The 54,175-nt window shown below is 39.8% G+C and carries 49 protein-coding genes, 2 tRNA genes and 1 pseudogene; 37 read left to right on the forward strand and 15 right to left on the reverse strand.

All coding sequences use genetic code 11. From position 1 onward, the window contains the following. Positions 1 to 115: 115 nt before the first annotated feature. The 11 genes from QLG01_RS11160 (at position 116) to QLG01_RS11210 (ending at position 13,502) form a co-directional block, all read left to right on the forward strand. A tRNA-Trp gene (locus QLG01_RS11160) sits at positions 116 to 191 on the forward strand. Positions 192 to 266: 75 nt separating this feature from the next. Next, complete coding sequence (secE, locus tag QLG01_RS11165; RefSeq protein WP_004795106.1) at positions 267 to 707, forward strand: preprotein translocase subunit SecE; 441 nt, start codon at positions 267 to 269, stop codon at positions 705 to 707. A gap of 7 nt (positions 708 to 714) precedes the next feature. Next, on the forward strand, positions 715 to 1,248 hold the full coding sequence (gene nusG / locus QLG01_RS11170) for a transcription termination/antitermination protein NusG (protein ID WP_003654499.1): 534 nt from the start codon (positions 715 to 717) through the stop codon (positions 1,246 to 1,248). 109 nt (positions 1,249 to 1,357) lie between these two features. Continuing rightward, positions 1,358 to 1,786, forward strand: coding sequence for a 50S ribosomal protein L11 (gene rplK, locus QLG01_RS11175; RefSeq protein WP_001074682.1), 429 nt, complete (start codon positions 1,358 to 1,360; stop codon positions 1,784 to 1,786). Positions 1,787 to 1,789: 3 nt separating this feature from the next. Then, positions 1,790 to 2,485, forward strand: coding sequence for a 50S ribosomal protein L1 (gene rplA / locus QLG01_RS11180; protein WP_005301727.1), 696 nt, complete (start codon positions 1,790 to 1,792; stop codon positions 2,483 to 2,485). A 313-nt stretch (positions 2,486 to 2,798) separates the two neighbouring features. Further along, on the forward strand, positions 2,799 to 3,305 hold the full coding sequence (gene rplJ, locus QLG01_RS11185; protein WP_004699170.1) for a 50S ribosomal protein L10: 507 nt from the start codon (positions 2,799 to 2,801) through the stop codon (positions 3,303 to 3,305). 48 nt (positions 3,306 to 3,353) lie between these two features. Further along, positions 3,354 to 3,719 (forward strand): 50S ribosomal protein L7/L12, encoded by a 366-nt coding sequence (rplL, locus tag QLG01_RS11190; RefSeq protein ID WP_005037257.1) that lies wholly within the window; start codon positions 3,354 to 3,356, stop codon positions 3,717 to 3,719. Between the two features lie 305 nt (positions 3,720 to 4,024). Continuing rightward, positions 4,025 to 8,113, forward strand: a complete 4,089-nt coding sequence (gene rpoB / locus QLG01_RS11195; protein WP_005301734.1) for a DNA-directed RNA polymerase subunit beta — start codon at positions 4,025 to 4,027, stop codon at positions 8,111 to 8,113. Between the two features lie 86 nt (positions 8,114 to 8,199). Then, positions 8,200 to 12,393 carry a DNA-directed RNA polymerase subunit beta' gene (rpoC, locus tag QLG01_RS11200; RefSeq protein WP_013199106.1) on the forward strand — a complete coding sequence of 1,398 codons (4,194 nt, stop codon included), beginning with the start codon at positions 8,200 to 8,202 and terminating at the stop codon, positions 12,391 to 12,393. 171 nt (positions 12,394 to 12,564) lie between these two features. Next, on the forward strand, positions 12,565 to 12,930 hold the full coding sequence (locus tag QLG01_RS11205) for a hypothetical protein (protein WP_005301737.1): 366 nt from the start codon (positions 12,565 to 12,567) through the stop codon (positions 12,928 to 12,930). A 215-nt stretch (positions 12,931 to 13,145) separates the two neighbouring features. Beyond that, positions 13,146 to 13,502 carry a hypothetical protein gene (locus QLG01_RS11210; protein ID WP_004795095.1) on the forward strand — a complete coding sequence of 119 codons (357 nt, stop codon included), beginning with the start codon at positions 13,146 to 13,148 and terminating at the stop codon, positions 13,500 to 13,502. Positions 13,503 to 13,546: 44 nt separating this feature from the next. Here QLG01_RS11210 and QLG01_RS11215 read toward each other — a convergent pair whose 3' ends face one another. Beyond that, a complete protein-coding gene (locus QLG01_RS11215; protein WP_005301740.1) occupies positions 13,547 to 14,032 on the reverse strand; it encodes a DUF4442 domain-containing protein in 486 nt (161 codons plus the stop codon). A 117-nt stretch (positions 14,033 to 14,149) separates the two neighbouring features. Between QLG01_RS11215 and QLG01_RS11220 the strand changes: the two genes are divergently transcribed. The 5 genes from QLG01_RS11220 to htpG all read left to right on the forward strand — a co-directional run bounded on the left by QLG01_RS11220 (position 14,150) and on the right by htpG (position 20,034). Further along, a complete protein-coding gene (locus tag QLG01_RS11220) occupies positions 14,150 to 15,028 on the forward strand; it encodes an alpha/beta fold hydrolase (protein ID WP_282496459.1) in 879 nt (292 codons plus the stop codon). Between the two features lie 101 nt (positions 15,029 to 15,129). After that, positions 15,130 to 16,554, forward strand: a complete 1,425-nt coding sequence (locus tag QLG01_RS11225; protein WP_005301747.1) for a Na+/H+ antiporter NhaC family protein — start codon at positions 15,130 to 15,132, stop codon at positions 16,552 to 16,554. A gap of 330 nt (positions 16,555 to 16,884) precedes the next feature. Beyond that, positions 16,885 to 17,469: an OmpW family outer membrane protein gene (locus QLG01_RS11230; protein WP_004795086.1), complete on the forward strand. Its 585-nt coding sequence runs from the start codon at positions 16,885 to 16,887 to the stop codon at positions 17,467 to 17,469. 189 nt (positions 17,470 to 17,658) lie between these two features. Then, positions 17,659 to 18,012, forward strand: a complete 354-nt coding sequence (locus tag QLG01_RS11235) for a lysozyme inhibitor LprI family protein (protein ID WP_282496460.1) — start codon at positions 17,659 to 17,661, stop codon at positions 18,010 to 18,012. Between the two features lie 102 nt (positions 18,013 to 18,114). Then, positions 18,115 to 20,034: a molecular chaperone HtpG gene (htpG, locus tag QLG01_RS11240; protein ID WP_282496461.1), complete on the forward strand. Its 1,920-nt coding sequence runs from the start codon at positions 18,115 to 18,117 to the stop codon at positions 20,032 to 20,034. Between the two features lie 82 nt (positions 20,035 to 20,116). On the opposite strand, the gene QLG01_RS11245 is transcribed toward htpG, so the two are convergent. The 3 genes from QLG01_RS11245 to QLG01_RS11255 form a co-directional block, all read right to left on the reverse strand. Next, the gene (locus QLG01_RS11245) at positions 20,117 to 21,013 is read right to left on the reverse strand and encodes a selenocysteine synthase (protein ID WP_282496462.1); all 897 of its coding nucleotides are present in this window, start codon (positions 21,011 to 21,013) and stop codon (positions 20,117 to 20,119) included. Between the two features lie 125 nt (positions 21,014 to 21,138). Then, positions 21,139 to 22,281, reverse strand: coding sequence for a hypothetical protein (locus tag QLG01_RS11250; RefSeq protein ID WP_013199097.1), 1,143 nt, complete (start codon positions 22,279 to 22,281; stop codon positions 21,139 to 21,141). Between the two features lie 360 nt (positions 22,282 to 22,641). Further along, positions 22,642 to 23,343, reverse strand: coding sequence for a DsbA family oxidoreductase (locus QLG01_RS11255; RefSeq protein WP_004795074.1), 702 nt, complete (start codon positions 23,341 to 23,343; stop codon positions 22,642 to 22,644). A gap of 177 nt (positions 23,344 to 23,520) precedes the next feature. On the opposite strand from QLG01_RS11255, the gene QLG01_RS11260 reads away from it, so the two are divergent. After that, complete coding sequence (locus QLG01_RS11260) at positions 23,521 to 24,279, forward strand: hypothetical protein (RefSeq protein WP_013199096.1); 759 nt, start codon at positions 23,521 to 23,523, stop codon at positions 24,277 to 24,279. Between the two features lie 22 nt (positions 24,280 to 24,301). On the opposite strand, the gene QLG01_RS11265 is transcribed toward QLG01_RS11260, so the two are convergent. Then, positions 24,302 to 24,667, reverse strand: coding sequence for a MerR family transcriptional regulator (locus QLG01_RS11265; protein ID WP_013199095.1), 366 nt, complete (start codon positions 24,665 to 24,667; stop codon positions 24,302 to 24,304). A 71-nt stretch (positions 24,668 to 24,738) separates the two neighbouring features. Here QLG01_RS11265 and QLG01_RS11270 point away from each other — a divergent pair, with 71 nt between their 5' ends. Continuing rightward, a complete protein-coding gene (locus tag QLG01_RS11270) occupies positions 24,739 to 25,386 on the forward strand; it encodes an alpha/beta hydrolase (RefSeq protein WP_282496463.1) in 648 nt (215 codons plus the stop codon). Between the two features lie 243 nt (positions 25,387 to 25,629). Beyond that, entirely contained in the window at positions 25,630 to 26,121 is a 492-nt protein-coding gene (locus QLG01_RS11275; protein ID WP_282496464.1) for a hypothetical protein, read from the forward strand. A 47-nt stretch (positions 26,122 to 26,168) separates the two neighbouring features. Here QLG01_RS11275 and fadA read toward each other — a convergent pair whose 3' ends face one another. Continuing rightward, entirely contained in the window at positions 26,169 to 27,341 is a 1,173-nt protein-coding gene (gene fadA, locus QLG01_RS11280) for an acetyl-CoA C-acyltransferase FadA (protein ID WP_282496465.1), read from the reverse strand. A 12-nt stretch (positions 27,342 to 27,353) separates the two neighbouring features. Beyond that, positions 27,354 to 29,507, reverse strand: coding sequence for a fatty acid oxidation complex subunit alpha FadB (gene fadB / locus QLG01_RS11285; RefSeq protein ID WP_004795062.1), 2,154 nt, complete (start codon positions 29,505 to 29,507; stop codon positions 27,354 to 27,356). Positions 29,508 to 30,080: 573 nt separating this feature from the next. On the opposite strand from fadB, the gene lpxO reads away from it, so the two are divergent. The 7 genes from lpxO (at position 30,081) to QLG01_RS11325 (ending at position 36,836) form a co-directional block, all read left to right on the forward strand. Further along, a complete protein-coding gene (gene lpxO, locus QLG01_RS11290; RefSeq protein WP_282496466.1) occupies positions 30,081 to 30,995 on the forward strand; it encodes a lipid A hydroxylase LpxO in 915 nt (304 codons plus the stop codon). Between the two features lie 168 nt (positions 30,996 to 31,163). Then, complete coding sequence (locus QLG01_RS11295; protein ID WP_034590871.1) at positions 31,164 to 31,694, forward strand: peptidoglycan hydrolase; 531 nt, start codon at positions 31,164 to 31,166, stop codon at positions 31,692 to 31,694. A 133-nt stretch (positions 31,695 to 31,827) separates the two neighbouring features. After that, on the forward strand, positions 31,828 to 33,627 hold the full coding sequence (gene uvrC, locus QLG01_RS11300) for an excinuclease ABC subunit UvrC (protein ID WP_049837991.1): 1,800 nt from the start codon (positions 31,828 to 31,830) through the stop codon (positions 33,625 to 33,627). 120 nt (positions 33,628 to 33,747) lie between these two features. Further along, a complete protein-coding gene (locus tag QLG01_RS11305; RefSeq protein WP_151821440.1) occupies positions 33,748 to 34,542 on the forward strand; it encodes a thioesterase family protein in 795 nt (264 codons plus the stop codon). 118 nt (positions 34,543 to 34,660) lie between these two features. Further along, positions 34,661 to 35,248 (forward strand): CDP-diacylglycerol--glycerol-3-phosphate 3-phosphatidyltransferase, encoded by a 588-nt coding sequence (pgsA, locus tag QLG01_RS11310; protein ID WP_004795051.1) that lies wholly within the window; start codon positions 34,661 to 34,663, stop codon positions 35,246 to 35,248. Between the two features lie 125 nt (positions 35,249 to 35,373). Continuing rightward, on the forward strand, positions 35,374 to 36,228 hold the full coding sequence (locus QLG01_RS11320) for a methylated-DNA--[protein]-cysteine S-methyltransferase (RefSeq protein WP_144733872.1): 855 nt from the start codon (positions 35,374 to 35,376) through the stop codon (positions 36,226 to 36,228). Further along, positions 36,225 to 36,836, forward strand: a complete 612-nt coding sequence (locus QLG01_RS11325) for an alpha-ketoglutarate-dependent dioxygenase AlkB (RefSeq protein WP_151821438.1) — start codon at positions 36,225 to 36,227, stop codon at positions 36,834 to 36,836. The genes QLG01_RS11320 and QLG01_RS11325 overlap by 4 nt, the downstream gene beginning before the upstream one ends. 184 nt (positions 36,837 to 37,020) lie before the next feature. On the opposite strand, the gene QLG01_RS11330 is transcribed toward QLG01_RS11325, so the two are convergent. After that, positions 37,021 to 37,794, reverse strand: a complete 774-nt coding sequence (locus QLG01_RS11330; protein ID WP_004795045.1) for an IclR family transcriptional regulator C-terminal domain-containing protein — start codon at positions 37,792 to 37,794, stop codon at positions 37,021 to 37,023. A 367-nt stretch (positions 37,795 to 38,161) separates the two neighbouring features. Here QLG01_RS11330 and QLG01_RS11335 point away from each other — a divergent pair. From QLG01_RS11335 to QLG01_RS11350, 4 genes and pseudogenes are all read left to right on the forward strand, one after another. Further along, positions 38,162 to 38,293, forward strand: a pseudogene (locus tag QLG01_RS11335) (hypothetical protein). Beyond that, on the forward strand, positions 38,284 to 40,383 hold the full coding sequence (locus tag QLG01_RS11340) for an FUSC family protein (protein ID WP_282496467.1): 2,100 nt from the start codon (positions 38,284 to 38,286) through the stop codon (positions 40,381 to 40,383). The pseudogene QLG01_RS11335 and the gene QLG01_RS11340 overlap by 10 nt, the downstream one beginning before the upstream one ends. Further along, positions 40,376 to 40,582: a DUF1656 domain-containing protein gene (locus QLG01_RS11345; protein ID WP_004795042.1), complete on the forward strand. Its 207-nt coding sequence runs from the start codon at positions 40,376 to 40,378 to the stop codon at positions 40,580 to 40,582. The genes QLG01_RS11340 and QLG01_RS11345 overlap by 8 nt, the downstream gene beginning before the upstream one ends. 39 nt (positions 40,583 to 40,621) lie before the next feature. Then, positions 40,622 to 41,623: an HlyD family secretion protein gene (locus QLG01_RS11350; protein ID WP_004795040.1), complete on the forward strand. Its 1,002-nt coding sequence runs from the start codon at positions 40,622 to 40,624 to the stop codon at positions 41,621 to 41,623. A gap of 55 nt (positions 41,624 to 41,678) precedes the next feature. Here QLG01_RS11350 and ruvX read toward each other — a convergent pair whose 3' ends face one another. The 3 genes from ruvX to recN form a co-directional block, all read right to left on the reverse strand. Beyond that, a complete protein-coding gene (gene ruvX, locus QLG01_RS11355; protein ID WP_151988911.1) occupies positions 41,679 to 42,119 on the reverse strand; it encodes a Holliday junction resolvase RuvX in 441 nt (146 codons plus the stop codon). Continuing rightward, positions 42,119 to 42,673 (reverse strand): YqgE/AlgH family protein, encoded by a 555-nt coding sequence (locus QLG01_RS11360; protein ID WP_003654562.1) that lies wholly within the window; start codon positions 42,671 to 42,673, stop codon positions 42,119 to 42,121. Before QLG01_RS11360 ends, ruvX begins: the two co-directional genes overlap by 1 nt. Positions 42,674 to 42,798: 125 nt before the next feature. Continuing rightward, entirely contained in the window at positions 42,799 to 44,466 is a 1,668-nt protein-coding gene (gene recN / locus QLG01_RS11365) for a DNA repair protein RecN (protein WP_107880628.1), read from the reverse strand. Between the two features lie 114 nt (positions 44,467 to 44,580). On the opposite strand from recN, the gene QLG01_RS11370 reads away from it, so the two are divergent. The 4 genes from QLG01_RS11370 (at position 44,581) to QLG01_RS11385 (ending at position 48,096) form a co-directional block, all read left to right on the forward strand. Next, positions 44,581 to 45,891, forward strand: coding sequence for a tetratricopeptide repeat protein (locus tag QLG01_RS11370; RefSeq protein WP_282496468.1), 1,311 nt, complete (start codon positions 44,581 to 44,583; stop codon positions 45,889 to 45,891). 76 nt (positions 45,892 to 45,967) lie between these two features. After that, entirely contained in the window at positions 45,968 to 46,294 is a 327-nt protein-coding gene (locus QLG01_RS11375; protein ID WP_004795031.1) for a pyrimidine/purine nucleoside phosphorylase, read from the forward strand. A gap of 102 nt (positions 46,295 to 46,396) precedes the next feature. After that, the gene (gene rlmB / locus QLG01_RS11380) at positions 46,397 to 47,146 is read left to right on the forward strand and encodes a 23S rRNA (guanosine(2251)-2'-O)-methyltransferase RlmB (RefSeq protein ID WP_004795029.1); all 750 of its coding nucleotides are present in this window, start codon (positions 46,397 to 46,399) and stop codon (positions 47,144 to 47,146) included. Positions 47,147 to 47,181: 35 nt separating this feature from the next. Continuing rightward, the gene (locus QLG01_RS11385) at positions 47,182 to 48,096 is read left to right on the forward strand and encodes a DMT family transporter (RefSeq protein ID WP_192834289.1); all 915 of its coding nucleotides are present in this window, start codon (positions 47,182 to 47,184) and stop codon (positions 48,094 to 48,096) included. Here the strand turns inward: QLG01_RS11385 and coaE are convergent. From coaE to pilB, 4 genes are read right to left on the reverse strand one after another with little or no spacing between them, the layout of a single operon-like run. Beyond that, positions 48,093 to 48,689, reverse strand: a complete 597-nt coding sequence (gene coaE, locus QLG01_RS11390; RefSeq protein WP_282496469.1) for a dephospho-CoA kinase — start codon at positions 48,687 to 48,689, stop codon at positions 48,093 to 48,095. The two genes, QLG01_RS11385 and coaE, sit on opposite strands and share 4 nt — an antisense overlap. 1 nt (position 48,690) lies before the next feature. Then, positions 48,691 to 49,551: an A24 family peptidase gene (locus tag QLG01_RS11395; RefSeq protein ID WP_192835758.1), complete on the reverse strand. Its 861-nt coding sequence runs from the start codon at positions 49,549 to 49,551 to the stop codon at positions 48,691 to 48,693. Then, entirely contained in the window at positions 49,551 to 50,777 is a 1,227-nt protein-coding gene (locus QLG01_RS11400) for a type II secretion system F family protein (RefSeq protein ID WP_174744319.1), read from the reverse strand. Before QLG01_RS11400 ends, QLG01_RS11395 begins: the two co-directional genes overlap by 1 nt. 27 nt (positions 50,778 to 50,804) lie before the next feature. Beyond that, positions 50,805 to 52,517, reverse strand: coding sequence for a type IV-A pilus assembly ATPase PilB (gene pilB / locus QLG01_RS11405; RefSeq protein ID WP_282496470.1), 1,713 nt, complete (start codon positions 52,515 to 52,517; stop codon positions 50,805 to 50,807). A gap of 291 nt (positions 52,518 to 52,808) precedes the next feature. Here pilB and tpiA point away from each other — a divergent pair, with 291 nt between their 5' ends. The 3 genes from tpiA to QLG01_RS11420 all read left to right on the forward strand — a co-directional run bounded on the left by tpiA (position 52,809) and on the right by QLG01_RS11420 (position 54,086). After that, positions 52,809 to 53,603, forward strand: a complete 795-nt coding sequence (gene tpiA, locus QLG01_RS11410) for a triose-phosphate isomerase (protein ID WP_005301831.1) — start codon at positions 52,809 to 52,811, stop codon at positions 53,601 to 53,603. Positions 53,604 to 53,615: 12 nt separating this feature from the next. Then, positions 53,616 to 53,945: a preprotein translocase subunit SecG gene (secG, locus tag QLG01_RS11415; RefSeq protein WP_004795012.1), complete on the forward strand. Its 330-nt coding sequence runs from the start codon at positions 53,616 to 53,618 to the stop codon at positions 53,943 to 53,945. 56 nt (positions 53,946 to 54,001) lie between these two features. Beyond that, a tRNA-Leu gene (locus tag QLG01_RS11420) sits at positions 54,002 to 54,086 on the forward strand. Positions 54,087 to 54,175: the final 89 nt, after the last annotated feature.

Genomic DNA, 54,175 nt, shown 5'->3' on the forward strand with positions numbered 1-54,175 from the left:
CCGTGAAGGTGGTCGTACTGTAGGTGCTGGTGTTGTTGCGAAAGTAACTGCATAAGCATAATATAGTGACGGATTACGTCTCAGGTTGAGGGCTTTGGCTCTCAACTTGCATTATAGGTCAGTAGTTCAATTGGTAGAGCGTCGGTCTCCAAAACCGAATGTTGGGGGTTCGAGTCCCTCCTGACCTGCCATATTTTGAAATAAAAAGCTTGATGCTGGCTTAGTTGTTCATATAATAAGTCGCGAGTTCTACGACGAGTACAAAAATGTCGAATGATAAATCGCGTGACGCATTGAGCGACGCGCCAATTCCTCAAAGAAATAATTCTGCTGAAGTTGTTCGTTCTGGTTCGCCTCTAGATATTGTTCTATGGGTGATTGCAATTGCATTCTTGCTTTTAGCTACTATGGTGAATCAGTATTTACCAGCGTATTGGGCGCCTGCAAATAATATTTGGGTGCGCGTTGGGGCAATTTTTGCTTGTATCGTTGTGGCTTTAGGTTTATTATACGCCACCCATCAAGGTAAAGGCTTCGTTCGTTTGCTAAAAGATGCACGAGTCGAATTGCGTCGAGTAACTTGGCCAACAAAACAAGAAACAGTCACTACATCGTGGCAGGTTCTATTGGTTGTAGTTGTTGCATCATTGGTTTTATGGTGCTTTGACTATGGTTTGGGTTGGTTAATTAAGTTGATTATCGGGTAAAAGAGCTATGAAACGTTGGTACATTATTCATGCCTACTCTGGCTATGAAAAACAAGTGTTGCGTTCGCTTACAGAACGAATCCAGCGTAGCGCTGTTGCTGATAGCTTTGGTGATGTCCTTGTTCCTACCGAAGAAGTGGTAGAAATGAAGGATGGTAAGAAACGTAAATCTGAGCGTAAATTCTTTCCTGGCTATGTATTAGTCGAAATGGAAATGAATGATGATACTTGGCATATCGTTAAAGAATGTCCAAAGGTTCTAGGTTTCATTGGTGGTACACCTGAAAAACCAGCACCAATCACTCAGCGCGAAGCAGATGCGATTCTTGCGCGTGTACGTAATACAGGTGAAGCACCACGTCCTAAGACGATGTTTGAGCCTGGTGAAGAATTACTTGTTATTGACGGTCCATTCACAGACTTTAAAGGTGTGGTGGAAGAAGTTCAATACGAAAAGTCACGTTTGACGTTGACGATTAATGTATTTAATCGACCAACTCAGGTTGAACTCGAATTTCGCCAAGTCGAAAAAACGATTTAATCTTAATTGGTTGAAAAGCGCCCGATTTTATCGGGCATTGTTGTTGTAACAGTAGTGTTGCGTAAAGATTGGGGAGCCTAGCGGCGTTCGTACCCAGAGGTATTTTAAAATGGCTAAGAAGATTGACGGCTATATCAAGCTGCAAGTTCCAGCTGGTAAAGCAAATCCATCTCCACCAATTGGTCCTGCATTAGGTCAACGTGGTGTAAACATCATGGCATTCTGTAAAGAATTCAATGCTGCTACACAAAAAGTTGAACCAGGTCTTCCAATTCCTGTAGTGATTACTGTGTACAACGACAAGTCGTTCACATTCATCATGAAAACTCCTCCAGCTTCTATTCTTCTTAAGAAAGCTGCTGGTATCCAAAAGGGTTCATCTGTACCAAACAAAACTAAAGTTGGTAAGTTGACTCGTGCTCAGTTAGAAGAAATTGCGACTACTAAAGAACCAGATTTAACTGGTGCTGATTTAGACGCACGTGTACGTACCATTGCTGGTTCTGCGCGTTCTATGGGCTTGGAAGTGGAGCTATAAGACATGGCAAAGTTAACTAAACGTCAAAAAGCCATTGCTGCTGCTGTTGAAGCAAACAAAGTTTACACTTTGGAAGAAGCAGTGCAAGTTCTTAACAGCCTACCTGCTGCAAAGTTCAAAGAATCTTTGGATGTAGCTGTAAATCTTGGGGTAGACCCACGTAAATCTGATCAGGTTGTTCGTGGTGCAACTACATTACCTGCAGGTACTGGTAAAACTGTACGTGTAGCTGTATTTGCTCAAGGCGCGCAAGCAGAAGCTGCTAAAGAAGCTGGTGCTGATGTTGTAGGTTTTGATGACCTTGCTGAAAGCATCCAAGGTGGAAACCTTGACTTTGATGTTGTAATCGCTGCTCCTGACGCTATGCGTGTTGTTGGTAAGCTCGGTACAATTCTTGGTCCACGTGGTTTAATGCCAAACCCTAAAGTTGGTACTGTAACTCCTGACGTAGCGAATGCTGTTAAAAACGCTAAATCTGGTCAGGCTCGTTACCGTGTAGACAAAGCGGGTATTATCCATGCTGCGATCGGTCAATTAGGCTTTGAAGCTGCTGCTATCCGTCAAAACGTTGAAACCTTAGTTGCTGACTTGAAAAAGTTAAAACCTGCAACTTCTAAAGGTGTATACATCAAAAAGATCACTTTGAGCTCAACTATGGGTCCTGGTCTTACTGTTGATGTAAGCAACGTTTCTAACTAAGTTTAAAACTTGGTCAAGAATTTTAAAGTCCTGATTGAGGGCAGGGTATAAAAATCATAGGTTTTTATACCCATTCAAAGTATTGCTTTGTTTCCTCACTCATCAGGCGGACTTTGAATTGATAAATGTAAATTTATCAGCGTCAAAGACCACAGGCGAAGAGACTTCTTATGAATATCTTCTTAATAGCCCAGCCTGCGTAGACGCGGTGGTGTGATTTATTCCTCCTCCGCGTGCAAGTCAAATCCTTATTGACTTGCGAATTGGGAGTGTACTTTTTTGAGTACATAAATCACCGTTAGGAGGTTTTACAATGGCTCTTCTTATTGAAAGCAAAAAACAGATCGTTGCTGAAGTGGCTCAAACTGCTTCTACAGCGTTCGCTGCCGTTGTTGCTGACTATCAAGGTTTAACCGTTGAGCAATTAACTACTCTTCGTGTTGAAGCTCGTAAACTAGGTGTTGCTACACGCGTTGTACGTAATACTTTGGCTAAACGTGCTCTTCAAGATACGCAATTTGCAATCTTGAATGACAACCTTGTTGGCCCAACAATCTTAGCATTCTCAACTTCTGAAGACGATATGGGTGCAGCTGCACGCTTGTTTGAAGAATTTGCTAAAACTAACAAAGCATTTGAATTAAAAGCTGCTGCATTTGACGGCAAACTTTATCAAGGTGCTGATGTTAGCGTTATCGCAAATCTTCCAAACCAAGAAAAAGCGCTTACTATGCTCGCATCTGTTCTTCAAGCTCCTATTTCGAAATTGGGTCGCTTACTTACAGCGCTTCAAGAGAAAAACGAGTCAGAAGCTGCTTAAGCTTAAATCTACTTCCACACCATTCAATACCCATTTGGAGTTAATCTCATGGCTTTAACAAACGAAGAAATCCTAAACGCAGTTGCTGAAAAAACTGTTCTTGAACTTGTTGAACTTATTTCTGCTTTTGAAGAAAAATTCAACGTATCTGCTGCTGCTGTAGCTGTAGCTGCTGCTCCTGCTGCTGCTGCTGCTGAAGAACAATCTGAATTCAACGTTGAGTTGACTTCTTTTGGTGCTAACAAAGTAGCTGTAATTAAAGCAGTTCGTGAAGCAACTGGCCTTGGTCTTAAAGAAGCTAAAGACCTAGTTGAAGGTGCTCCACAAGTTCTTAAAGAAGGCGTTTCTAAAGAAGAAGGCGAAGAACTTAAGAAGAAACTTGAAGAAGCTGGTGCTACAGTTACACTTAAGTAATTGTAAAAGGAGTCGGTTTTTAAATCGGCTCCATAAAATGGCTGATGGCTCTTGGGTCATCAGCCTTTTTGCGTTACAATAATCGGCTCGATTTTTGTTTGTTCTGTACAATAACTGTTATATTTCAGAAGAATCAAAGTAATTTCAAATGCTTACCAATATTTTTCTTTTTAAAAAATATTGTTAAGCGTTTTAATACCACTAAAAATTGCAGCATTTGTAAACAGTGGTGGCCATATCGGCCTGTGTAATTCCTTCTGAGCCCGTTCTGCAGGCGGGCTTGGTTTACTTTCCGAGGACTCCAGATGGCATACTCATATACCGAAAAGAAACGGATCCGTAAGAATTTTGGTAAATTGCCCCAAGTAATGGAAGCACCGTACTTACTTTCGATTCAGGTCGATTCGTATAGAACGTTCTTACAAGGCGGCAAATCTCCAAAAAACCGCGAAGATATCGGTCTCCAAGCCGCATTTCGTTCAGTTTTTCCTATAGAAAGTTATTCTGGCAATGCTGCTTTAGAATTTGTTGAGTATAGCCTTGGTAAGCCTGAGTTTGATGTGCGTGAATGTATTTTACGTGGTTCGACTTATGCGGCACCAATGCGCGTAAAAATTCGTTTGATTATTAAAGATCGCGAAACTAAATCTATTAAAGACGTACGTGAACAAGAAGTCTACATGGGTGAAATGCCACTCATGACAGACAACGGTACCTTTGTTATCAATGGTACTGAGCGTGTAATTGTATCTCAATTACATCGTTCACCTGGTGTGTTCTTCGATCACGATAAAGGCAAAACACATTCAAGTGGTAAAGTACTTTATTCTGCACGTATTATTCCTTACCGTGGTTCATGGTTAGATTTCGAATTTGATGCTAAAGATTTAGTTTATGTACGTATTGACCGTCGTCGTAAATTATTAGCAACTGTTGTGTTGCGTGCATTGGGTTATAACAATGAACAAATCTTGAATTTGTTCTATGAGAAAGTGCCTGTATATCTTGATATGGGTAGCTATCAAATTGACCTCGTTCCAGATCGTCTGCGTGGCGAAATGGCGCAATTTGATATTGCTGACAATGACGGTAAAATCATTGTTGAACAAGGTAAACGTATTAATGCACGTCACGTACGTCAAATGGAAGCTTCTGGTTTAGCTAAGCTATCAGTTCCTGATGAGTACTTGTATGAGCGTATCACTGCTGAAGACATTACTTTACGTAATGGTGATGTGATTGCTGCAAATACATTGTTAAGCCATGAAGTTATGGTGAAACTAGCAGAAGGTGGCGTTAAACAATTCAATATCTTGTTTACGAACGATATTGACCGTGGTTCATTTGTTGCTGACTCATTACGTGCTGACACAACATCTGGTCGTGAAGAAGCATTAGTTGAAATCTATAAAGTAATGCGTCCAGGCGAGCCACCAACAAAAGAAGCTGCTGAAAACTTATTTAATAACTTATTCTTCTCTTCTGAACGTTATGACTTATCTCCAGTAGGTCGTATGAAGTTTAACCGTCGTTTGGGTCGCCCATACGAAGTTGGTACTGACCAGAAGTCACGTGAAGTAGAAGGTATTTTATCGCACGAAGATATCATCGATGTATTACGTACATTAGTTGAAATCCGTAACGGTAAAGGTGAAGTCGACGATATCGATCACTTAGGTAACCGTCGTGTACGTTCTGTTGGTGAAATGACTGAAAACCAATTCCGTGTTGGTTTAGTTCGTGTTGAACGTGCTGTTAAAGAGCGTTTAAGCCAAGCAGAAACAGATAATTTGTCTCCGCAAGATCTCATTAACGCAAAACCAGTTGCAGCTGCAATCAAAGAATTCTTTGGTTCAAGCCAATTGTCTCAGTTTATGGATCAAAACAACCCATTATCTGAAATTACACATAAACGTCGTGTTTCAGCGCTTGGACCTGGTGGTTTAACGCGTGAACGTGCGGGCTTTGAAGTACGTGACGTACATCAAACTCACTATGGTCGTGTATGTCCAATTGAAACGCCTGAAGGTCCAAACATTGGTTTGATCAACTCGCTTTCTGTTTATGCAAAAGCAAATGATTTTGGTTTCTTGGAAACACCATACCGTAAAGTGGTAGATGGCCGAGTAACTGATGCTGTTGAATACCTTTCTGCTATTGAAGAAGTAGGTACTGTTATTGCACAGGCCGATTCTGCTGTAGATAAAGATGGTAACTTAACAGAAGAGTTTGTTTCTGTTCGTCATCAAGGTGAATTCGTACGTATTCCACCTGAAAAAGTGACGCATATGGATGTATCTGCACAGCAGGTTGTATCTGTAGCTGCATCACTTATTCCATTCCTTGAACACGATGACGCGAACCGTGCATTAATGGGTTCAAACATGCAACGTCAGGCCGTTCCTACTCTACGTGCGGATAAACCGCTTGTAGGTACAGGTATGGAAGCAAACGTAGCACGTGACTCTGGTGTATGTGTGATCGCAAACCGTGGTGGTGCGATTGAATATGTAGATGCTTCTCGTATCGTTATTCGTGTAAACGAAGATGAAATGATTGCAGGTGAGGCTGGTGTAGATATTTACAACCTCATTAAATATACACGTTCTAACCAAAACACTTGTATTAACCAAAATATTATCGTGAATTTGGGCGACAAAGTTGCTCGCGGTGACATTTTGGCAGACGGCCCGTCAACAGATATGGGTGAGCTTGCGCTTGGTCAAAACATGCGTGTAGCGTTCATGACGTGGAATGGTTACAACTACGAAGACTCGATCTTGTTATCTGAGCGCGTACTTCAAGAAGACCGTTTAACTTCTATTCATATTCAAGAATTATCATGTGTAGCACGTGATACTAAGTTAGGTGCAGAAGAAATTACTGCCGATATTCCTAACGTAGGTGAAGCTGCACTTTCTAAACTTGATGAATCAGGTATCGTTTATATCGGTGCTGAAGTTACTGCTGGTGACATCCTTGTTGGTAAAGTAACGCCTAAAGGTGAAACTCAGTTAACTCCTGAAGAAAAATTGCTTCGTGCAATCTTCGGTGAGAAAGCAGCTGACGTTAAAGACTCGTCTTTACGTGTTCCATCTGGTACTAAAGGTACAGTTATCGATGTTCAAGTCTTCACTCGTGATGGCTTAGAGAAAGATGACCGTGCGTTAGCAATTGAAAAAGCACAGCTTGACTCTTACCGTAAAGACTTGAAAGAAGAATACAAGATCTTTGAAGAAGCAGCTCGTGAGCGTGTAATTCGTTTGCTTAAAGGCCAAGAATCTAACGGTGGTGGTTCGACTAAACGTGGCGACAAACTTGTTGAAGATATGTTGTCTGGTTTAGAGCTTGTTGACTTACTTGAAATCCAACCTACAGACGAAGCAATTGCTGAACGTTTATCTCAAATTCAAGTGTTCTTGAAAGAGAAGAGCGCAGAAATTGATGAGAAGTTTGCAGAGAAGAAACGTAAGCTTTCGACTGGTGATGAGTTAACAACAGGCGTTCTGAAAGTTGTTAAAGTTTACCTAGCAGTTAAACGTCGTATTCAGCCTGGTGATAAAATGGCTGGTCGTCACGGTAACAAAGGTGTTGTATCTAACATTTTACCTGTTGAAGACATGCCACACGATGCGAACGGTGTACCAGTAGATATCGTATTGAACCCATTGGGTGTACCATCTCGTATGAACGTGGGTCAGATTCTTGAGACTCACTTGGGTATGGCGGCTAAAGGGCTTGGCGATAAAATCGAAAAAATGTTGAAAGAACAGCGTACAGTTTTAGAACTTCGCGAATTCTTAGACAAGATTTATAACAAAGTTGGTGGCGAGCAAGAAGATCTTGATAGCTTAACTGATGCTGAAGTTTTAGCTCTTTCTGGCAACTTACGTGCTGGTGTGCCTTTAGCTACTCCTGTATTTGATGGTGCTGAAGAAAGCCAAATTAAAGATTTACTTGAATTAGCTGACATTTCACGTACTGGTCAAACAGTATTGTTTGATGGTCGTACGGGTGAACAGTTTGATCGTCCTGTAACTGTAGGTTACATGTACATGCTCAAATTGAACCACTTGGTTGATGACAAAATGCATGCACGTTCAACTGGTTCTTACTCACTTGTTACACAACAACCGCTTGGTGGTAAAGCACAGTTCGGTGGTCAGCGTTTCGGTGAGATGGAGGTCTGGGCACTTGAAGCTTACGGCGCAGCATATACTCTTCAAGAGATGTTAACTGTTAAGTCGGATGACGTTGAAGGTCGTACACGCATCTATAAGAATATTGTAGATGGTAACCATTATATGGATCCGGGTATGCCTGAATCGTTCAACGTATTGACCAAAGAGATCCGTTCTTTAGGTATCAACATTGAACTGAAAAATGGTGACTAAGTCGTAAGACTCACGATTTTTTAGGAAAAAACAATATTTGTGACCCAGTCGGGTAAGCGTTGCTTCCCGACACACGGAGAAAAAAATTGAAAGACTTGCTCGATATCATGCGTAAGAAAACGGACTCAGATGGTCATGCACCAATTGAGTTTGACCGTATCCGTATTGGTCTTGCGTCACCAGAAATGATTAAGTCATGGTCTCATGGTGAAGTTAAAAAACCTGAGACAATTAACTACCGTACTTTTAAACCAGAACGTGACGGTTTGTTCTGTGCCAAAATTTTTGGTCCAGTAAAAGATTACGAATGCTTGTGTGGTAAATACAAGCGTATGAAATACAAAGGCGTCATTTGTGAAAAATGTGGCGTTGAAGTAACTACAGCGAAAGTTCGTCGTGAACGTATGGGTCACATTGAACTCGCTTCTCCAGTTGCACATATCTGGTTCTTAAAATCGTTACCATCTCGTATCGGTTTATTACTTGATATGACGCTTCGTGATATCGAACGCGTATTGTATTTCGAATCATACGTTGTAACTGATCCTGGTATGACTCCGTTTGAAAAGTACCAACTTTTAACAGACGAAGAATACTTCAATGCACTTGAAGAGCACGGTGATGAATTCACTGCGAAAATGGGTGCAGAAGCGATTCAGGACTTATTAAAAGATATCGATCTTGAAGCTGAAATCGCACGATTACGTGAAGAAATTCCTCAAACAACTTCTGAAACGAAGTTGAAAAAAGCGTCTAAACGCTTGAAATTGATGGAAGCATTCAACGATTCAAACAACAAGCCGGAATGGATGGTGATGAATGTACTTCCTGTACTTCCACCTGATTTACGTCCATTGGTTCCACTTGAAGGTGGTCGTTTCGCGACTTCTGACTTGAACGATTTATATCGTCGTGTCATTAACCGTAACAACCGTTTGAAGCGTCTTCTTGATCTTGCAGCACCAGACATTATCGTACGTAATGAAAAACGTATGTTACAAGAGTCTGTAGATGCATTACTTGATAACGGTCGTCGTGGTCGTGCAATTACCGGTTCTAACAAACGTCCATTAAAATCTTTGGCAGATATGATCAAAGGTAAACAAGGTCGTTTCCGTCAGAACTTACTTGGTAAGCGTGTTGACTATTCTGGCCGTTCGGTAATTACTGTAGGTCCTACTTTACGTCTTCACCAATGTGGTCTTCCGAAGAAAATGGCACTTGAATTATTCAAGCCATTTATTTTTGCGAAACTACAAGCTTCAGGTCAAGCAACAACCATTAAAGCTGCGAAGAAAATGGTTGAGCGCGAGACTCCAGAAGTTTGGGACGTTCTTGCTTCTGTAATTCGTCAACATCCAGTAATGTTGAACCGTGCGCCAACACTTCACCGTTTAGGTCTTCAAGCATTTGAACCTATTCTTATTGAAGGTAAGGCAATCCGTCTTCACCCACTCGTTTGTGCTGCGTTTAACGCCGACTTCGATGGTGACCAAATGGCGGTACACGTTCCATTGACACTTGAAGCACAGTTAGAAGCTCGTGCATTGATGATGTCAACAAACAACATCTTGTCACCAGCGAATGGTGAGCCGATCATCGTTCCTTCTCAGGACGTTGTCTTGGGTCTTTACTACATCACGCGTGATGCAGTAAATGCTAAAGGCGAAGGCATGGTGTTTGCTGATACTCACGAAGTAAACCGTGCACTTGCAACTGGTCAGGTTGCGATCCATGCTCGTGTTAAAGTGCGTGTGCATCAAACTGTTATCAATGAAAATGGTGAACGTGAACACGGAACTATTATTGTTGATACGACACCAGGTCGTTGTTTGCTTTGGGAAGTTGTTCCACAAGGCTTAAGCTTTGACATGATCAACCTTGAGATGACTAAAAAGAATATCTCGAAGTTAATCAACTCTTGCTACCGTAAACTTGGTTTGAAAGATACTGTTATCTTTGCTGACCAATTAATGTACTTGGGCTTCCGTCAAGCGACTCGTTCAGGTGTATCTGTAGGTATGGAAGACATGTTAATTCCACCTACTAAACACACAATTATTGATAAAGCTGAAACAGAAGTTCGTGAAATCGAACAACAGTTCGAACAAGGTTTCGTAACTGCTGGTGAGCGTTATAACAAAGTTGTCGATATCTGGGCGCGTACAAACGACCAAGTTGCTAAAGCGATGATGGATAACTTGTCTTATACACTTGTGAAAAACAAACAAGGTGAAGACGAGAAACAAAAATCATTCAACAGCATCTATATGATGTCTGACTCTGGTGCCCGTGGTAGTGCGGCGCAGATTCGTCAGCTTGCTGGTATGCGTGGCTTGATGGCAAAACCGGATGGTTCGATTATCGAAACACCGATTAAAGCGAACTTCCGTGAAGGTTTAACAGTACTTCAGTACTTTATTTCAACACACGGTGCGCGTAAAGGTTTGGCCGATACAGCATTAAAAACTGCGAACTCTGGTTACTTGACTCGTCGTCTTGTAGACGTAGCGCAAGATTTAGTAATTACCGAACCTGACTGTGGTACAGCTGGTGGTTTGGTAATGACTCCATTCATTCAAGGTGGTGATGTCATTGAGCCATTACGTGACCGCGTATTAGGTCGTGTAACTGCTGAAGACGTACGTCGTGCATCTGATGATGAAGTTGTATTACCTCGTGGTACGTTAATTGACGAAAAAATCGCAGCTCATCTTGAAGAAGCGGGTGTGGATGAAGTCAAAGTACGTTCAGTAATTGCTTGTGAATCTGCTTTTGGTGTATGTGCTAGATGTTATGGCCGTGACCTTGCACGTGGTCACTTGGTTAACCCAGGTGAATCAGTTGGTGTAATGGCAGCACAATCTATTGGTGAACCAGGTACACAGTTAACGATGCGTACGTTCCACGTTGGTGGTGCTGCGAGCCGAACTTCTGCTGCAAACAGTGTTCAAGTACGTAACAAAGGTACTGTACGTTTCCATAACGTGAAAACTGTACAACATGCAAAAGGCCACTTGGTTTCAGTTTCACGTTCAGGTGAAATTGGTATTGCCGATGATTTAGGTCGTGAGCGCGAGCGTTATAAACTTCCTTACGGTGCAAGCATCTTGTTGAAAGATGGTGAAGCTGTAGAAGCTGGCGGCATCGTAGCGACTTGGGATCCGCATACACATCCATTAGTAACAGAAGTTGCTGGTAAAGCACGTTTCAGTCAAATCGCTGATGGTGTAACTGCAACATCGAAAACTGATGATGCAACTGGTATGACTACTGTTGAAATCTTGCCTGTAACAGCTCGTCCTGCTTCTGGTAAAGATTTACGTCCTGCAATCGTGTTGGATACAACAGATGGCGGCGAACAGTTCTACTTCTTGCCACAAAACACAATCGTAACTGTTCGCGATGGCGAAACGATTGGTGTGGGTGACGTTATTGGTCGTGTACCACAAGAAACATCACGTACTCGTGATATTACCGGTGGTCTTCCGCGTGTAGCTGACTTGTTCGAAGCACGTAAACCGAAAGAACATGCAATTCTTGCTGAAGTTTCAGGTGTTGTAAGCTTCGGTAAAGAAACTAAAGGTAAAAACCGTTTAGTAATTACCCCAGATGATGGTTCTGAGATTTACGAAGAATTGATTCCAAAATGGCGTCAAATCAACGTGTTCGAAGGCGAGCATGTGAACCGTGGTGAAACAGTTTCTGATGGTCCACAAAACCCGCACGACATCTTACGTTTGAAAGGTGAAGTTGCATTAACTAACTACATCGTGAACGAAGTTCAAGACGTATACCGTCTCCAAGGTGTAAAAATCAACGACAAACATATTGAAGTTATCGTACGTCAAATGTTGCGTAAAGTTGATATCACTGATGGTGGCGATACAAGCTTCATCAAAGGCGAGCAAGTGGATTACATCCGCGTTGTTCAAGAGAACCAAGCTGTCTTGGCTCAGAACAAGTTCCCTGCGAAGTTTGAACGTCAATTGATGGGTATTACGAAAGCATCGCTTTCTACAGACTCGTTCATCTCTGCTGCATCGTTCCAGGAAACAACTCGTGTGTTAACTGAAGCTGCTGTAACAGGTAAAGAAGATGATTTACGTGGCTTGAAAGAAAACGTTGTAGTGGGTCGCTTGATTCCAGCTGGTACTGGTCTTGCATACCACTTAGAACGTCGTCGTCAAGAAGCAGAAGCTGCTGAACATGAGCTTCATAATGACTTCAGCGAAGTAGACCAAGCATTTAGCCAAGCATTAAACTCAGAACAATTCTAAGTTTAGACTGGCACTAAAAAAGGCACCTCAGGGTGCCTTTTTTTATTTATAACAATTAAAAGTGGTAATTACATAAACATATTAAAGAGCCATTATTTTATTACTTAAGCAGGATAAACGCTCCACAAAAACAGATTAGGCTACATGCTTATGAAGACTGGAGTAAATCTAATGAAAAAAATGATGATGATTGTGAGCGTTGGCCTGATGTCAACAACTTTGTTTGTTGGTTGCCAAAATGCAAGCCCAGAGAGTAAACGTATTGGTTCGGCTGCGATTGGTGGTGGTGCAGGTGGTGCTGTAGGTAAACATGTGGGTGGTAATATTGGCGCAGGTTTAGGAGCGGCTCTCGGTGCTGGCGTAGCAGCTAATGCAAAAGGATCTAGTAGTAAAACCGTGCGTAATAGTGCAATTGGTGCCGGTGTTGGTGCGGTGTTAGGTGGTGCAATCATTGGTGGCGATGCCGGTGCTGCTACAGGTGGAGCACTGGGTGGTAGTGCGGGCGCAGCTTATGAAGAGAAGAAAGGGAAGTACTAAAATTATTCCTAATAATGTTTAAGCCTAGAAGTCTTTAACCTGTTAGAGACTTCTTTTTTATGTCTTTTTTATAATTAAAATTTTGTTTGATGAGTATAAATAGATGAGCTTTACAAAATATCAATCGATTAGGACAGATGAATAACACAATCTGATCAAATTCCTCATAAAAGAGGATTATTCTTTTTATTAGAACAGGTAGTAGGAGTATGGCCATGAAAAAAACAATAGGATTAGTTTCTGCTTTAATGTTGTCTACGCTTATGATTACGGGTTGTCAAAATATGAGTCCGTCTGACCAGCGTATTGGTGCAGCAGCAGCAGGTGGAGCACTAGGTGGTGGCTTAGGTAACCATGTAGGTGGTGGTGTTGGTGCAGGCTTAGGTGCAGCAGTAGGTGCTGGTGTTGGTTCAAATAGCCAAGGCGGTAGTAAACAAACCACGACTAAGAGTGCAATCGGAGCTGGTATTGGTTCTGTGGTAGGTAAAGCAATATTGGGTGGTGACTCTGGTGCTGCAATTGGCGGTGCGATCGGTGGTGGTGCTGGTGCAGCGATTGAAGAAAAAAGATAACACCCTATTGATTGAATAAAATAAGCGCTTTTTAGCGCTTATTTTCATTGAGGGAAAGGTTTTGCTTTTTTACGTCGGATATAAAGCGTTTTTTTAACTTCGGCAATTCTTACCCCAGATTCATCAAAAATGTTTAGATGATAAGTTCTTAAAACAGGGTCGTAGTTTTCAGCAAGCTCACGTATTTGCTCAATCTCAGCTAAATCTACTCGAATGTCTGCATGTACTGTACTTCGACCAGGGGAAAGAAAATTAATTTCAGCAGCTTTATCCCAGACAATATATTTTGATCCGAGATGATGCAGCAGAATCATCATGTAAAATGGATCAACCATTGAATAAAGACTGCCCCCAAAGTGTGTTCCGACCAAGTTTTGGTTTTTCCAAGTCAGCGGCATTTTCACACGTACATGGCAAAGTTCTAAATTCATGATTTCAATATAAATCCCTGCACCACGATAAGGTGGGTAATGATTAAATAGAAATTTTGAAATCGTAGGATTGTTCTGAAGTCTTCTTAAAATAGCCATAATAGTCAATTTTTTTTATTGAAACAGTATTCATACTAGATAAGTATCATCTTTTTTATATTGATGGCAATGCTCTATCCGACTAACGACATGATCGATTGAAAAACAAGATAGGAAATGATTATGCAGCCAAAAGTTCATACAGTAACAACAAGTGACCAACAAACCCTTTGTGCCAAAACATGGGGCGACGAAAAAAATACACCGTTGGTTTTAGTACATGGTTATCCTGACAATCAAGAAGTATGGGAATCAATCATTGAAAATTTAATCAATGACTTTTACATTGTCACCTATGATGTACGTGGGGCGGGTTTGTCGTCTATACCAAAACGTATACGCGATTACCGTTTAGAGCGGTTATCTCTAGATTTACAAGAAGTGGTTGATGAATTATTACAAAATCGTCAATTCCATATGGCTGCACACGATTGGGGTTCAATTCAATCTTGGGAGTCGGTAACTGAGCCTAAATTTAAAGGACGGTTATTATCATACACAACCATTTCTGGGCCATGTCTTGACCATGCTGCTTTATTTTTGCGTGATAAATTTAAATCTTCACCAGCTCAGATCCTAAAAATATTAACCAAATCTTGGTATATCGGTGCATTCCATCTTCCTTTGTTAGCACCAACAGTATGGTCTCTTTTTAGCCCTGAAAAATGGGGGAAAGTCCTGACTCAGCTAGAGAGAAAAAGTAATTTACCTTTAAATAATAATATTAATGCAGATGGGAAATATGGCATTAATTTATATCGGGCAAATTTTATTCCTCGTTTAACTGGCCCTCGTCAGCGTTATGCTCAATGTCCAGTTAAAGCCGTTATTTTAAAATATGATACTTTTGTGAGCCCTGAATATATTACTGAGGCTATGCCAAAGTGGGTAGAAAATTTTGAATATGTAGAGTTTGAAGCAAATCACTGGGCAATTCTAAGTGAGCCGGAAAAAATTGCAGATCATATTCGTCAGTTTATTAAGGCCCAAGCTTAATCATTGAGTGACTGCATAAAACTGTTAATTCGGCGATATTTTCGGCTTCATAGGTCTGAATCTGATAGAATGTCGCCTTTTGTTTTGCTCTGAATTTATTCATGAATGCTGTCGTTATTGCGATTGCAGTGATGTTTTTATTATCACTGGCACGCGTTTCTGTCGTACTGACTTTAGTGGTTTCTGCCATTGTAGGCGGCCTCGTAGCAGGTTTAAGCCTTTCTCAAACCGTTGATGCCTTTAACGCTGGTCTTGGCGATGGTGCTGAAGTTGCACTTGCCTATGCTGTGTTAGGTGCATTTGCTCTGGCACTTTCAAAATCTGGTTTACCTGATTTACTTGCCCATAAACTGATTGGTTTGTTGGGAATGGAAGCAGGAAAAAGCCGCGAAACGAAAGTGAAATATCTACTGTTAGGTATTTTACTCATCGCTGCTATTTTCTCTCAGAACCTTATCCCGGTTCATATTGCCTTTATCCCTGTGCTCGTTCCGCCATTATTACGGGTAATGAACCATTTAAAGTTAGATCGTCGAGCAGCAGCCTGTGTGCTTACGCTAGGTTTAGTCGGAACTTATATTTTTCTTCCGGTTGGATTTGGTGCAATTTTCCTTGAACAAATTTTGATGGGGAATATCAACAAAGTTGGCGCAGCGTATGGCTTACATGTAGAGCGTGGCATGATGTCAATTGGCATGGCTATTCCAGTTCTGGGAATGGTTTTAGGTACTTTGGTTGCTGTATTTATTAGCTACCGTAAACCAAGAATTTATGCTGATCGCGCTATTACACCAACTACAACGATTGATTTAGATAAACCTCTTCGTGCAACAGCGCAAGATGAAACAGCTGACTTAAAAGCAGATGCAGAAGAGTTAAAGCATGAGGCAGAGCAAGCACCCGTAATTGCAAAGAAAACGATCTATATGGCATTGCTTGCAATTGGCCTGACACTCGCTGCACAGCTCTATTCGGGTTCAATGATTTTAGGTGGTTTAGTCGGTTTTGCTGTTCTCTCTACTGCCGGAATTTTTAAGTGGCAAGATGCAGATGATGTCTTTGTACAAGGCATGCGAATGATGGCTTTGGTAGGTTTCATTATGATTTCTGCTGCGGGCTTTGCATCGGTAATGACGCATACAGGGGATATCAATCAACTGGTCAAAGGTGTGGTTGAAATCATTGGGGATAATCGAGCACTTGCAGCTTTCTTAATGCTTTGTATTGGTTTATTTGTCACGATTGGTATTGGTTCATCTTTCTCAAGTGTACCTGTGTTGGCCGTTATTTATGTACCGTTATGCGTACAGTTTGGATTTTCACCATTAGCGACGATTGCCCTTATTGGAACAGCAGCAGCATTAGGTGATGCAGGCTCGCCAGCTTCTGATTCGACCTTAGGCCCAACAGCTGGTTTAGGTGTAGATGGGCAACATGACCATATATGGGATACGGTTGTACCTACATTTATTCATTTCAATATTCCGCTATTAATTTTTGGCTGGATTGCTGCAATGGTTTTATAGATTTTTTATAAAACATTAAATTATTAACCTTCTTAATGATGATCTTTAGATTTAAATTAAGAAGGTTTTTTTATTGGTTAAATAAAAGATGTATTTAAAATAAATTATATTAAAATACTCAGAATTAAAAAGTATATTAAAATGGTTGGTAATATAAAATAATCTTGATTAATAAGGTTGGAATAAAAACCAATTAAAATGGTTGGTTAATATATAATTTTATTTAAAACAGTTATTTAAAAATAAATGATAAATTAATTTTATAATGTGTATTGCATGATTTTAAAATACATGTTTATTATAAATATAAATAAGTTTGGAGATATTAAAGTGTTCAAAAAAGTTTTAGTTGTTGCATTAATGGGGATGTCTTCTTTTACTTTTGCTGGTAACTGGCAAGTTAAATTTGGTGGAAGTGTTATCGCTCCTTCGGAAGATACGACACTTGCTGAAAACACTGTAGTTAAAGCAGATCATGAATATGCATTTACACCATCGGTAGAATACTTTTTTGGTCAGTCTCCATTTTCGGCAGAGTTATTATTAGCAGCACCTGTTAACCATGATGTGTTGCTAAATGGAAATAAGGTAGCGAGTCTTAAACAGTTACCACCAACGATTACTGCTAAATATCATTTTAAAAATTCGACTCGTTTTACGCCATATATTGGTGTTGGTGCAACAGCATTTATTGCTTGGGATGAAGATGGCATTGTAAAAGATGTGAAAGAAGATTTTGGTGTGGCAGGACAAGTTGGTTTTAATTTCCAACCTGCAGATGCTAAAAACTGGGGAGTATTTGTAGATGTTCGTTATGCTGATATAAGCCCAGAAGTTACTTTAAATGATGGGACTAAGTTTGATCTAGATATTAATCCGTTTGTTTACACTTTAGGTTATAGCTATAAATTTTAAGCATAATAATAAATAGAAAAAATATAATAATAAACCTAGACTCAGGCACCTCACATATATTTTATGTGAGGTTTTTTTATGGATTTTATTTGCACTAAAAAAAGCATAAAACAGACAGTTTTATACATATCTTATGCTAATTTTTTTCTAAACTAATTTCTATTCATTACAAAACATGGGAATAAAATCATGAACAAAAAATTAGCGATGTGTTTGGCTGTTTTTAGTGGTATTGCTTTTACACAGAGTTTGCAAGCCGCAAGTTTCTCATGTGATACTGCAAAAACGAAAACGGAAAAAAGTATTTGTAAAAACCGTTCTTTAAATGATGCCGATGTGAAAATGGCGACGACCTATCAAATTGTTCTGCATGCTTTACCAATGGGCGGGCGGGACAACCAAAAAGATGCTCAGCAACAATGGCTAAAAAAAAGAAATGCCTGTGCGGCTGGTGTAAGTTGTATTAGCAAAGCTTATCAACAACGACAACAGCAGCTAGACGCGATATTGCAAGATAGAGTGTTAAGCCACGGTCCATTTTAATTAGAGTAAAAATTTTTAATATTCAGGATTGAAAAATTCTAGAAGTACTCCATTCATAAAGCATTCGAGAACAAACAGACTTCAAAATTTAAGGAGTGATTTATGAGTGAACAAGCATCACAAAATTATAGTTTCCAAGCGGAAGTTGCACAGCTTTTACATTTAGTGACGCATTCTCTCTATTCTAACCCTGAGATTTTCTTACGTGAGCTGATCTCTAATGCATCAGATGCATGCGATAAGTTGCGTTTTGAAGGAATTAATCATCCTGAATATTATGAAAATGATCCAGATTTACATGTACGAGTCATTTTAAATAAAGAAGATAAAACTTTAACGATTTCTGATAATGGTATTGGCTTAAACCAGCAAGAAGCGATTGATAACTTAGGTACGATTGCAAAATCGGGTACTAAAGATTTCATGTCAAAATTGACTGGCGATCAAAAAGCAGATGCTCAGTTGATTGGTCAATTTGGTGTTGGCTTTTACTCAGGTTTTATTGTTGCCGATAAAATTACCGTGGAATCACGCCGTGCGGGTCTAGATGCATCTGAAGGGGTGCGTTGGATTAGTGGTGGTACAGGCGAGTTTGAAGTTCAACAAATTGATAAAGCTTCACGTGGTACCGACATTATTCTTCACTTACGTGATGACGCGCTTGATTATTTAGAATCTTATAAAGTTAAGCAGATCGTTAATAAATACTCTGATCACATTAGCTTGCCAATTGAAATGCAAAAAGAAGTTTGGCAAGAAGAAGAGGTTGCTGAAGGTGAAGAGCCTAAAGGCGGCCAAATGGTTAAAACTGGCGAGTGGGAAGCAATTAACTCAGCCAGCGCTTTATGGACACGTAACAAGAGCGAAGTGACTGAAGAGCAGTACGTTGAGTTCTATAAAAACTTAACGCATGACTTTGAAGCGCCACTGGCTTGGGCGCATAACCGTGTTGAAGGTAGTACCGAATATACACAGTTACTTTATATTCCAAGTAAAGCATCACATGACATTTTTACTCGTGAAGCCAAAGCGGGTATTAAGCTCTATGTAAAACGTGTCTTTATTATGGATGATGCGGATAATTTAATTCCAAATTATCTACGTTTTGTTCAAGGTGTAGTGGATAGTGCTGATTTACCACTGAATGTCAGCCGTGAGTTGTTGCAAGAAAGCCGTGATGTCAAAACGATTCGTGAAGGTAATGCACGCCGCGTATTAACTGTACTTGATGGCTTGGCTAAATCGGAAAATGAAAAAGACCAAGAAAAATTCAAGACGTTCTACAGTGAGTTTGGTTCAGTACTTAAAGAAGGCTTAGGCGAAGACTTTGGTAACCGCGAACGTATTTTAAAATTATTACGTTATGCGACATCAACAAATGATGAAGTAACGACTTCTTTCGCTGACTATAAGGCACGTATGAAAGAGGGCCAAAAAGCCATCTACTATGTGACTGCTGACAGTTTAGCGGCAGCGAAAAACTCACCGCAGCTTGAGTTGTTCAAGAAAAAAGGCATTGAAGTATTATTAATGGCTGAACGTGTTGATGAATGGGCAATGAATTTTGTTCAAGAGTTTGACGGTACACCATTAAAGAATGTCTCTAAAGGGGCGGTTGATTTAGGTGACTTACAAGATGCTGAAGAGAAAAAGGCACTTGAGCAAGCAGCTGAACAGTTTAAGCCTGTTGTTGAGAAACTAAGTGACTCATTGAAAGCTAAAACGCAAGAAGTGCGTGTAACGACACGTCTAGTTGATTCTCCTGCATGTTTAGTGACAAGTGAAGGTGAATTATCGCCTCAACTTATTCGTATGCTTAAACAGGCAGGACAAGCAGTACCAGAAATCAAACCAATTTTAGAAATTAACCCTGAGCATCCATTGGTGAAGAAACTCGAAAGTTCAGAACAGTTTGATGACTTGGCTAACGTCATTTTTGATCAGGCTGTTATTGCTGAAGGTGGTTTACCGGAAGACCCAGCAGCTTATGTAAAACGTATTAATAGCTTATTGCTGAAATAATTCAGTTTAAAAAAAGCCTCTGAACCTTCAGGGGCTTTTTTGTGGATAAAGAAAGAGTTATCCACAATTTGATGATTTTTGGTTAAAAATTAGCTTCGAGATTCATTTGAACGCTGAGCTGATGTTTCGAATCATCATCAATATGGTTAAAAAAGTTAAGGTCATTTTGCATAAAAAGCCAATTTCGCCATACAGGCTGGCGCCATGAAATATAAGGCCCCCAACTATTTAGCCGAATATCATTTTTGGTATATACGCCACCACTATAGACACCATAAGTAAGATGATTATCCTTTAAAAATTGATACTGCTGGAAAGTCCAATTCCCCCAACTATAATCTTCATTTTCACTCTTATTCACATTAAATTTATTAGCGAAAAGAGTGTTATCTTGCATTTTCTGCGTTAAGTTTAGCGTTGTCTCGGTGTAGTTCCGGCTAGTAGAGCCGTAGCGAAATACCTGTTCTGTATCCAAACTAATGTTATGCCTTAAATTCCATTTTTTCTTTGCCAAAAATTGTACATAAACATCGTTTTCTGAGTTTGAACCTAAATCAAGATTACTTTCAAAAGGCATCCAAGTTGAAATGGTGGCCCAGCTTGCACTCAGTGGATTAGTTGTCGAAACCTGAGCTGAATAGTTCTTCTTCTTTTTTTTACCAAAGGCTTTATAAGTTGGTTCAGGCTGAGTCGCACGTCTCCATAATGTATCATTACCAAATACAGCCATTAGTTCTTGAATTAAGGCGTCATCGGGTAAAGCATCATTTGTCTCTATTTCACAAGGAGAGAGTGAAAGTGATTGTCTTTTTACTTTAGTAAAAGGCGTAGAAGAATAAGGATAACGCCGTGACCGTTGGTGCTTGAACGTATTATAAAAAAATTGAGTATGCGGAATTAAAGCCAATACGCCTAAACTATAAATACAAACTAAGGCAGCTGATTTGTATTGAAATGAAAAAGAGGAGAATTGATTCATTTTTAAGGAGAAGGAATCAAAAATAAAAATTAGAACAATACTTTAAAAGGCTAAGCTTAAAAATTTATTTAAAAGTATTTTATTATTCATCACCTTGGATGGGTTCCAAGGTGATGTTTGGCAGCTTAAAAAAGAGCTTCTAAGCGCAAGAAGGTGCTGACGAAATGGTTGCGATCTTCACGGTGATCATTAAAGTAATTTACATCTCCTTGAACAAAGAACCATTCACGTAAAACAGGTTGGCGCCATGAAACAAATGGACCCCAACTATTTAAACGCAAGTCATTGTCGTTGTAATAACCACCTGTATAAATACCATAGTTAAAACGGTTGTTTGCAAAGAAACTATGTTCACGGAAAACTCTGTTTTCCCAACTTAGATCATCATCTTGATCATCAGCATAAGTTAAACTGAACTGATTCGATAAAATCGGTTGATTTGGTCTGGCATGGGTAAGTTCAAGATTGGTACGTAAGTAGTTTTCACTGTCTATGCCGTAACGATAAATTTGCTCAGCATAAAATTTAAAATCATTACGGAGTTGCCAATTTCTTGATGCTTTTAAACGAACATAAATATCGTCTCCAGAACGGATACCTAAGTCAGCATCTGTTTCAAAAGGCAATTTTTTCGAGAAGTCTGACCAACGTAAAGCAATAGAACTGTTGTCATCTCGAGTTTGTTTACCATTTAACTTCTTATTGGAGTCTTGATTTGGGTTTTGGTTAATATTGGCCGGACTGTTATTAAATTCGTTATCTAAAGAATCATCACCAAATACCACACTTAGACGTTTTTCTAGCGTTGGTAATTTAATCCTGCCTCTTATTCTGGGCTTAATTTCAAAATTATCGTATTCATTCCAATAGTTATCGACCATTACGCGAATGGTTGCAGTAGCAGGTTTCTGTGGATCGACTTCTCCAAACCAGTTATCAATTTTTTCAGAAGTACGATCGGCCCAATTACGAATTTTCTTTTGCTTACGGTCAACCCACGTTTGATCTTCTGTTTGTTCGGTAGGGGGAACAATAGGTTGACTAGACTGCTCTGGAAAAATGGTTGGGGTCGCATCTACCCAACGGGGGATCTGATCTAACAGATTTTCATCTGTTGTAGCTCCGGTTTGAACTCCAGATGACAAACCTTCTACTTGTTGGTTTTGAGAGGAAGAGCTCGTTTCTGCATGAGCAATGCATACCGAACCAAATCCTAAAGTTAAAAGTGCAAAAAGCTGCCGATAAGGCATTATGTGAAATGTTTTCATATCTATCTTTATGTTTTGTTGTTGTTTCCACTTTTGTTGATTTTTCTAATAAAATCAAGAGGACGACACAAAAGTTAAGTAAATTTAACTTTTTTTACATATTTGAAATAAATTAAAAAGTTTAAGCTAGTAGCGATTATTTTTAACCAAAAAAAATCCCCCAATTAAGGGGGATGATAGATCAAGGAAACTTCAAATTCCGATCATTAAACACATAAAAAACAGAACATTACAGCGCGAATATTCTAAGAAGCAATCATAAACTGATTTTAAACAATTAGATAGTTCTTTTTTTAGAACGCTCTATTGCTAAAATGGTGATAAAACATACGATTTCATCACATTTTCAATTGTGTTGATTTATTTCTGTGGAATATCACATGATTCATCATTACAAACAGCAGCATCATCTTGCTCGACCGCTTCAGCATTTGCTTTAAGTTGTGCTTGCTCTAAGACTTTTAAAAAGACGTCACGTGGTTGAGCACCTGCGAGAGCAATTCTTTGATCAAATACAAAAAATGGCACACCCGTAACATTTAACTGCTCTTTAGCAATCTTTTCGTCATGACGAACAAAGTCAGATAGCTCATTGGTATCTAATACAAATTCAACTTCCGCATTATCAAGGCCAATACGAGAAGCAATTTCTTCTACAACTTCACGCTCACCAATTGCTAGACCTTCGGTCATATAAGCATGGAAAAAAGCTTCTTTTGCTTGGTTGCCTAAGCCTTTGCTTTGTGCAAGGTGAATAATACGGTGTGCATTGAAACTATTGCCAGAATTCGCCTTTTGCCATTGGAAATCAATACCTTCAGAGGCAGCCATGGCCGCAATATTGCGTTCCATTTCTTCCATCTCTTCATAGGTACGGCCATATTTTTTAGCTAAACGCTCAGTGTTTGAAGTGTCATGTTTTGCTGGCGCATCAGGATCTAATTCAAAACTATGCCAGTGAATTTCAAGCTCAATACCTGCTTCCGCAGCTACATGTTCAAGGCGTTTTTTGCCGATATAACAGAAAGGGCAAACTACATCAGACCAGACATCAACACGCATGGGAGAATCTCATAAATTTTAATTACCCATCATAATAGGGATGATGCACAAGGATTTAAAGCTTTGAGTAGCGAATACAGTGTTGCGTATTGTGAAATAAATGGCATATAAAGAAGAATAAGCTCTATTTTATAACTATAAAGAGCAAAACTATAAGAAGGGAAATAGGAGGTGTGTATGCGCCGAGTTTTGATTGCGATAGCAAGTCTGATTGTTATCACAAGCATTGTTTTTTTCACCTATCAACATATCAAACAGCAGCAGGCCAAAGACAGTAGTCAAATGTTTGATGTCGTCATGACTGAAAAAATGAATCAGCTTTATGAACAAGCACAAGACTGGTCTAAACCTGTCGAGCTTAATATTCACGATAAACGGTTAGCAGGACACTATAAGCAAATTTCAGAATTTCTTTTAAGTTATTGGATTCAAAATATTAATGCACGAAATGCATATTTAAGAGAACTCAAAGCAGCCAAATGGGATACTTTTTTAAATGTTGAGCGTTTAGATCTTGATAAAAAGCAAAAGTTTGTAGAAACCGAGAAGATGTTAGCTGATGTCCGTATGGCTTCAGATCAGTATCAAACTGAATATGAAAAAATTCATAAAACTTTCTTAGCAAAGGTTCAAGAATTATCTGTTGATACAGAGATGAGACAACTCCTTGAAATGAAATTGGGAACTCAACAAAAAGCTGATCAAGATCATGCAATTTTTATGATTGAGCTACAAATTTTAGATAAAGCAGAAGAAATGTTTAAGCTTCTAAAAAATTATGAATGGCAGAAGAAAGATCAGATGATTCTTTTCCATGAAAATGCTCAGGTCAAAAAGTTTAATGGGCTTTACCAAGATGTTCTAAAACTGAATGCAAAAATTGAAAAAATTAAGAAAAAGAATGTAGCTGCACTCGAAGGAGATTTAAAAGAATAAGCGTGGCATGAGCATCAAAAAATTATAGTTTGGTGCTCTCGGCTTTTCCTTTGGTTAAAAAAGTTTGTAATAAACTTTGAGAAGTTTGTAGTTTGTTTAATTGTTCAGAAACATGCTTGAGTTCAGTTTGCAGTTTTTCTTGAACCACTGAGCACAGCGTAAATACGCGTTCATCTAAATCAAAACAAGGCAGCAAGGCTTGAATGTCTTTTAGGTGCATGCCTGCATCATTTAATATTTTAATTTTCTTAATATTTTCAATGTCTTTGTTTGTATAGCTTCGATAGTTATTACTTGCTCGATGAGGCTGTATAAGTCCTAAACTTTCATAGTAACGCAGCATACGCGGGCTGACTTTTGTGAGTTCGGCAACTTTGGCAAGGTTCATAAAATGGGGTTGACCTTAACAGTGGTGTCATAGTTTAGCATGTTTTTATCTTTCAAAATGGTACTTGTTCCATGATCAGAAAACTCATTTTATTGGTGTTATTCGGATTAATGTCATTTGTTGCAAATGCCAAAACATTGGAACTTCAGGAGAAGAACATGCGTCAAATATTTGTGCTCCATGGTTACTCTGCTTCTATAGATGATCATTGGTTTCTAGATTTAAAACATCAAATAGAAGATGAACATACGACTGTTACCTTAATTCCATTTCCAGATTCTGAGCATCCAGATGTGGATGCTTGGCAGAAGGTTTTAGATCAACAGATCCCTAAGGTGGATGAGAATACCTATTTTGTTGCGCACAGTTTAGGAGTGATTACGTTACTGCACTTTTTACAAAGGCACGATTACCAAAATATTGGTGGAATGATTTTAGTATCCGGATTTTCTGGTCCAATTTCAGATTTTTCTCCACTCGATGCATATATAACAAAAAGTAAAGTCGATACGAACTATTTTAAGGACATAAAGAAAAAGCTGGTGTATTTATCTGATAATGATGATTTGGTTCCACCAAAACTGACGATTCAATTGGCGAAAGAAATTGATGCACCTTACATTACTGTTCCTAATGGTGGGCATTTTTTAGGAAGGGAAGGTTATACGACGTTTCCACAAGTTGTGAATTCTTTAAAAGAGATGTTAGAGAGCAAATAAAATTTATAAGATAAATCGCACTCTATAATCTGAACACTTTTGTTCAAGTTATAGAGTGCTTTATAGGATGCAGTTTAATAAATAGAAGAACCGTACTTTTACATTAAAAAATTTAATTATATTTACCGTTTATCTGAGCATTACTGAATCAAATTTGACTTTGTTGTAGCCTATTTATAGATACTTTTAATTTAATCATCATCTTTTTAATTTGAATAGGGTGAGTGATTTTTGGAGCAAGTTATGAACTTTCTAAAACAATCAGCCTTCATTGCTGCATTTGCTTTTATGGGTTTACCGACTGTTCAAGCAGATGAAGTGGCTACTTTACCAACAATTCGCGTTATGGCTGAATCTGAGCTACGTGAAGAGGTAGGATTTGTACCCTTCCAAGAAGATAAAAAAGTGCGTCAGGCTTTGCAACACCGTGAGTATAAAATTCATAACGATATACAGAATGCTTTAGTCCCTGAAGGCATGACTACGGTAGATTATCAGCCAGTGATGGCACAACCTGATTTGTCTCAACTTTCTCCATTCTTACAACAATACATTTTAGCGGTAGCGGGTGGAATACAGTCTTCTGATCCAACCAATGGTATCTTTGAAATGTTAAGACCTTTGAATATTAATCGCAGTAATGTAGATGCTTATCGTGAGGGTACGATGAAAGTAAACCTTAATGACCTCATAAATTTACAGCAGCAAATTCAAGACGGTTTAAAAGGCCGTTAAAATAAAAATCCCCGCATTGAGCGGGGATTTTTTTATCTTGGTGTTAATTAAACACGTTCGATTACTGTTGCAATACCTTGACCAAGGCCGATACACATAGTCGCAAGACCGATTTGAGTATCTTGTTGTTCCATTACGTTTAACAACGTAGTGGTGATACGTGCACCAGAACAGCCTAGTGGGTGACCCAAAGCAATCGCACCACCATTTAAGTTAATGATGTCTTGTTTGTCATAAATACCTAAGCCTTTCATTACTGATAAGCCTTGAGCAGCAAATGCTTCGTTTAACTCGATAGTTTGAATATCAGCCATCGTTAAACCAGCACGTTTAAGCGCTTTTTGAGTTGCTGGAACTGGACCATAACCCATGATTGCAGCATCACAACCTGCAACAGCCATAGAACGAATCACAGCACGTGGTTTTAAACCTAACGCTTGTGCACGCTCAGCAGACATAAGCAACATTGCAGAAGCACCATCAGACAACGCTGAAGATGTAGCAGCAGTTACCGTACCGCCTTTCGGATCGAATACAGGACGTAGTGCTTTGAATGATTCAAGGTTTGCATCTGGACGAATTACTTCGTCGATGTCACAAAGGATTTTAAAACCATTTGCATCGTGACCTTCAACACCAACGATTTCGTTTTTGAAACGACCTTCTTGAGTTGCAGCCCAAGCACGGCGATGAGATTCAACACCAAATGCGTCTTGCTCTTCACGGCTAATGCCATTCATACGACCTAACATTTCAGCAGTTAAGCCCATCATGTTAGATGCTTTAGCATAGTGTTTAGATGCTTCTGGGTTTAGGTCGATGCCATGCATCATACCTACGTGGCCCATGTGCTCTACACCACCAATAATGAAGATGTCACCTTGGTTAGTTGCAATCTGTGCAGCAGCAGTATGAAGTGCTTGCATAGAAGAACCACAAAGACGGTTAACAGTTTGACCTGCTACAGTTTTTGGTAGGTCAGCTAATAAGCCGATGTTACGACCAATGTTCATACCTTGTTCTAAAGTCTGGTTTACACAGCCCCAGATCAGATCTTCAACTTCATTGGTGTCAAATTGGTTACGAGTAACGAGTGCACGAACTAACTCAGCAGATAAGCTGTCAGCACGTACATTGCGGAACATACCGTTTTTGGTTTTACCCATTGCAGAACGTACGCCATCAACGATGACAACGTCACGTGGATTTAAAGTAGCCATTCACGTTGCTCCTTAACCGTAGAATTTTTTGTTGTTAGCAGCCATGTCACGCAACATTTGTGGCGCTTCATAAGCCTTACCTAAGTGTGCATATTTGTTGCAAAGCGCAACATATTCAGCAACACCTGTCTGGTCGATATAACGACATGGACCACCACGGAATGGAGGGAAACCTACACCCATAATCATTGCCATGTCTGCTTCAGCAGCAGTTGCAACGATGTTGTCTTCTAAGCAACGAACTGTTTCGTTACAGAAAGCAAGCATCATGCGGTCAATGATTTCTTGGTTATCAAACTCGCGTTTTTCACCCGTTACGAAAGGAGCAATGATTTCATACGCTGTTGGATCAACAGTTTTTGCTTTCTTGCCTTTCTTATCGAGTTCATATTTGTAGAAACCAACGTCATTCTTTTGACCAAGACGTTTAGCTTCGTACATTGCTTGGATTGAACCTTTATAGTCTGGCTTCATACGGTCTGGGAAACCTTCAGCCATAACTTCTGCGCCATGAACACCCGTGTCGATACCAACAACGTCGATGAGGTAAGCAGGACCCATTGGCCAGCCAAACTTAGACATTACATTGTCAACTTGCTGGAAGTCTGCGCCGTCTTTTACAAGAAGGTCAAATGCACCAAAGTAAGGGAACAATACACGGTTAACCAAGAACCCTGGGCAGTCGTTTACAACGATTGGTGTTTTACCCATTTTTTGAGCAAGAACAACAGTAGTCGCAATCGCTTCTTCAGAAGTCTTTTCACCACGAATGACTTCTACAAGTGGCATCATGTGAACTGGGTTGAAGAAGTGCATACCTACAAAGTTTTCAGGACGCTGTAAAGCTTTCGCTAAACGTGTAATTGAAATTGTAGACGTGTTAGACGCAATAATCGTGTTTTCACGAACATGCTTTTCAGTGTCTGCAAGAACGATTTCTTTAACTTTTGGATTTTCTGTAACCGCTTCGATCACGATGTCGACTTCTTTAAACTCATCGTAGCTTAAAGTAGGGCGGATACGTGCAAGGGTTTCACCCATTTGTGCAGGTTTCATTTTCTTACGTTCAACTTGTTTAGTTAACAAGCTGTTCGCTTCTGACATACCTAGTGCAAGTTGTGGGTTACCAATATCTTTCATGATGATTGGTGTGCCTTTGCTTGCCGCTTGGTAAGCAATACCACCACCCATAATACCAGCGCCAAGTACAGCTGCTTGGTTTACTGGGTGCGCACCTTTTTCATGTTTTTTAGCAGTTTTCTTAACAACTTGATCATTGAGGAATAAACCAATCAATGCACCAGCTTGTGGTGTAATCGCAGCTTTTGCAAAACCTTCAGCTTCCGCTTTTAATGCTTCGTCACGAGCAAGGCTTGCACCAGCTTGTAATGAATCAAGTAATAGTTTTGGAGCAGGGTATTGAGCAGGATTTGCTTTAGCAAGTACGGCACCTTTTGCTGTGTTGAACGCCATCATTTGTTCAAGTGGGTTCAATTTTACAGCATCAAGTTTTTCTTGGCGTTTAGCTTTCCAGTTCAAACGACCAGAAATTGCTTGCTTAACTAAGTCAGTTGCAGCTTCAAGTAATTTATCAGCAGCTACAACCGCATCTACAGCACCATCTTTAAGGGCAGCAGCCGGTTTTTTAGGAGCAGCCATCGCCATCCATTCAACCGCGTTGTCGATACCAATAAGACGGCTTAAACGTACGCTACCGCCAAAACCTGGGTAAATACCAAGTTTAATTTCTGGTAAGCCCACTTGTGCAGCTTCTGACATCACACGATAGTCACAAACTAAACACATTTCAAAACCGCCGCCTAACGCCATACCGTTAATAGCAACAACTTTTGGAATTTCTAAATCTTCAAAGCTATTGAAGATTTCGTGAACAGGCATAAGCCAGTCAACAATCGCTTTTTCGCCTTGCGCGAAGTTTTCACCAAATTCGGTAATGTCTGCCCCAACAATAAATGTTGATTTGCCCGACGTAACAACTAAGCCTTTAATATCGTTATTTGCTTTTACCGCAGCAATAGCAGCTTGGAAATCTTCAATTGTTGCACGGTTAAATTTATTGACCGACTCACCTTGTAAGTCAAAGCGGAATTCTGCAATTCCGTCCGAAAGCATTTGGACGGTAATGGCATTGCCAGCGTGGATCATGCCTGATCTCCTTGGTTTTGGAGGACTTCTAAGTTGATGTTATGAAGCGTGTGCACAGCTTTGGTACACATTTATGCTTCGCTAATCTTACGATAACTATATCTAAAAAAAACCTGACAAGTTGTATCAAGCCGTGACGCAAGGGTCATCTTATTTATTATTCAATTCATCTGTATTAAATGCATAAAAGAAATCATAAAGATAGCTGCTAATCCAAGGCTTTTGTTTTGCTTTAAATTTTTCTTTATAAAGCTCTGGAATTATCAAGATTTCTTATAAAAAATAAGAAAATTCAAAAGTTAATTTTTTGTCAAAAAAGTCAATTGTTCAATTTTTATCTTAAAAAAGCGAATAAAAATAACAACAAGTTTTAACTTTTTAAAGTGCTGAAAAAACACCGAGGCTTCTTTTATTTCTTATAAAAATATGAGACCTATTATTTGACTTATTTTTTTTACATTCGCTTTTTATAAGTCAATTTTGTTAAAATTTGTGCCAATTAAATAAACTTCCGGTTTCTATTACCTTAAATATAAGGTGAAGTTGCCCCTAATCTTTTGAAAGAGTAGCAATATGATTAAGTGGATCATATTAGCGATTTTTGTGATATCAGCATTGTATATCCAGCATCGCGGCAAAGTGCGTCACTCGTTTTATCGTCAATTTTTTGACCATTCAACCTTGCTCGCACCGATTAACTTTTTAATGTACATCTTTTCAAAGGTGCCGAATCAACCTTATATCGACACCCAGCATTTTAAAGATTTAAAAGTGTTGGATGAAAATTGGGAAATGATTCGTGATGAAGCGAAAGCTTTATATGACCAAGGTGGGATCAAAGCTTCAAGTACATATAACGACTTAGGTTTTAACTCATTCTTTAAAACGGGTTGGAAGCGTTTTTACTTAAAATGGTACGAATCGAGCCATCCGTCTGCTGCTGAGCTCTGCCCCAAAACCACAGCACTTCTTAAAACATTACCGACAATTAAAGCCGCAATGTTTACAGAGCTTGCACCTGACAGCCGTTTGGTAAGACACCGTGATCCATATGCAGGTTCACTGCGTTATCACTTGGGTTTAATTACGCCAAATGATGATCGTTGTTTTATTGATGTTGATGGTGAAAGATACTCTTGGCGTGATGGTCAAAGTGTCGTGTTTGATGAAACCTATATTCACTATGCTGAAAATAAGACGGATCAAAACCGCATTATTTTCTTTGCAGATGTTGAACGTCCAATGAAAGTGAAATGGATGGAAGGTTTCAATCATTGGTTTGGTCGTAAAGTGATGACTGCTGCAAGTTCACCGAATGAAACAGGTGACCAAACAGGTGGTTTAAATAAAGCTTTTGGTTATGTTTATCAAATTCGCATTAAAGCCAAAGCATTAAAAGCTAAAAACCGTAAGTTGTATTACTTCTTAAAATGGTTATTAATGCTTGGGATTTTCTTCCTGATTTTTGTCCGACCATATATATTTTAATTAAAACGCCCGAAAGGGCGTTTTTTTATGCCGTACAGTATTTAATAGATTTTGTGACTCATTTCACAGTGCTGGCAATTTGTTACAACTATTAAAAGCCAAGGACCAATTTTGATTCTACAATGGCGCGGTTTTTTCGAAGACTGGTTAGCGGAAGTAGGTTTTAAAATGGCTCATGCTCATCACGCAGTTCATGCACACGTTCATCATATCGAAGAGAGAAAAGAAGAAAGCTCTCAAGATGATTTAAAAATGAAAGTGATGTTAAGACAAGCTGCTTCGTCGACTGAAAAACATAAAAAAACTGATGTGAAAAGCCATCAATCTGAAGATCAAAATATTAATTTGCATAAGTTCTCAAGTAAGCTTGAAAGTATATCTGCCAACCATAGTAAAGAGAAATGCGCCAAAAATATTCGCATTGCTTTACAAGCAGCAGGCGCCGATGTGTCTAAGCATCCGGTAGCAGCTTCAGACTGGGGGCATACGCTTGAGAAGAACGGTTATAAGAAAATTAAACCGGCTTTTAATCGTCCTCAAGAAGGCGATATTTATATTATTGAGCGAACAAGTGGCCACACATATGGTCATATTGCGGGATATACAGGGAATGGCTGGTTCTCAGATTTTCGTCAAAAAACCTATGCGGTCTATAAAGAAAAAGATGTGAAATATAGCTACTATCGCCTCGATTCTTAAGCGAGTACGACATAGTCTGTCGGGGCATATCCAAATCTGTTTCCAAATTTGGCTTGTGGCACAGTAAAGCACTTGAAAACTCAGGTTGAAAACATCACATTAGGTATTCAGTATTAAGCCATGTCTGCCGATAGTGAATCAAAACGCTCGTCCACATATTGAAAAAATTTTAGCCCATATGACCCAACTTCCAGGCGTTTATAAAATGCTAGGGAAAGAGGGCGAATTGTTATATGTCGGCAAAGCGAAAAACCTAAAGAATCGGGTATCGAGTTATTTTGTTAAAACTATTGAGCATCCTAAAACTCAGGCCTTAGTTGCCAGAATTTATGATATTGAAACTTTAGTCACTCGTTCAGAAACTGAAGCACTACTCCTTGAGCAAAATTTAATTAAACAGCATCGTCCGCCTTATAACATCATGCTGCGGGACGATAAGTCATATGTCTATATTTTTGTATCGGCAGATAAGCCCTATCCTCGGCTTGCTAGTGGTCGCGGCAAAGGGAAGCACCAAATTGGTAAGTTCTTTGGACCTTATCCAAGTGCCTATAGTGCCCGTGATACTTTACTCGTTCTACAAAAGCTTTTTAATGTACGTCAGTGTGAAAATAGCTACTTTGCGCAGCGCAAGCGCCCGTGTTTGCAATATCAGATCAAACGTTGTTCTGCACCTTGTGTAGGGCTGATTTCACCCGAAGACTATAAAGAAGACATTAATAATAGTATTCGCTTTTTGCAAGGTGATACGAAAGAGCTTAATCAAGAGCTCATTGCCAAAATGGAACAAGCAGCAGCTGAACTTGAATTTGAAAAAGCTGTTTTTTACCGTGATCGACTATCTTTACTTCGTGAAGTTCAAGCGCAACAGGCCGTTTTTAAGGTCAAAGGTGAGGCGGATATTCTGGCCATTGCATATCAGGCTGGCGTGACATGCGTGCAGATTATGTATGTACGCAATGGGCGAATGCTAGGTGGAAAAAGCTATTTCCCTGACATGTTGGGTGATGATCTTGGGCAAATGCTGAGTGACTTTATGGCAAACTTTTACTTTCAAGTTGCAGATGAAGTACCCAATGAATTAATTGTGAACATTGCATTGCCTGACCGTAAAGAATTAGAAGAAGCGTTGGCACAGCAGTTTGGCAAAAAGGTTCAGATCAAGAGTAATGTTCGAGAAACTCGTGCTGAGTGGCTAGAGTTAGCTGAAATGAATGTTCAACATGCAATTAAGGGGCAGTTGAGTAACCATTTAGAACTTAATGAACGTTTCCATCAGTTAGAGCAAGTGATTGGAAGGCCTGTCGATCGTATCGAATGTTTTGATATTAGCCATACCATGGGCGAAGCTCCAATTGCGTCGTGTGTGGTGTTTGACCAAGGTGGTGCTCGTAAGCGTGACTATCGCCAATTTGCCATTCAAGATATTACCGCAGGCGATGACTATGCCGCTATGCGTCAGGCCTTAACACGCCGTTATAAAAAAGCCATATTGCCTGATTTGTTGTTAATTGATGGTGGTAAAGGTCAGCTTCACATGGCGATGGAAGTTATGCAAGAGCTTGGACTTGATGCTTTCATGGTGGGTGTATCGAAAGGTGAAGGGCGTAAACCGGGTCTTGAAACCCTGCATTTTACAGATGGCACGAAAATCCAGTTACCAGAAGATCATAAAGCATTGCACTTGATTCAACAGGTACGTGATGAAGCCCATCGCTTCGCAATTACTAAACACCGAGCTAAACGTGATAAACGCCGTAGCACTTCAGTTTTAGAAGCGATTCCGGGATTGGGTCCAAAGCGCCGTCGAGATTTATTAACTCATTTTGGTGGGATTCAAGGTGTTTTAAAAGCATCTGAAAAAGAGCTCACGCTTGTGCCTGGTTTTGGTGAAATGATGGCAAGAACGATTTATAAAATTCTTCATGAATAAGCATCGTTTTAAAGGCGGAGTGACAAAATAACTCGCCAATTACTAAAGGATTGACCATTCACATTCCAATCAAAATGAGGAAAGATCGTCCCTAATAACACTTTTGTTTTAGGGAAAGGAATGTCTTTGCTACAATTGTTTGAAGAAATAAAACAAAAGGAATGGATTGAAATACCCGAAGGGTGGTTGCAAGGACGAACAGTGTTTGGCGGTCTTGTTGCGGGATTGCTGATGCAAAAAACGTGCGCCAATATTCAAGATCCAAATAAAAGATTATTAAGTTGTAGTGTTACTTTTGTGGGGCCTGTACAGCAGGGGCCAGCTCAATTGACTGTTGAAATTTTAAGGGAAGGAAAGTCGGTCACTACACTCGAAACCCGTTTATGGCAAGATAGCGCGGTACAAACCATTTTGGTTGCAAGCTTCGGTGTGCCTCGTACGTCGAATATTGAAGTACGGCAAGAACCTATTGTGCCAATTTATGCACCACCCGAAGATTTACAACCGATTCCTTTTGCTAAACAAATGCCAGAATGCTATCAACATTTTGATGTATGCTGGGCAGAAGGTCATTATCCTGTTACAGGAAGTAAGTATGCTGACTTTGGAGGATGGTCAAGGTTCTCTCCAGAGAAGCATGAAAATCGTCAAATGACATTGCCAGATTTAATTGTTTTGATGGATATTTGGCCACCTGGTGTATTGCCAATGTTTAAACAAGTTGCTCCTGCAAGTTCTTTAACTTGGCACATTACCTATGTCCATCCATTTCCACATCAATTATGTGATTGGTTTAAATATAAAGTGGTGACTGAATATGCTGGTGAAGGTTATTCCACGGAATATGCCCATCTTTGGGACCAAAATGATCATTTAATTGCAATTTTACGGCAAACTGTTACGGTATTTACCTAAGCAGTCCACTTCCTCGATTCGTATATTTCGTATAAAGTGGCTGTTACAGATAGATACAATATTGAAGAATGTATTTTTGTCTGTTACAAGATGCATGAAGACTAAATTGGCGGTGTTTATGACCACAGGGCGAATCCTGAATATCCCAAATATCCTAACGTTGGCGCGTATCGCGCTTATTCCTGTATTTTTGGTGATTGCGTATTGGCCGCCTGCAATGGGTATTGGTGAGCAAGCAGGGAATATGAGTCGTCATATTATCTTGACGGCTATTTTTGTGTTGGCTGCTATTACCGATTGGTTTGATGGCTATTTGGCACGAACTTTAAACCAGACTTCAGCATTTGGCCGTTTTTTAGATCCAGTTGCAGATAAGCTCATGGTGGCGGCAGCACTTATTGTTTTGGTGCAGTGGAATCCAACCATTTCAATGGCTTTTGCGGCAATTGTCATTATTTCACGGGAAATTACAGTTTCTGCTTTACGTGAGTGGATGGCAGAACTTGGCGCAAGAACGAGTGTAGCTGTATCAACAGTAGGTAAATATAAAACAGCTTTTCAGATGATTGCCATTAGTGTGTTCTTACTCAATTGGCAACCTTTAGAAATGTTGGCTTACGCGTTGTTATATACAGCGGTCATTCTAACTTTATGGTCAATGTTTATTTATCTTAAAGCGGCTTGGCCATATTTAAAGCAACCTTAAGCACATATTGAATGATTAAGCCTTTCTATAATGAAAGGCTTTTTTATTTTCGAAAGTGCAAGAATCGGGTCGTCATGGGGCTTTAGCTACTTTAATGTAAGATATGAATGCTAAGGAGGTGACACATGCAAATGCTTTCTTCTCGGCAATTTGCTGTAATTGCCAATGTAATTGAATATTTATATGAACATCTAGACCAACAACCGAGTCTGGACGATGTTGCGAGCCATATGAATTTAAGTTCAGGTTATATCCAACGTCAGTTTCAGGAATGGGTAGGTATTAGCCCGAAAAAATTTGTCCAATATATGAGTTTGCAGCAGGCTAAATATTATTTGCTACAAAAGCGAAGCTTATTAGAAACTGCTTTAAACACTGGTTTGTCGGGTACTGGTCGTTTGCACGATCTGTTTATTCAGCTCGAAGGGATGACACCTGGTGAGTATAAACAGCAAGGCGAAGGCGTGATTCTTAATTATTCGGTTGAGACCAGTCCATTTGGTGAGCTGTTGGTGGTAAGTAGTGAAAAAGGCATATGTTCTATACGGTTTATCGAAACTCACGAGAATATTGAAGATTTAATTAAGCAGTATTTTCCAAAAGCTCAATTGAAAAATCAGTCACCGATTTGGCATCAACAAGTTGCAGAGTGGTTCGAACAAGATTTTTCAGAACACTTACAGCAGAAACTTCCTCTTAATTTGGCTGGAACACCATTCCAACTGCAAGTCTGGGAAGCGTTACTGACCATTCCAGAAGGTCAATTACGAACCTATCAAGATATTGCAGAGCAAATTGGCAAACCTAAAGCAGTTCGAGCCGTTGCAACAGCAATTGGACAAAATCCGATTGCATATTTGATTCCCTGTCATCGAGTGATCCGCGCAACAGGAATGGTCGGAGAATATCATTGGCAAAAGGGGCGCAAATTGGCATTGTTAGCTTGGGAGATGTCAAAGCAACATGGAGAGACCGTATGACCTTGGATTTATTTTCTCCAGAGCCTTGTGAGAATTTATTACCCTACGATGGTGAAGTTCAGGACTATGGTTGTATTTTAAGCCCTGAAGAAGCTGAACAATATTTTCATTATCTTTACCAGCACCTCGCGTGGAAACATGACGAGGCTAAGTTGTATGGCAAGCACTTTATTACAGCTCGAAAAGTTGCATGGTATGGAGATGATTACTATCAATATAAATATTCGGGTGTCGCACGTGATTCTTTGCCGTGGGACAAAGCACTCGCCAAACTAAAACAACAGGTAGAGCGAATACTTTCAGAGAAATTTAATTCTTGCTTAGCAAATCTCTATGAAGATGGAACTCAAGGCATGGCTTGGCACAGCGATTCGGATGTGTCTTTGGCAAAAACCACAACAATCGCTTCTTTAAGCTTTGGTGCTACCCGCAAATTTTCTTTTAGGCATATTCAAAGTAAAGAGAAAGTTGAATTGTGGCTCCAACCAGGTCAACTCATTGTGATGCGTGGGGAGACTCAACAATATTGGCAACACCGTTTAAATCGTTCAACAAAAATTTTACAGCCGCGTATTAATCTTACTTTTCGACAATTTCAGTTCTTATAAAAATTGGGCAAGAAAAAAGCCCATGATGGCAACATGAGCTTATTCCTCTGAGGGGGATGCTTCTATTGATGAGCTGCTGATGAAAAGAATCACCAATAGGAGCTAAAATCATAATATGAGAATATTTTGAGATATTCAATATTTTAAAGTGTAAGAAAAGGTTAAATTATCATAAGGTGCAGTTTTAGATTTCACCTTTTTCAGATAACTCCATAAAACGTTGCTCAATAAGTGCTGCATTTTCTTGTAAAATTTCGATGAGCTTTTCAACATTTAAAAAATCAAAACGATTTTTAGAGGCAACTAAAGTTAAAGCTAAAGGCACTTCTTTGTTCGAAAAACGTACTGGAACGGCAAGGCCAGAAACATTTGGGTCAATCTCACCTTGTGAGAAATAGAAGCCTTGTTTTTTAATTTTACGCATACGCTGAATAAAGCTCGGTTCATCTTCAGCAAAACCTGATTGTTTTAATTCTTGTTGATAACGATGATAGTAATCTTGCATCCGTTGTTTACTTAAATGCGAAACCATCGTTTTTGGAGATGACCCAACGTAAATCGGTCTTGGGCAGCCTCGACCATACGAGAGCAGTTCAGTGTCTTTAAATATTTCATGATGAATGTCGATACAATAGTCATCATTTAAATAGGTGAGCAAGCAGCACAGTTCGGTGCGCTCTACAATATTTCGCATAAACGGTGTGCTGATTTGAACTAATGGGTCTGTTGTGCGAGATATATAGTCAAGAACTGCAATTTTTGAGCCTAAGGTATAATCGCCAGATGTCCCATTAATGCGTTTTAATAGATCAGTAGACACTAATTCTTTGAGGTAACGGTAACTGGTTGGTTTAGACAAGCCAAGTTCTTCGCAAATAATATCGACATTAATGACTGGACGCGAAACTGAAAATAAGTCCAGTACGGTTAAAATTTTGCCAAAACTTGAAATTGCCATAGTGTCTTGTTCGTATCCTTTAACAATGAGTCATCTTTGAGTTTTTATAACAGAAAAAAAGAGAATTTGTCTCAATTCTAAAATAAATGCCTGATTTGAGTATTTTACTCTGACAAAGAGAAAACTTCTCTTGGCTAATACATCATATACGATAATTAAAAAACATATCAAATTATCAAATAGAGATATTTTAGTTGACTAAATTGCTTTATTTTGAAAAAATTGCCAAACAAAATATCTAATTGAGAAATTAGTCGGTTCTAGGCGAATTTCTTGATACCTCTTCTTTCCAAAGTTTGGTCGTTTAAATAGCGCCCAAATTGAAATCATCTGGGCCAATCAGGCAGGATGTGGAAAAATCATTGTATTGAAGGATGCTCCTCATCTCATTTGCTTTTAGGCAAATGGCAAAGTTTTGTTGTCTCTAGAAAGACAATTGAACATTGAAGGGCATGCTCATCAGTTCAAATCTGTATTTGAGATGAGTTCATGTTATTAAAGCAAATACTGGCGTTTCGCCCGAGTAGGCTTGATCTGATCTTTGCAATAAAAACATTTATTGCTGGAATGTTGGCGTTATTTGTTTCATTTGAATTAGATCTGATTAACCCGATGTGGTCGATTGGTACAGTCCTGATTATTGCCAATCCTTATTCAGGGATGGTGTCCTCTAAGTGTGTCTATCGTGTTATAGGAACGATGGGTGGGGCAGTGGTTGCCTTAACGCTAACGCCACATCTCATTAATACACCTTGGTTGTTTACCGTGGTGTTGTCGTTGTGGGTAGGTTTTGCACTTTATGTGTCTTTACTTGACCGGACTCCACGCAGTTATGCTTTTATGCTGGCGGGTTACTCGACAGCCATGATTGTCTTCAATGCGATTACGTATATTGATCAATACAATATTTTTGATATTGCTTTAGCTCGGGTCATTGAGATTTCGATTGGGGTAATTTCAAGCGCTGTGGTTTCTGCCACGATTCTTCCAATGCACATTGGTTCTGCGATTAAGCAGCGCGTCATTAAAACGCTTAAAGATACAGAAAATCTGTTTGCTAATTTATTAACTGCTGACCCTCAGCAGAACAATACGCAACTTTTAGCCACTATTACTCGTGATACCACAGATATTCATGCTTTGGCAGTACATTTGAGTTATGAGAAAGGTGAGTTGCATGGCATGACCAAACCCTTGCAGGAAATGCTGCATCAAATCTCAATGGTCGTTGCGAATCTGGTTGCTTTATCTGAACGTATTAAGCAGCTTCAAGAACTTAGGTTTATCGAAACTCATTCAGAAAAACTGCAACAACTTTCAGCTCATGTTGTACATTTTCTGGAGCAAAAAGAATTAATTATTGATGAAAATATTTTGCAGTTGCCAGATGAGTTTGAAAGTGATTTCTTGAGTTTAATGGAATCGGCTTCTACACATCAGCAAGTTTTGGTCGCTGCTATGAAAATGGATGTACGCCATTTCATTAGCAATGTTTTAGCGGTTAAAGTCTTGTGGCAAAGAATTCAGCAAGGCAATAAAGAAATCCCTGACAACATTACGCCAATGACCACTAAATACCCAAGTTTACACCGTGACCATGGTGTGGCTATTCGAGGTGGCATTAGTGCAGTCCTTATTACATTTATTGTGACTGGGGTCTGGATTATTTCGGGGTGGAAAGCTGGATTTATGATGGCACAAATGGGCGCAGTAACAGCCTGTATTTTAACGGCATTAGATAACCCTGTTCCAGTTTTGCGTATTTTTATCTGGGGCAGTATTGCTTCAGCAGTTTTAGTCTTCGTTTATGCATTTGGTATTTTTCCTCATGTCACCACATTCTGGGAACTTGGACTGGTTTTATTACCGATGTTCCTGTTTGCTGTGTCTATGATGGCCAACCAAATGCTTATGCCAGTGGGCATGGTCTTGGGTATTAATACCATGATGGGCCTAAATCTACACAATGCTTATAGCATGGATGCGGTGTCTTATCTTGATGGTTCTTTTGCCATGATTTTAGGTGTCTTAGTGTCTTTAGTTGTTATCGACGTTGTTCGTGCAATGTCTCCAGACACGAGTGCCAGTCGTATTCTGGCCTTGCATTATCGTGCCATGAGACAAGCGATCTATTTGCCTTATGGTCTTGATTTTAAAGTTCACCTACGCAGTATGCTGGACCGAATTGGAATTCTTAACAGTAAAGTAGTGCAATCTAATGAGATTAAAACCTCAATTCATCAAGCATTGATTGAGTCGAGCAGTATTGTCGATTTAAGTAGATTACAAGAACTGGCAAATCAGACTCCTCAAAATTCGGAACTGGCTCATCACATCGGAAATTTGCAACAAAATCTAGATGAATTGTTTAGAGCCAAAGAAAATGATGTAGATAATACGGTGGTTTTGGTTGAGCAAATCCATCATGGTTTATTTGAATTAAAACAGCTTGCTTCAAATATTGAAGATATGACGATGCGACAAAGATTACTCATTTCACTTAACAATATTGCTTATAGCATGTGTCATGTTTCATCAGATCAAATGAATGAGAACAGTACCTTGAGAGGAGCGACAGCAAATGGGTGAGTTTAATGTTTATGGTATTTACGTGCCTTCTTTGCTCGTTCAAGCCCTCTTGGCATATATATGTTTTCGTGGGTTAAGTCCTTTGACCAACAAGTGGATTGCACAAGGCTGGATTGCATTACCTAGTATTTTCAATTTGTGCTTTTACCTTTTATTGCTTTTGGTAATACATCAAATTTTTGTTGGGGTGGGTGCATAGAGATGATTGCGAAATTAAAGATTGAGTTAGGTGAGTGAAATGAATCAGGTGGATTTGAAAAAGGTCATCCGTCCAGTAATTTTGATTGTCGCATTAATGGTGGCGGTCTATACCATTGTGCATTTGTGGAACTACTATAATGCAGCGCCGTGGACACGCGATGGTCGAGTGCGTGGTGATGTTATTCAAGTATCTTCGGATGTCGCTGGCCTTGTCACAGAAGTATTGGTTCAAGATAACCAGACTGTAAAAAAAGGTCAGGTTCTCTTTAAAATTGATGTTTCTCGTCGAGCTTTAGATGTAGAGCAGGCCAAATCGGATTTAGCAAAAGCAAATGCAGCCTTTGCTCAAGCGCAGGCGGGTTTGGCACAAGCAAAAGCGAACTTGATTAAATCAGCTAGTAATATCAAATTGGCCGAGAAAAATGCCGGTCGTTACTCGAACCTAATGGATGGCGCTATCTCTAAGCAAGAACAAGACCAAGTGTTTGCCACACGTGATCAATCCCTTGCAGAGCATGAGCAACTCCAAGCAGCAATTCAGCAGGCAGAAGCAACTGTTAAGCAACAACAGGCCCTCATTGAGGTTGCAACGAGCAATTTGCATTTAGCCGAACTTAATATGCATCGTGCTGCGGTAATTGCTCCAGCTGATGGTACGTTATCTAACTTTGATATGCGCCCAGGTAACTATGTTCAAGTGGGACAGGCTGTTGCAGCATTACTTGATCGTAAACAGCTCTATGTGGTGGGTTACTTTGAAGAGACGAAGTTAAATCGTATTCATGTAGGCGATCAGGCTACTGTGCAATTAATGGGTGATAACCAGAAAATTAAAGGTCATGTACAAGGTATTGCATCGGGTATTGAAGATCGTGAGCGCTCAAGCAGTTCTAAGCTTCTTGCTAATGTAAATCCAACTTTTAGTTGGGTTCGTTTAGCACAGCGCGTACCTGTGAAGATTGTATTAGATGAAACACCGAAGAATGAACTTGCTTTTGTTTCTGGACGAACTGCGACTGTGCATATCGTTGAAAAATAAAATCGAAGTGATTTAATTAAAAAAAGCATGTAGTTTTAATTACATGCTTTTTGTTTTATGGCGTTAATCCAACTGGATTTCGATACCAACTCTGAATGAGTAGTGCAGCAGCAAAACTATCAGCCGAGAGTTTTTTTGCTCGACCTTGTTCTTGGTAAAAACCTAGCTCTTCTCTCGCTTCACGTGTAGTTAAGCGCTCATCTACCATCAACGTTTCTATGTTGGTTTGATGACGTAAACGTCTCGCAAATTTGCGGGCACGTATAGAGAGTTCTGACTCACTATCATCCATATTTAATGGCAGGCCAACCAAAAATAAATTGGGTTGCCATTCTTTCACAATTTTTAAGAGTTGATCCCAATTTGGAATACCATCTTTCATAACAAATAGAGGGAGAGGGTTGGCACTTTCAATTGAAGACTGGCCAATCGCCATTCCCATTTTTTGAGTACCAAAGTCAAAAGCCATAATCGATTTTGATTGTGTTTCGGTCATTAAGCGTGTCCGATTTCAGATGCTAGCCACGCACGATCTACACCAATTTTTTTATAAGCTGCATCCCAACGGTCGTCATAAGGCAGGTTAAAAATCAGATCCATATCGGCATCACAAATGAGCCAGTCACCACGCGTAATTTCGTCTTCTAACTGATTTTTGCTCCAGCTCGCATAGCCTAAAGCGATCTGATATCGACCTACGCCTTCATTATGGGCAATCGCGTCTAGAATATCTTTACTGGTGGTAATACAAACATTTTCACCTACAGCAATAGATGAATGCCATGTTGGTTGTCCAGTATGAAGAACAAATCCAGCTTCAGGACGTAATGGCCCACCTTGTAAAACCGCATGTGGATTTACATTGTCTGCTTCAATGTCGAGATCATTGAGTAATTCTTTAATTTGAATACCAGAAGGACGATTAATAATAATGCCTTGAGCACCTTCTTCATCATGACGGGCAAGATAAATTACAGTGTTTGCGAAAAAGTCATCTGCCATTTCTGGCGGGGCAATCAGACAACGGTGAGTCAGATATTGTTTGGTCACCTAAGCGGTTCTCCCTCAAAAAATGTCACTAGAGGGCCTCTCGACCCTTTTATCTATATAGGTTCTTTTTATCAACATACAAGAGTTAATCGGATTTCGCCAATCTTTTTCTCTCATTTTCTTTATTAATTTGAAGAAGCCTGAAATTTAAGTTGGCGTAATTGTTTAGCATGCTGTAAGGTTGTTTCATTAATTTCCACACCCCCTGACATGCGAGCTAACTCAAAAATGATTTGATTTTCATCAAGTTCTACAATTGTACTGCTGGCTGGGTCAGTTTGTTGTTTTTTAACTAATAAATGCTGATCAGATTGTGCAGCAACTTGTGCTTGGTGAGTAATACATAAGAGTTGGACATGTTGTGCTAAGTCAGCAAGTAAACGTCCTACAACTTCTGCGGTACCACCACTAATCCCGACATCAATCTCATCGAACACCAAAACTTCAGATTCAGTTTTTTCTGCATTCATGACTTGCATTACGAGGGCAATACGAGAAAGCTCACCACCTGAGGCCACTCGTGCCAATGGTTGTGGAGGAATACCTTTATTGGCAGTAAATAAAAGTTGAATAAAGCTTAAACCCTCTGCGCCTGGCTGCTCTAATGGTTCGAACTTAAACTCGAAGTGTGCTTCTGGTAGTGCTAAAGGTTTCACTTGTTCAGTTAATTGTTTCGCAAGCGGAGCGGCAGCTTCACGACGAATATTGTCTAAATGCTGAGCTTTTTCTAAAAATTCCTCATGCGATTTTTCAACTTGTTCTGCCAATGTTTCTGGGTCTTCAAGTTGATGCAATTGCTCAAGCTCACTTTGCCAAGCTTCATATTCTTCTTTAAGCGTCTCTGGCTGAGTGCGGTATTTACGTGCCAGACGATGGAAAACTTCCAATTTGGAATTTAGTTCTTCCATCCGCTCAGGATCAAAACTTTGGCGATCAATAAATTGACGCAAGTTTGCCGTTGCATCGTCTATTTCACTTTGAGCATTCAGTAAAGAATTATAGATCTCAGAAAGTTGTTCGCTGCGCCCTGCATGGGACTCTAATCTGCGAATAATCGAAGATATTTCTTGAGTAATGTTCTGTTCAGCCTCATCTAAGACATTTAAGCTAAAGCTACAGTCTTGCATGATATGTTCATGATGACTAAGTCGATCAAACTCTTGCTCAATTTCTTTATAGTCGGTTTGAATGACCTCTTCGAGTTCTTCAATTTGATGCTCTAAAGTACCAATCCGTTGTAGACGGGTTGCTTGTGCATCTAGGGCTGCTTGGTGCAAACGAATGGTACGTTGCCATGAGCTATAGGCTTCACGTACATCATTCGCTTCAACGTAAAAATTGTTATAACGATCTAGCCAATGTTTTGGATAAGGCGGTTCAAGAAGTTGCTGCTGGCTGTGCTGACTATAGAGTTGAACCAGCAAACGTCCTAACTCTTTAAGTTCAGATAGACTGCTCGGGCGTCCATTAACCCATGCTTTGCTACGACCAGTTGCAAAAATAACACGACGTAAATGAATTTCCCCAGAATCATCATCTAGCTCGTGGTCTTGGAGCCATTTTGCCTCAGGGCTATTATTTTGATAGGTGAAAACCGCGGTAATATCCGCTTTGTCCGAACCATAACGGACATAATTTGTATCTGTACGTTCCCCGAGGCAGGCAGAGAGTGCATCCAGTAATAATGATTTTCCGGCACCTGTTTCGCCTGTTAGAACATTAAATCCTTGTTCTATATCAATAGCTAAATGATCAGCTAATGCAAAATTAATTAAAGTTAAATGTGTGAGCATAAACGCATCCAACGCGCCAAATTATGGGTTAAAGATAGAGAAGTTTTGAATTTGCTACAAGTGATCTATTATTCTAACTGAAATTATAGAACAGCAAGATTGCGGATATTTACAATGAAAAAAACATTCAGCTTACCGAAACCACCCATAGGGATGGTCAATCATCATAAAAAAAACAATCCTGCGGAAATGAATAAAATTTTAAATCAACATTTTAATGCATTTAAACAAGCAGCTGCACAAGGTGATTATGCCAAAGCTTATCAACATGTTAAACAAGCTGTTAGCTTAGTTCCTAAGCATCCGGGAGCTTTATCTGACTTGGCTTATACCGAATTACGCTTAGGCCGTTATAACGAAGCCTATCAACATTATTTACAAGCGATTCAGGCCAGTGGAACTAACGTAAATACAAACTTATATGATGGACTCACAGAGGTTTGTCATCATTTAAATAAAAAAGAAGAAACAATCAAATTTGGACGCTTAGCAATTACAACAAAAAAAGAGCTAGCCAAGAGCGAACCTATTTTATCGATTCCAGATCATGCACCACCAGCATTTAGTACAAACCCTGCAGAAAATATTATTGCCTTCTCATTATTTGGGGCAAATCCTCGCTATTGTGAAACCTCTATTTTAAATACTCAGCTAGCCAAACAGATTTATCCAGAATGGACGTGTCGATTTTATGTCGATGATAGTGTGCCAGTACTGGTACAACAGCGGTTAAAAGAAAAGGGTGCGCAAGTCATTCAAGTTACAGATTCTCAAAAACAACTATCTGGCCTGTTTTGGCGCTTTTTTGTGATGGATGATCCTACAATTAAACGCTTTCTAATACGTGATGCCGACTCAATTGTGTCGCATCGCGAAAAGGCGGCTGTAGATGCATGGCTCAAGAGTGATAAATGGTTTCATTTAATGCGCGATAATTATTCTCATACTGAGTTAATTTTGGCTGGAATGTGGGGTGGGTGTACAGGGATTTTTCATAATATTGAAGCACATATCAGGGATTATGTTGCCACCGGACGTTATCTGGATAATCGGGTGATGGATCAGCATTATTTGCGTTATTGTATTTGGCCGACTTTAAAGCAGAGTGTGCTTATACACGATAGCCAGCAATTCGATTCAGATGCTATCGATTTTCCAGCTTATGATCTGGCGTTAATGCAAAACGACAGTGAAAATTTTCATGTAGGAATGAATGACGGTTCACCTGTAATTGCTACAGCAATTGCCCATCCAACGGCGCAAAAAGTGTGTTGGATACTCCTAGATGAAAATCAGGTCGAAGTTTGCAGATACGATGCAATTGTGTCGAATAGTCGAAATATTGAGATTAACTTACCTTATGCTTTTGCCAAAAAAATTCAGGCACAGCAGTGGAAATTACAAGTCTATCCGTATGAAAACTGATTGATTAGTTATTTAGGCACAATTAAACTACATTCATCATAATTTATATAAATACGGCATTATCTGGAGAATCTGCATGAGTTCAACCCAATTTGATCATGTAACGGTCATCAAAAAATCAAACGTTTATTTTGGTGGAGCATGTATCAGCCATACCGTGCAATTTGAAGATGGAACTAAAAAAACATTAGGTGTTATTTTGCCGACTGAGCAAGCTTTAACTTTTGAAACGCATGTTCCTGAGCGTATGGAAATTATTTCAGGCGAATGTCGCGTAACAATTGCGGACAGCACTGAAAGTGAATTGTTCCGTGCAGGCCAATCATTTTATGTACCGGGCAACAGTCTTTTTAAAATCGAAACTGACGAAGTACTCGATTATGTATGCCATTTAGAAGGCTAAGAAATTCCTGTTCAAATCGGGTACACTATGCCCAAAGAAATCCTGTGAAGTTGGCTTTGCAGGATTTTTATTTTTTTGCTCAAACGTTGTTAGAGGTCATGCATGGCAAAACAGGAATATTATTATGGCGTTCATTCAGTGGAGTCATTGTTAGAACTTGAGCCGGAGCGTGTGCTAACCCTGTTTACTTTAAAAGGACGGGATGATCAGCGTTTGCAAAAGATTTTGCAATTGGCAGAGCCTTTTGGAATTAGTGTACAAAAAGCAAGCCGCGATAGTCTTGAGAAACTCGCAGGTCTTCCATTTCATCAAGGTGTAGTTGCTGCAGTACGTCCACATCCTGTCTTGAATGAGCAAGATCTTGATCAAATTTTAAGAGAAACTCCAGATGCTTTGTTGTTGGCATTGGATCAGGTGACAGACCCGCATAACTTAGGGGCCTGCATTCGTACCGCCGCTGCGATGGGCGTGCAAGCTGTTATTGTGCCTCGTGATCGTTCGGCTAGTTTGACACCAACTGCTCGTAAAGTTGCAGCAGGTGGAGCTGAGAAAGTTAAATTTATTCAAGTCACTAATTTAGCTCGTACATTGGCTCATCTTAAAGAAACAACTCATGTACGTGTAATTGGTACTATGCTTGATGAAAGTGCGTTGCCACTTCAAAAGTGTGATTTCTCTGGCGCCGTTGTGATTGTAATGGGAGCTGAAGACACTGGTTTGCGTCCTATTACACAGGCGCAGTGTGATCATAAAGTTTATATTCCGATGTCAGGTAATCTACAAAGTCTAAATGTCAGCGTAGCGACAGGTATGGCACTTTATGAGGCTTGCCGTCAGCGTTCTGAGGTATAATCTCGCTGCCTTTTTAGTTTTTAAGTCATCTTGATATGTCTCCCCGTAAGCAAGGTTATTTCTTTGTATTGGTGACCATGTGCATTTGGGGCGGGTTTACGCTTTTTGCCCGTTTAAATGCACAGTGGCATATCAGTGCTTGGGACATAGCCGCATTGCGTTTCGCTATAGCCTTCCTAATTTTAATGCCCATTTTAATCTATAAAAAAGATCTCGCTTTTTTATGGAGTAAACATGCGGTTATTTTGGCCTTGATTGGCGGGGTCATTTATTGTCTCACCGTCTATACCGCTTTTCTCTATGCTCCCGCTGCGCATGCTGCAATTTTCTTAAATGGTTGTATCCCAATTTGTACTGCGTTTGCAGCATACATTTTATTTAGGCAGCCGTTTGATAAGCATACATGGGTGAGTCTGGTAATTATGATTACTGCCTTGACTCTCATGAGCGTGTTGATGTTGCAAGGTAATGCTTCTGCTTTTGGCGTGGGTGATTTACTTCTTTTTATTAGTGCGATTTGGTGGGGTATTTTCACTGTATTACTTAAACAGTGGAAACTTTCTGCATGGCACTCTATGGCAAGTGTTGCGATTTGGTCTGCAATTATTTACTTACCCATCTATGCTCTATTTTTACCAAAGCATTTCATGGAAGTCAGTCCTGTCCATTTAGCGATACAGGGCATTTTCCATGGTGTATTTGTGGTTATTATTGCAACTCTGACTTATGTGGCAGCGATTCAGCGACTTGGTGCTTTTAAAACAGGAAGTATTGTGACTTTGGCACCGTTTATTGCTGCCATTTTAGCTGTACCTTTACTCGGCGAAGCATTAAGCCCATCTATTGTTGTGGGCTTGGTCGGAATGGGAATCGGCGCCTTACAACCTTGGCGATGGTTCCGACCAGATAGCTTGGCACAACAAATTAAGCAGCAAAATAAATCAAATTAGTTTGTACGCTTTAAATAACTTTGATGTAGCGGCTCTAATTGTTGATGTAAATGTTCGAGTAATCCATCATTAAACACAATGTCATTGGCAAGTTCGCGTTTACGTTCGCGTGGCATTTGTGCTGCAATAATTTTCTGAATTTGTTCTTGGTTTTGCCCATCACGTTGGCTTGCACGCTGAATTTGAGTTTGTTCACTCGCATCAACTAATAAGGTGTGGTTCACCAATTCATGCTGGTTGGTTTCAAAAAGTAGGGGTGAAACTAAAATCACATAAGGACTTTTTGGGTTTTGCAACTGCTGAATAATAGATTGGCGAATAGCTGGATGCGTGATTTTTTCGAGTGTTTGTCTTGCTTCAGGATTTTGAAAAATATGTTCGCGTAGGGCACGACGATCGAGATTACCATTGGATTGAAGTACCCAGTCTCCAAAAGTTTGTTGGATTTTTTGCAGGGCAGGTTGGCCTTTCTCAACCACTTCGCGAGCAACGATGTCGGCATCGACGACTTGTATTCCTTGGGATTCAAACCATTGTGTTGCAGCAGATTTTCCACTGCCAATACCACCTGTGACTCCCAGAATAAAAGCCATCTTAACCTCCCAAATAGATTTTCATAATCTGATCACCCCATAGAAAGGCAACCCAACCTGCAATGGCAATGTAGGGCCCAAAGGCAAAGGGCTGATTGTCATTGCGTAATTTTAATAAAATGATGCCAATAATTGCACCTAGTAAAGATGACAATAACACAATTAATGGCAGCATCAATGGCCCCATCCACGCGCCCAATGCAGCAAGCAATTTAAAGTCGCCGTAGCCCATGCCTTCTTTGCCTGTAATGACTTTAAATAAGTAATACACAATCCAAAGACATAAAAAACCAATCAGGTAACCCCAAATGGCTGAGTTAGGTGAGGTGTAAATATTAAAGGTATTAATGCCTAAACCAAGCGCAGCCAAAGGTAGGGTGAAACGGTCAGGTAGTAGCTGAGTATCAAAGTCTATAAAGGTGAGGGCAATCAGGACCCAAGTCAGGACTAGGCCGAAAAGCATTTGTACGGTTGGACCAAACACTAGGACTACAACCAGTGAACATACCATTGTTAATAGTTCAACCGCTGGATAGCGAATACTGATTGGGTGACCACAATGACCACATTTACCTTTTAAAACCAACCAACTGATGACAGGAATATTTTGATACCAACGGATGGGCTGATGGCACTCTGGACATGATGAAGCAGGCTTACTTAAAGTCAGTTTTTCATGATCAATGATTGGTTGTTCAGGGTCGAGTAGCATTTGACATTCTTGCTGCCAATCTTGTTCCATCATTTTTGGGGTGCGATAAATCACCACATTAAGAAAGCTACCAATACATAGGCTCAATAATGCAACTGCAATATAAAGTGCAGTTAAGTTTTGAATAAAATAAGCAATAATTTCTTGCATTATATGACGGAGCCCATTTGGAAAATTGGAAGATACATAGCAATCACCAGACCACCTACAAGTACCCCTAAAATTGCCATAATTAAAGGTTCCATCATTGAAGTTAAACCATCAACGGCATTATCAACTTCATTTTCATAGTACGTTGCAACTTTATCGAGCATGCTGTCTAGAGCACCAGATTCTTCACCAATTGCGACCATTTGTATAGCCATAGATGGAAAACGATTTGAAACGCGCATCGCAAATTGGAGTTGTTGCCCTGTAGCAACATCTTCACGAATTTTCATTACCGCTTGTTCGTAAATAATATTATTGGTTGCACCAGCCGTTGATTCAAGCGCATCAATGAGAGGAACACCAGCTGCAAAAGTTGTTGCTAAAGTACGGCTGTAACGGGCAATAATTGCCTTATAAACCAGATCACCAAAGATAGGTAGTTTCAGAGCAAGTTTGTCTAAACCATCACGGAATTTTTTACTACGCTTTTTAGCTTCCAGAAATGCGGCAATGATTGCCCCAATCACAAAAATCAGAATGTACCAGTATTCCTGCATCCATTTCGACATATTTACGACCATTTGTGTAAAGGCAGGCAAATCTGCGCCAAACGAAGAAAATAGGCCTTGGAAAACGGGAACTACTTTAACCATCAAAATAATGGTAACGATTACAGCGACTACAATAACCGTTGCTGGGTATTTCATGGCCTTTTTGATTTTCTGCTTGAGCAATTCACTTTTTTCTTTGTAAATTGCCACGCGGTCCAGCATGGTTTCAAGCGCACCAGACTGTTCGCCAGACTCTACAAGAGAGCAAAACAATTTATCGAAGTGCTGAGGATACTTTCTTAAAGCTGAGGCAAAAGTACTACCACCTTCAACTTCACCTTTAATACCGAGTACCACCTCGCGCATAGCTGGGTTTTCTAGACCTTCTGCCACAATTTCAAAACCTTGTACCAGTGGGACACCAGCTTTCATCATGGTTGCAAGTTGTCGCGTGAAAATCGTGATATCGAGCGTTGATACTTTTTTCTTAAATAAACCTTCAAGAATATTTTTACGCTTTTCCCGAATATTACGAACAGTTACACCTTGCTTGCGTAGGGTGACTTTGGCTAAAGCCATATTTTTAGCCGGAAGTTCCCCCTTAATTTTTACGCCTTTACGGTCAACCCCATCATAAGCAAAAGTCGGCATCAATTGTGCCTTTTTGACAGTCATGACATTATCCTTATTTTAAATTGTCTTTTATTCACTGGTTACGCGATTGACTTCTTGTAAAGAAGTAACACCTTGCATAACTTTCTTTAAACCTGAGCGACGTAGATTATTAAACCCCAGTTTTTCAGAAGCGGCAGCGATTTCTAAAGCATTGCCATCTTCCATAATAATCTTGGAAATCTCAGGTGTGACTTTCATTACTTCATAAATACCAACTCGACCTTTGTAACCCTCACGACATTCTGGACAACCGACTGGTTGAAAAACTTGAAAATCGGGATGTGTCAGATCTTGTTCGGTAAAACCCATTTCCAATAGGCTTTGTTTAGGGATGTCAGTAGGTACTTTACATTGAGAACATAGTCGACGTGCCAAACGCTGAGCAATGACCAGATTGACTGATGTTGCAATATTGAAAGATGGAACCCCCATATTGCGTAGACGAGTCAATGTTTCAGGAGCACTGTTGGTATGTAGCGTGGACATCACCATATGGCCTGTCTGAGCAGCTTTAATCGCGATTTCCGCTGTTTCTAAATCACGAATCTCACCGACCATAATAATGTCAGGGTCCTGACGTAAAAATGACTTAAGTGCAGCTGAAAAAGTCAGACCTACCTTAGGGTTCACGTTAACCTGATTAATGCCTTCAAGGTTAATTTCGACTGGATCTTCGGCAGTAGAAATATTAGAACTTTCAGTATTTAAGATATTGAGGCCTGTATATAAAGATACAGTCTTACCAGAACCGGTTGGACCTGTGATTAAAAGCATACCTTGTGGCTTATCTAATGCTTCCATAAAGAGGGCTTTTTGCTCTTCTTCATATCCTAGAGCATCAATTCCCAGCATAGCACTCGATGGATCGAGAATACGTAGAACTAGCTTTTCACCAAATAAGGTCGGAAGAGAGTTCACACGAAAATCAATTGCTTTAGATTTTGATAGCTTGAGCTTGATACGACCATCTTGAGGGACACGCTTTTCAGAAATGTCCATTTGAGACATCACTTTTAAGCGTGAAGCCAAACGATTAGCCAGCTGCAAAGGCGGATTTGTAATTTGACGCAAAACGCCATCGACCCGATAACGGACCCGATACGATTTTTCATAAGGTTCGAAATGTAAATCAGAAGCCCCCATACGAATCGCATCAATCAATAACTTGTTAATATATTTAACAATAGGTGCTTCATCGCCTTGCGGAGTATCCTCATCCTCTTCTGGAGTAGCTGAGGTATCAAGATCTACATCTAGATCAAATTCTTCATCACTAAACTCGAAGTTACTTTCTTCAGTAAATTGCTGTACCAGAATTTTTTCGAGTTTATGGTGCTCGACAATAACAGGCTCAACCATAAGCTTGCTGTTAAAGCGAATAGCATCAATAGCATCAATATTGCTGGGATTACTGGTTGCAACATATAAAATCTGTCCTCTTTGTACGAGAGGCAAGATCCGATGTTTTAAAATCAGTTTCTGGTCGACCAAATCTTTAGGAATCTGGCTAGTATCGTAAACGTCCAGATCAAAATATGGTTCAGCAAATTCAATAGAAATTGTTTCAGCTAATAAAGAAGGGGAGAGATTAACCTCTTCAATCAGGTACGCAACAGTATCCTGTTTAGCTCTTTTTGCTGCATCTAGTGCTGCTTGCATGGTCGCTGCCGACACATGTTTTTCTTCGACTAATCGTCGAAAAAACCCCGAAAATTTTGGAGATGTATGTATGACTGACATCTGCCTACCTGTGCTCATATGTTTATAATTGGTATATAAAAAATTATACTTTTGTTATCTAAAATTACTACCTGAGAAAATGATGCTCTCGTCTTGATCCATATATTAAAGCTTGAACCAGTCGAAGTTTTTATTCATTAATTTTTAAAATGCGGAGCTTTAGTCTTAATAAAGTTTTATGACTGTTTTCAAATAGTAGAAAAGATATGAGCAAAGCCGTTAAAGAAAAGTATCTGAAATTTGTAGAAATGCGTGTAGAATGTGCTGCATTTTTGATGAAAGGTGAGCCGTATGTCGGGTTCGACGATTACGCCTTGGGTAGTTGGCAACTGGAAAATGAACCCAATGCGTGCCAATGCCAAACAACTTATAGAAGAATTTAAACAACTATTGCAACAAAACGAAATTGCAGATGAAAGCTGCCATGTCGGAGTTGCTCCGGTTTCTATTGCACTTGCAATGGTACAAACACAATTGCAAGATGCTGCAAAAACAGTATATACAGTTGCACAAGATGTATCGCGTGTAGCAGGTACAGGCGCCTATACTGGTGAAGTCAGTGCAGAATTATTAAAAGATAGCCAAATTAATTTTGTATTGGTGGGTCACTCTGAACGCCGTGATTTGTTAGGTGATAACGTTGAAATTTTGAAGGCAAAACTCCAAAATTCTTTAAATGCAGGCTTAACTGTCATTTATTGTGTGGGTGAAAGTCTCGAACAGCGTGAACAAGATTTGGCAGAGCAGGTTGTATTGCAACAAATCTGTGATATAGCTCCTGTAGTGACTGCAGAGCAATGGCAAAAGCAAATTGTAATTGCTTATGAGCCAATCTGGGCAATTGGTACAGGTAAAACTGCTTCACCACAAGATGCACAGGCAATGCATGCTAAAATCCGTGAAGGTCTAAGTCAGATTACTTCTGCGGGTCCAGACATTGCGATTTTATATGGCGGTAGTGTAAAAGCTGAGAATGCAGTCGAGTTGGCAGCATGTCCAGATATTAATGGCGCGTTGGTTGGAGGTGCTTCGTTAAATGCAGCATCTTTTTACCAAATCGTACATGCCTTTGCACAAAGTAAATAACGAGGATAGGGTATGCACTCTTTTGTACTGATCGTACATATTATTTTAGCGGTACTGATGATTGGCTTGATTCTAGTCCAACACGGTAAAGGTGCGGATGCTGGTGCTTCTTTCGGCGGCGGCGGCGCAGCAACTGTATTTGGCGCATCGGGTTCAGCTAATTTCCTTACTCGCCTTACTGCTATTTTAACGGCACTGTTTTTTGTGACGAGTTTAACCTTGGCTGTTTTTGCGAAAAAACAGACGACTGAGGCATATAGTTTGAAATCTGTACAAACAACAGCACCAATTCAAACAACATCGCCTGAAACTTCACCAAATGCACCAAAAACGGGTCAATAATTCGAAATAGGGCTTTCCTTTTATAATTGGAAGGACTAGAATGCGTCCCACAAGCTGCGGTGGTGGTGGAATTGGTAGACACGCTACCTTGAGGTGGTAGTGCCTTCGGGCGTGGGGGTTCAAGTCCCCCCTTCCGCACCAACTTTGAACCAGAAAGTTGAGTGCAAGCAGTTTTTTGATGCGGGATGGAGCAGTCTGGTAGCTCGTCGGGCTCATAACCCGAAGGTCGT

The sequence above is a fragment of the Acinetobacter sp. V89_4 genome, from assembly GCF_029967875.1.
Classification (GTDB): Bacteria; Pseudomonadota; Gammaproteobacteria; order Pseudomonadales; family Moraxellaceae; genus Acinetobacter; species Acinetobacter oleivorans.

Excerpts from the sequence above, each read along its gene's own strand:
- QLG01_RS11325 (WP_151821438.1), top strand. The coding sequence starts at position 36,225 with ATGACCTTGGATTTATTTTCTCCAGAGCCTTGTGAGAATTTATTACCC.
- QLG01_RS11305 (WP_151821440.1), top strand. The coding sequence starts at position 33,748 with ATGTCTTTGCTACAATTGTTTGAAGAAATAAAACAAAAGGAATGGATT.
- coaE (WP_282496469.1), bottom strand. The coding sequence starts at position 48,689 with ATGGCTTTTATTCTGGGAGTCACAGGTGGTATTGGCAGTGGAAAATCT.
- QLG01_RS11350 (WP_004795040.1), top strand. The coding sequence starts at position 40,622 with ATGAATCAGGTGGATTTGAAAAAGGTCATCCGTCCAGTAATTTTGATT.
- QLG01_RS11210 (WP_004795095.1), top strand. The coding sequence starts at position 13,146 with ATGAAAAAAACAATAGGATTAGTTTCTGCTTTAATGTTGTCTACGCTT.
- QLG01_RS11375 (WP_004795031.1), top strand. The coding sequence starts at position 45,968 with ATGAGTTCAACCCAATTTGATCATGTAACGGTCATCAAAAAATCAAAC.
- fadA (WP_282496465.1), bottom strand. The coding sequence starts at position 27,341 with ATGGCTACTTTAAATCCACGTGACGTTGTCATCGTTGATGGCGTACGT.
- QLG01_RS11340 (WP_282496467.1), top strand. The coding sequence starts at position 38,284 with ATGTTATTAAAGCAAATACTGGCGTTTCGCCCGAGTAGGCTTGATCTG.
- recN (WP_107880628.1), bottom strand. The coding sequence starts at position 44,466 with ATGCTCACACATTTAACTTTAATTAATTTTGCATTAGCTGATCATTTA.
- QLG01_RS11345 (WP_004795042.1), top strand. The coding sequence starts at position 40,376 with ATGGGTGAGTTTAATGTTTATGGTATTTACGTGCCTTCTTTGCTCGTT.
- QLG01_RS11225 (WP_005301747.1), top strand. The coding sequence starts at position 15,130 with ATGAATGCTGTCGTTATTGCGATTGCAGTGATGTTTTTATTATCACTG.
- QLG01_RS11250 (WP_013199097.1), bottom strand. The coding sequence starts at position 22,281 with ATGAAAACATTTCACATAATGCCTTATCGGCAGCTTTTTGCACTTTTA.
- QLG01_RS11330 (WP_004795045.1), bottom strand. The coding sequence starts at position 37,794 with ATGGCAATTTCAAGTTTTGGCAAAATTTTAACCGTACTGGACTTATTT.
- htpG (WP_282496461.1), top strand. The coding sequence starts at position 18,115 with ATGAGTGAACAAGCATCACAAAATTATAGTTTCCAAGCGGAAGTTGCA.
- rplA (WP_005301727.1), top strand. The coding sequence starts at position 1,790 with ATGGCAAAGTTAACTAAACGTCAAAAAGCCATTGCTGCTGCTGTTGAA.
- QLG01_RS11275 (WP_282496464.1), top strand. The coding sequence starts at position 25,630 with ATGAACTTTCTAAAACAATCAGCCTTCATTGCTGCATTTGCTTTTATG.
- QLG01_RS11385 (WP_192834289.1), top strand. The coding sequence starts at position 47,182 with ATGTCTCCCCGTAAGCAAGGTTATTTCTTTGTATTGGTGACCATGTGC.
- rpoB (WP_005301734.1), top strand. The coding sequence starts at position 4,025 with ATGGCATACTCATATACCGAAAAGAAACGGATCCGTAAGAATTTTGGT.
- lpxO (WP_282496466.1), top strand. The coding sequence starts at position 30,081 with ATGATTAAGTGGATCATATTAGCGATTTTTGTGATATCAGCATTGTAT.
- pgsA (WP_004795051.1), top strand. The coding sequence starts at position 34,661 with ATGACCACAGGGCGAATCCTGAATATCCCAAATATCCTAACGTTGGCG.
- secG (WP_004795012.1), top strand. The coding sequence starts at position 53,616 with ATGCACTCTTTTGTACTGATCGTACATATTATTTTAGCGGTACTGATG.
- QLG01_RS11270 (WP_282496463.1), top strand. The coding sequence starts at position 24,739 with ATGATCAGAAAACTCATTTTATTGGTGTTATTCGGATTAATGTCATTT.
- QLG01_RS11220 (WP_282496459.1), top strand. The coding sequence starts at position 14,150 with ATGATTATGCAGCCAAAAGTTCATACAGTAACAACAAGTGACCAACAA.
- rplJ (WP_004699170.1), top strand. The coding sequence starts at position 2,799 with ATGGCTCTTCTTATTGAAAGCAAAAAACAGATCGTTGCTGAAGTGGCT.
- QLG01_RS11265 (WP_013199095.1), bottom strand. The coding sequence starts at position 24,667 with ATGAACCTTGCCAAAGTTGCCGAACTCACAAAAGTCAGCCCGCGTATG.
- rlmB (WP_004795029.1), top strand. The coding sequence starts at position 46,397 with ATGGCAAAACAGGAATATTATTATGGCGTTCATTCAGTGGAGTCATTG.
- QLG01_RS11370 (WP_282496468.1), top strand. The coding sequence starts at position 44,581 with ATGAAAAAAACATTCAGCTTACCGAAACCACCCATAGGGATGGTCAAT.
- QLG01_RS11205 (WP_005301737.1), top strand. The coding sequence starts at position 12,565 with ATGAAAAAAATGATGATGATTGTGAGCGTTGGCCTGATGTCAACAACT.
- pilB (WP_282496470.1), bottom strand. The coding sequence starts at position 52,517 with ATGTCAGTCATACATACATCTCCAAAATTTTCGGGGTTTTTTCGACGA.
- rplK (WP_001074682.1), top strand. The coding sequence starts at position 1,358 with ATGGCTAAGAAGATTGACGGCTATATCAAGCTGCAAGTTCCAGCTGGT.
- QLG01_RS11395 (WP_192835758.1), bottom strand. The coding sequence starts at position 49,551 with ATGCAAGAAATTATTGCTTATTTTATTCAAAACTTAACTGCACTTTAT.
- QLG01_RS11260 (WP_013199096.1), top strand. The coding sequence starts at position 23,521 with ATGCGCCGAGTTTTGATTGCGATAGCAAGTCTGATTGTTATCACAAGC.
- QLG01_RS11215 (WP_005301740.1), bottom strand. The coding sequence starts at position 14,032 with ATGGCTATTTTAAGAAGACTTCAGAACAATCCTACGATTTCAAAATTT.
- nusG (WP_003654499.1), top strand. The coding sequence starts at position 715 with ATGAAACGTTGGTACATTATTCATGCCTACTCTGGCTATGAAAAACAA.
- QLG01_RS11295 (WP_034590871.1), top strand. The coding sequence starts at position 31,164 with ATGGCTCATGCTCATCACGCAGTTCATGCACACGTTCATCATATCGAA.
- tpiA (WP_005301831.1), top strand. The coding sequence starts at position 52,809 with ATGTCGGGTTCGACGATTACGCCTTGGGTAGTTGGCAACTGGAAAATG.
- secE (WP_004795106.1), top strand. The coding sequence starts at position 267 with ATGTCGAATGATAAATCGCGTGACGCATTGAGCGACGCGCCAATTCCT.
- QLG01_RS11235 (WP_282496460.1), top strand. The coding sequence starts at position 17,659 with ATGAACAAAAAATTAGCGATGTGTTTGGCTGTTTTTAGTGGTATTGCT.
- QLG01_RS11400 (WP_174744319.1), bottom strand. The coding sequence starts at position 50,777 with ATGACTGTCAAAAAGGCACAATTGATGCCGACTTTTGCTTATGATGGG.
- QLG01_RS11245 (WP_282496462.1), bottom strand. The coding sequence starts at position 21,013 with ATGAATCAATTCTCCTCTTTTTCATTTCAATACAAATCAGCTGCCTTA.
- QLG01_RS11255 (WP_004795074.1), bottom strand. The coding sequence starts at position 23,343 with ATGCGTGTTGATGTCTGGTCTGATGTAGTTTGCCCTTTCTGTTATATC.
- QLG01_RS11320 (WP_144733872.1), top strand. The coding sequence starts at position 35,374 with ATGCAAATGCTTTCTTCTCGGCAATTTGCTGTAATTGCCAATGTAATT.
- fadB (WP_004795062.1), bottom strand. The coding sequence starts at position 29,507 with ATGATCCACGCTGGCAATGCCATTACCGTCCAAATGCTTTCGGACGGA.
- ruvX (WP_151988911.1), bottom strand. The coding sequence starts at position 42,119 with ATGACCGAAACACAATCAAAATCGATTATGGCTTTTGACTTTGGTACT.
- rplL (WP_005037257.1), top strand. The coding sequence starts at position 3,354 with ATGGCTTTAACAAACGAAGAAATCCTAAACGCAGTTGCTGAAAAAACT.